This is a genomic window from Pseudomonas sp. GV047, from assembly GCF_003058245.1.
Classification (GTDB): domain Bacteria; phylum Pseudomonadota; class Gammaproteobacteria; order Pseudomonadales; family Pseudomonadaceae; genus Aquipseudomonas; species Aquipseudomonas marginalis.
This window is the reverse complement of record NZ_QCWA01000002.1, coordinates 336,138-391,122: the sequence shown is the minus strand read 5'-3', so window position 1 is coordinate 391,122 and position 54,985 is coordinate 336,138. Positions and strand designations below refer to the sequence as shown.

Below are 54,985 nucleotides of genomic sequence, written 5' to 3'. Positions count from 1 at the left end.
GAAAAAGAAGTAGGCTTTCAGGTCGACCGAGTTGGATAGCTATCTGACAGGCGCCAGATTCAGCCCTGGCTGAACTGCGAGGCCAATTCGCGCAGCAGCACCTCGGCATCCAGCACCTTGGCCACGACTTCATCCGCTTTGTCACGGCTCAAGCCCAAACGCTCAAGCAGTTCGTCCGGGATGGTCTCGTCCGGCCCGGACCCAATCCCCCGGCTGCGCAGCAGGCGCACGGCCAGGCACACCAGGTTCGGGTATTCGGCGTATTGCCCATCGTAGGTCGGGTCGTGCTGGAAACGCAGGGCAGTGGACAGCTCGTCCGGCATGTCCCAGTAGCGCATCAGCCAGGCGCCGATCTGCTCGCGGCTGATGCCCAGCAAGTGTTGCTCCACATAGCTGTGGCACAGGTGCGGGTTGACCTCCAGGTGGCGGCAGATCAGCGAGAAGTGCGGCGGGAACACATGGGCCAGCAACAGGTAGCCGAAGTTGTGCAGCAGGCCGGCGAGGTAGGTCAGGCCGGCTTCCGGGCGCTGGGCGCGGGGCATGGCGCGGGTCAGGCCTTCGATCACGGCGGCGGTGTAGATGGACTGGTGCCAGTACGGTGTGGCCTGGTGCGGGTGGTCCTTGGGCAGGCTCAAGGTCTTGCCCAGGGCCAGGCCCAAGGCGAGGTTGATCACCAGGTCAAAACCCAGCACGCGCACGATGGCGTCTTCCACCGAGCGGATCTTGCCCGGCGATGCGTAGTACGGCGATGCGGCCCAGCTCACCACCTGGGCGGCCAGGGCCGGGTCGGTTTCGACCACGCCGGTGATGTCGTCGATGGTGGCATTGGGGTCGACGCGCAGCTTGATGATCTTCTGGGCGGTGTCGGCCAGCGGTGGAATCTCGATGGTCGCTTCCAGGCGTTGCTGGATGCGGCGGGCGGTAAACGCCTGCATCGCCTGGGTGATTTCCTCACGGTCATCATTGGGGCGGTCGAGGTTCGGGCGGATGTTGCTCAGCGGTTCACCGAACTGGGCGGCGCTGGCCTTGGTGAGCATGGTCTTGAACGCATCGCTGGCGATTTCCAGCAGCAGCCCGGCTTCACCTGAATGCACCAGCAGGCTCGGTTCGTCGAGCAGGCTGCCTTCGTACAGGCACGGTGAACTGGTGAGTGCCGGCAGGCCCGGCAGCAGGCTCAGGTCGTGCTTGCCCAGCATGCGCGCGACGCGCTCCGGCGACACGGCCGTAAGGCGGCGACCCGTGAGTTCGGTGAGGCGGTTGAGGTCCAGCAGCTGGTTCTGCGGGAACAGCACCATCAGGGCGCCCACCGCGTCTTCCAGCAAGACGGCCTGGACTTTTTGCGCAGGATTCAGGCCCGGATGTTCGGTGACTTCCGTGTAGCTGATGGCGAGTTTTGCGAGCAAAGCCCGAATGACCGGCGGGGCGGTCAATGGGGCTGTGGCGTGGGCAACTTCTGACATGGCCTGATCCAATTTCTTACAGTCACCGAAGTATAACCAGCTTGATACACCTGTAGGTCGGATAAGTGAGGCAGGCGTCACACTTGGCCGTATTGCTGCCCATGGCGCAGCCAGCGATCCAGCAGCGGGCTGACGTGATCCGGCCAGCGCTCCAGCAATGCCTGCGCTGCGTCGCGCACGGCGGGCAGCAGGTCGGCGTCGCGCATCAGGTCGGCGACCTTGAACTGCAGCAGGCCGGTCTGGCGGGTGCCGAGCATTTCGCCGGGGCCGCGCAGTTCAAGGTCTTTTTCGGCGATGACAAAACCGTCGTTGGTCTCGCGCATGATGCCCAGGCGTTGGCGGCCGATCTGCGACAACGGCGGGTGGTAGAGCAGCACGCAGTGGCTGGCGGCACTGCCTCGGCCAACACGGCCGCGCAATTGGTGCAATTGCGCCAGGCCCAGGCGCTCGGGGTTTTCGATGATCATCAGGCTGGCGTTGGGCACGTCCACGCCCACTTCAATCACGGTGGTAGCGACCAGCAGCTGCAGGTTACCGGCCTTGAATTCAGCCATCACCGCGGCCTTTTCGACGGGCTTCATGCGCCCATGGATCAGCCCGACCTTGAGTTCCCCCAGGGCGCTGGTGAGGTCTTCATAGGTGGTCTCGGCGGCCTGGCAGGTCAGCTCCTCGGACTCTTCGATCAGTGTGCACACCCAGTACGCCTGGCGGCCTTCGGCGCAGGCGCCGCGCACACGCTCGATCACTTCGACGCGCCGGGTGTCGGTGACCAGCACGGTGTTGACCGGTGTGCGGCCGGGGGGCAGTTCGTCGAGGATCGAAGTGTCGAGGTCGGCGTAGGCGCTCATGGCCAGGGTGCGCGGGATCGGGGTGGCGGTCATGATCAACTGGTGCGGGTTCATGCGCCCGCCCACGCCTTTCTGGCGCAGGGCCAGGCGCTGTTGCACGCCGAAGCGGTGCTGTTCGTCGATAATCACCAGAGCCAGGTTCTTGAACTGCACTTCGTCCTGGAACAGCGCATGGGTGCCCACCACCATCGGTGCACCGGCGGCGATCTGTTCCAGCGCGGCCGCGCGCGTCTTGCCCTTGAGCTTGCCGGCCAGCCACGCGACTTCCAGGCCCAGGGGCTCGAGCCAGCGCTTGAACGTGATGAAGTGCTGCTCGGCGAGGATCTCGGTGGGCGCCATCAGCGCCACCTGGTAACCGGCTTCCAGGGCTTGCAGGGCGGCGAGGGCGGCGACCACGGTCTTGCCCGCGCCCACGTCGCCCTGGATCAGGCGCAGCATCGGCTCGTGCTGGCTGAGGTCGTAGGCGATTTCATTGCCCACGCGCTGCTGGGCACCGGTCGGCGCAAAGCCGAGGTTGGCCAGGTATTGCGCAGGCAGGCGCGTGGCCTTGGGCATGGCCGGCGCACGCAGGGAGCGCATGCTTTCGCGCAGGCGTTGCTGGGACAGTTGGTGAGTCAGCAGCTCCTCGAAGGCCAGGCGGTGCTGGGCCCAGTGATGACCCAGGGCCAGTTCGTCGACATCGGCGTCCGCAGGGGGGTGATGCAGGTAGCGGATCGCATCGGCCAGTGGCGCCAGTTGGTAGTCGCGGGCCAGTTCCAGGGGCAGCCAGTCGGGCAGGCTCTGCGGGCCAAGCATGCCCAGGGTCTGCATGCACAATTGGCGCAGGCGCTGTTGGGTCAGGCCTTCGGTGAGCGGGTAGATCGGCGTGAGGGTGGTGTCCACCGGCGGCGGTTCGTCACCGGTAATGGCACGGTATTCCGGGTGGTAGATCTCCAGGCCCGAGGCGCCGGGGCGCGCTTCGCCGTAGCAGCGCACGCGGGTGCCGCGCTTGAGGCCTTCCTTCTGTGCGTTACTGAAATGGTAGAAACGCAGGCTCAGGCCGCCGGTGCCATCCTGCAGGCGCACCACCAGACTGCGGCGCTTGCCCATCACCACATCGGCGCCGCTGACGGTGCCTTCGACCACGGCATCCTGCCCGGGACGCAGTTGGCCGATGGGCACCACGCGAGTGCGGTCCTGATAGCGCAGGGGCAGGTGGAACAGCACGTCCTGGAGGTTTTCCAGGCCGACCTTGGCCAGCTTCTCGGCCATGGCCTCGCCGACACCCTTGAGTGCCGTCACCGACACCTGCGACAGCTCAGTCATACGTTTACTTAGCTCGCAGCAGGCGGCTTGGCCACCGAACACAGGCGGATCGAGTCGGCGAGGATCTCAATGGCTTTGGGCCGTGGGAAGCTGGCGCGCCAGGCAATCGCCACGGTACGGAACGGCACCGGCGGCGTCAGTGGACGCACTTCGATCACGCCGGGGGCGTAGTGATGGCTGTCCACTGCCGACAGCGGCAGGATCGAGATACCCAGGCCGGAAGCGACCATATGCCGGATGGTTTCCAGGGAGCTGGATTCCACGGTGGTGTGCTTGGCGCCGTCGTTGCCTTTGGTCAGGGTCGGGCAGGCTTCCAGCACCTGGTCGCGGAAGCAGTGGCCTTCGCCGAGCAACAGCAGGCTCTTGTCGTTGAGCAGGCCGGCGTCGATGGTGTCTTTTTGCGTCCACGGATGGGAGGCGGGCATCAGCACGTAGAACGGCTCGTCGTAGAGCGGCAGGGTCAACACATCCGCTTCGTTGAACGGCAGGGCGATGATGATCGCGTCCAGCTCGCCGTTGCGCAGTTTGTCGCGCAGCACGTGGGTGAAGTTTTCTTCGATATACAGCGGCATCTGCGGCGCGACGCGGTGCAGTTGCGGGATCAGGTGCGGGAACAGGTACGGGCCGACGGTATAGATGGCGCCGACTTTCAGCGGTGCAGTCAGCTGGTTCTTACCGGCCTGGGCCAGTTCACGAATGCTTTGCGCCTGTTCCAGCACCTTCTGGGCCTGGGCAACGATGCCTTCGCCCACTGGGGTGAGGCGCACGGCGCTTTTGCTGCGCTCGAAAATCAGCACACCGAGTTCGTCTTCAAGCTTTTTCACGCCCACCGACAGCGTCGGCTGGCTGACGTGGCAGCGTTCGGCCGCGTGGCCAAAGTGCTGCTCTTGGGCGAGGGTAACGATGTAGCGTAATTCTGTAAGAGTCATAGCGGGCGTCCATGAGGTTGCGGGCCAAGCATACCGGCTGCAATCGATAGACGCACGTTATCAGAACTTTGCTGGGGATTGAGCGGGGAATGCGCGGGATTTTGCTGAGAGTGGCGAGGGGTGTCCCTCGCCACCATCATTTTCAGCGACGACGTTTTTCGATGTTGTACACGAACGGTGCAACGATCTCGATGCTGCCGCCCTTGAGCATGTCGGCCGGCGGCTTGGGCAGCGGCTGGGCACGACGGATCATGTCCAGGGTGGCGCGGTCCAGGTCGGCGTTGCCGGAACGCCCCACCAACTCGTAGGACAGCACGTTACCGTCGCCATCCACCACGAACTTCAGGCGGTTCAGGCCTTCCTTGCCACGGGCCTGGGCACCTGGCGGGTACTTCTTGTACTTCTGCAAGTGTGCCAGCAGGGTGCCTTCCCAGGACGCTTTGGCGGCGATCTGTTGCGGCGACGGGCCAGGTACGGGCTGGGCCGATTTTTCAGCCGGTGCCTTGGTGGGCGGAGCGTCGCTCGGCGGGTCCTCGGAGGGTTTCTCCTTGGGCGGCTCGATCTTTTTCTCCACCGGCTTGGGCGGCTGCGGTTTAGGCTTGGGCTTGACCGGCTTGGGCACCTGGATCGTTGGCTTGGGCGCCTCGGCCAGTTTCGGCAGGGGCAGCTCTTCCACCGGTGCAGGCGGTTGCGGCGGCGTTACCACTTTCGGCGGCGCCGGCGGCGGCGGTGCAGGCATCGGGGCCAGGTCGATGACCATGGCCGCTGGCGGCAACTGCACCGTGCGCGGCGCTGACCAGTGGAGCGCGATGGCAATCGCGACGGCATGCACGCCCAGCACGACGGCGAGGCTGGTGCCATAACGCGTCAGTTTGTGGCGCGTCGTGATCATTTCTTGGCTGCCGTCTCAAGTCCGACCAGGCCTACCTTGAGGTAGCCGGCTGCCCGCAGGGCATCCATCACGCTCATCAGGTCGCCGTAGTCCACGCCTTTGTCGGCCTGGAAGAAGATCGTCGTGTCCTTCTTGCCTTGGGTCTTGGCATCGAGCACCGGCCCCAGGGTTTCGGCCTTGACTTCTTCTTCGCCCAGGAACAGGCGTTGGTCCGCCTTGACGCTGAGGAAGATCGGTTTCTCCGGCCGCGGCGCAGGCTTGGCGCTGGAGGCGGGCAGGTCAACCTTGATGTCCACGGTGGCCAATGGAGCGGCCACCATGAAGATGATCAGCAGCACGAGCATCACGTCGATAAACGGCGTGACGTTGATTTCGTGGTTCTCGACGAGTTCGTCGTCGCCTTGATTCAAATGCAGGCCCATGGCCGATTACCCCACTTTCACCATGTGCGGTTGCGAGCTGCGCTCGGTAGGCAGGTGATCGAGGTCGCGGCTGACCAGCAGCAGGACTTCTGCCGACGCATCCGATACCTGGGCCTTGTAGCCGGCAATCGAACGGGCGAAGACGTTGTAGATCACTACCGCAGGAATCGCGGCGACCAGGCCCAGGGCGGTTGCCAGCAGGGCTTCGGCGATGCCGGGGGCGACGACGGCGAGGTTGGTGGTCTGGGTTTTGGCGATGCCGATGAAGCTGTTCATGATGCCCCAGACGGTACCGAACAGGCCGACGAACGGCGCGGTGGAGCCGATGGTCGCCAGCACGCCGGTGCCGCTGCTCATGTTACGGCCGCAGGCTGCAACCAGGCGTTCCAGGCGGAACGCCACGCGCTCCTTGATGCCTTCTTTTTCACGGGTGTTGGCCGACAGGCGCATTTCTTCCAGTGCGTCGTGCACCAGGGTGTTTGCCAGGGTGCCTTTCTTGGTCGCGCTTTCGCTGGCTTCCTTGAGGGTGGTGGCTTTCTTCAGGTGGACGATTTCAGCGCGCAGACGGCGCTTGGCACCCAGCAGCTCGAAGCCTTTGGCGATCCAGATGGTCCAGGTAATGATCGACGCGATGGCCAGGCCGATCATCACGGCTTTCACCACCACGTCAGCATTCTGGTACATACCCCATGGCGACAGGTCGTGGGCCATGCCCAGGGTGTTGTCTTCTTCCAGCACGACACCGGTTTCGTCGGCGGCGGCTGGGGATGCAGCCTGGGCCGGGTCGGTGGCCGCGGGGGCAGCAGCGGGTGCGGTTGGAGCCGCAGCATTGTGCTCGGCGGCGGCCGGGGTAGCCGGGGCGGTGGCATCAGCGAATGCGGCGGTCGGCGCCAGCAGTACGCTGAACAGCATCGCAGCAATCGCACGCCAGGCGCGGGATGGGCTGTGAAGCGTGGTTGGCGAAGCGGGGGTTGTATTACGTGTCATGCTGGCCGGACCTGAGAGAAGAAAATGAGTGATCGTCCTTCCAGACCCAAAAGGGGTCGAGGACAAATGGGCGGTTATTATTGCAAGTAATTCTTGTTAACAGAAGTAATACAGTAACTTTATTTGCCCTTTTTCTGGCCGCCGGTCTGCTGCGAGGGCTAATCTAGACCTTTAAGAACGGAGTTTTATGATGTCTGTGCCTTCTGTTGTGATTGCCGGATGTGGCGATGTGGGTAGTCGGCTGGCTAGCCAATTGCTGGCCTCGGAATGGGAGGTTCATGGCCTGCGGCGCGATATTTCGCGCCTGCCCGAGGGGGTGATCGGCATTGCCGGCGACCTGTTCAACAAGGATTGCCCTGACACCTGGCCGATCGGCGGGGTGGATTACCTGGTGTACTGCGCCGCCGCCACCGACCACGATGAGGCCGGTTATCGCGCCGCTTACGTGCAAGGTCTGCAGCACGTGCTGGAGTGGCTGAAGGATTATGGCCAGGAGCCCAAGCATCTGCTGTTTGTATCCAGCAGCAGCGTATACGGGCAGCAGAATGGCGAGTGGGTCGACGAAACCTCCGAAACCCAGGCCAAGGGTTATTCCGGGCAAGTCATGCTGGAGGCCGAGCAGGTGGCACTTAACAGTGGCATTCCTGCGAGCGTCGTGCGGTTGACCGGCATTTACGGTCCTGGTCGCGAATGGCTGCTGACCCAGGTGCGCCAGGGGTACCGTGTAGCGCTTGATCCACCTTTATATGGCAACCGTATACACGCCGATGATGCGGCGGGCTTGCTGGCATTTTTGCTCCGCCACGTGGAGCAGGGCGGTTCGCTGGATAAGGTCTATATCGGCGTCGATGACGCACCGGCGCCCTTGGCCGAGGTGGTGGCCTGGCTGCGTGACTACCTGGGCGTCACTGAGTGGTCCGAGGACGCGAGTGTGCGGCGTGCGGGCAGCAAGCAATGCAGCAATGCCCGGATAAAGGCGCTGGGGTGGACGCCCACGTATGCGAGCTACCGCGAAGGGTACGCAGCCATTCTTAAAGGCTGAAATGCGGTTAAAAATGTGGGTGATGACTGCTATTGCTTTTCAAGCAGCCATTGACGCGGCCCGGGAGTGAACTGGGGCACTTCGTCCGCCTGTGCGGTGTTGATCGCCTGGAAGATCTCCAGCTGCTTGCCTTTGCGCATGAAGATCCACGGGTTGCCCACGCCGTTGAGCTGCAGCCACATGCTGTCGTAGCCGCCGCTCATGGAGGCACAGTCACCGGCCAGGCACAGAGAGTACCGATCAACATTGGGCAGACCGGCGACCTTGCCGTCAGGCTGGAACTGGACAGTGGCACCGTTGCCGAAGCCGTCGGTGATCTTCCAGTCGCCGCCCATATAGGCTGCGTACAGGGCACGTTCGAAGTTGGCACCCAGCGGCGCGCCTTCCGGTGCAGGTTCCTTGGCGCGGGCGAAGAGCTGCTCGGGCTCGTTATCGTTGGCCACTTGCAGCAGTTGCCTGCCTTTGCGCTTGAGTTCAGTGGCGGAGCTGCCGTAGAAGTCGACGCTCCAGGCACCGGACTGTTCGCCGAGCAACTTGCCTTCGGCGACTTCAAAACCGTTGTAGTAACGTGCCTGCGAAGCCTTGGGGTTGACCTCCCACTCGAGGTTCGGGCCATAGCTTTGCAGCGCTTCACGCAAAGGGCCGCCCTTGGCTGCCGCATCGATGGCGACCTGGTTGATCCAGGTGCCGCTCACATCCTGGTTGGCAGGGTTGCTGGCGCAGCCGCCGAGCAACAGGGCGAGCAACGAAGAGGCTACAAGCGCTTTGCGCATCATGAAATCCTTTTAAAACGAAGTCGGCGCAGCCTGTGGAGGCTGCGCCGGGTGTTTTACTCGATGACCAGAATTGCGTCCATCTCAACCTGCGCGCCCTTTGGCAGGGCGGCCACACCAATGGCGGCACGGGCTGGGTAAGGTTGTTCGAAGTACTTGCCCATGATCTCGTTGACCTTGGCGAAGTGGCTCAGGTCGGTGAGGAAGATGTTCAGCTTGACGATGTCCTTGAACGAGCCGCCGGCAGCTTCGGCCACGGACTTGAGGTTTTCGAAGACCTGTACGGTCTGGGCTTCGAAGCCTTCCACCAGTTCCATGGTCTTTGGGTCCAGCGGAATCTGGCCGGACATGTAGACGGTGTTGCCCGCCTTGATGGCCTGGGAGTAAGTACCGATGGCGGCTGGGGCCTTGTCGCTGGTGATAACGGTCTTGGTCATGAATGACTCCTTGTAATGGATGGGCTACGCACGCATGCGGGTGATGCGGATCACACCGGTCAAGGCGCGCAGTTTCTTGATCACGCGGGCCAGATGCACGCGGTCATGCACGCTGACCACCAGCTGGACCACGCTGATGCGACCATCGCGCTCGTCCATGCTGATTTTCTCGATATTGCCGTCGGCCGCGTTGACGCTGCTGGCCAGCAGGGCGATCAGGCCGCGCTGGTGTTCCAGCTCCACGCGCAGTTCGACGTTGAATTCGCCGGTGACATCCTTGGCCCACGAGAGTTGGATGCATTTTTCCGGGTTGTGGCGGATCTCGGTGATGTTGCGGCAGTTGTCGAGGTGAACGACCATGCCCTTGCCGGCCGACAGGTGGCCGACAATCGGGTCGCCAGGGATCGGCGTGCAGCATTTGGCATAGCTGAGCACCAGGCCCTCGGTGCCGCGAATCGCCAGCGGGCCTTCCGGGCTTGGCAGTTGTTCGCCTTCACCCAGCAGGCGGCGGGCGACCACGTAGGCCATGCGGTTGCCCAGGCCGATATCTTCCAGCAGGTCCTCGATGGTTTCCTGGCGATACTCGTGGAGCATCGCTTGCACGCGCTCCTGGGCAATCTTGTCCAAGGCGCTGTCGAAACCGTTGAGCACTTTGTTCAGCAGGCGCTCGCCCAGGCTGATGGACTCGGAGCGGCGCTGCAGTTTCAGTGCGTGGCGGATGTGTGTGCGCGCCTTGCCGGTAACCACGAAGTTCAGCCACGCCGGGTTCGGGCGCGCGCCCGGTGCGCTGACGATCTCCACAGTGGAGCCGCTTTGCAGCGGTTCCGACAGCGGGGCCAGGCGCCGGTTGATCCGGCAGGCAATGCAGCTGTTGCCGACGTCGGTGTGTACCGCGTAGGCAAAGTCGACCGCAGTGGAGCCTTTGGGCAGCTCCATGATCCGGCCTTTGGGCGTGAACACGTAGACCTCGTCCGGGAACAGGTCGATCTTCACGCTTTCGATGAATTCCAGGGAGTTGCCGGCACGTTGCTGCATTTCCAGCACGCCCTTGACCCATTGGCGGGCGCGGGCATGGGTGCCTTTGGGCTGCTCGTCGCCGCTGGATTTGTACAGCCAATGGGCGGCGATGCCGTTGTTGGCCATCTCTTCCATTTCCCGGGTGCGGATCTGGATCTCGATCGGCACCCCGTGCATACCGAACAGCGTGGTATGCAGCGATTGATAGCCGTTGGCCTTGGGAATGGCGATGTAGTCCTTGAAGCGCCCCGGCAGGGGTTTGTACAAATTATGTACCGCACCGAGGACGCGATAGCAGGTATCGACCTTGTCCACGATGATGCGGAACGCGTACACGTCCATGATCTCGTTGAAGGCCCGGCGCTTGCCGCGCATCTTCTTGTAGATGCCGTAGATATGCTTCTGCCGGCCGCTGACCTCGCCCTCGATCTCGTCGATCGCCAGGCAATGGCTCAGGGATTCTTCGATCTTGTTGACGATTTCCTTGCGGTTGCCCCGGGCGCGCTTGACGGCCTGGTAGATGCGCGCCGAACGCATCGGGTGCATGGCCTTGAAGCCGAGGTCTTCGAACTCGATACGAATGGCGTGCATGCCCAGCCGGTTGGCGATGGGCGCGTAGATTTCCAGGGTTTCCTTGGCGATGCGCCGGCGTTTTTCGCCGGACAGCACTTCCAGCGTGCGCATGTTGTGCAGCCGGTCGGCCAGCTTGACCAGGATCACCCGGATGTCCCGGGCCATGGCCATGGCCATTTTCTGGAAGTTTTCCGCCTGGGCTTCGGCCTTGGTCTCGAAGTTCATCTGGGTCAGTTTGCTGACCCCGTCGACCAGTTCGGCCACGGTTTCGCCAAATTGCGCACTGAGCGCTTCCTTGGCAATGCCGGTGTCTTCGATCACGTCATGCAGCATCGCGGCCATCAGGCTCTGATGGTCCATGTGCATGTCGGCCAGGATATTTGCCACCGCAAGGGGATGGGTGACATACGCCTCACCGCTTCGGCGGCGTTGGCCGTCGTGGGCTTGTTCGGCGTAGAAATACGCTCGGCGGACCAGGTTGACCTGGTCGGGGCCGAGGTAGGCCGATAAGCGATCGGCGAGGGCGTCTATGCTCGGCAAAGTGTGAACTCCTGCCGAAGGCTGTGACCCCGCGCCGTGCTACGTCGACCAGGCATAGGCTTAGACGGCCTCGTTGGACTCGTCCTCGAACGCTGCAAACAGCGGTTCGTCTTCAACGATTTCAGCGTTGGCGATGAACTCGTAGCTCATCAGGCCTTCAGCGATTTCACGCAGGGCTACAACGGTAGGCTTGTCGTTTTCCCACTGGACCAGAGGCTCTTTGCCGCCAGTGGCCAGTTGACGGGCACGCTTGGTAGAGAGCATGACCAGCTCAAAGCGGTTATCCACGTGTTCTAGGCAGTCTTCAACGGTTACGCGGGCCATGGTATTCCTCGGAGCGAATGCAAGATGCGCGCTGCCCGGTTGGGCGAGCGGACTGAGCAGTTTAAAAAATCACCAGCGTTTAGGGAAGCGCTGATTTTTCGCAGACCCTCGCAAAACCGCTGCAAGCGCCAATGTAAAGCCCTTGCAGCGGTTTTGGGAAGGGCCAATCAGCCGAGCAGTTCGGCGAGTAATTTGCCGAAACGCTGCTGTTGACGCTTTTGCTGGAGCTGATTGGCGCGGAAAATCGCCTTCAGGTCATCCAGCGCGTGGGAAAAATCGTCGTTAATGATCAGGTAGTCGTAGTCGACATAGTGGCTCATTTCGCTGACAGCTTCCCGCATGCGGCCTTCGATGATCTCGTCGCTGTCCTGGCCACGGTTGGTCAGGCGCTGGTGCAAGGCTTCGAGCGACGGCGGCAGGATAAAGATCGAGCGTGCCTTGGGCATCAGCTGGCGCACTTGCTCGGCACCCTGCCAGTCGATTTCCAGGATCAGGTCGTGGCCTTCGTCCAGGGTCTGCTGCAGGTGGCTCTGCGAGGTGCCGTAGAGGTTGCCGAACACCTCGGCGCGCTCGAGGAAGTCGCCATGCTCGATCATCTTGACGAACTCGGTGCGCTCGACGAAGTGATAGTGCACGCCGTTCACCTCGCCCGGACGCATGGCGCGGGTGGTGTGGGAGATCGAGATGCGAATCTGCTCGTCAGCGTCGGTCAGGGCCTTGACCAGGCTGCTCTTGCCCGCGCCCGAAGGGGCGGAAATGATGTACAGGGTGCCGGTGCTATGGGTCATGGAGGTTGCCTTACTCAATATTCTGTACTTGTTCGCGCATCTGCTCGATCAACACCTTGAGGTTGACCGCCGCCGTGGTGCTGCGCGGATCGAAAGCCTTGGAGCCCAGTGTATTGGCTTCGCGGTTGAGTTCCTGCATCAGGAAGTCCAGGCGCCGACCAGCGGCGCCGCCGGACTTGAGCACCCGGCGCACTTCGAGGATGTGGGTGCTCAGGCGATCCAGTTCTTCGGCGACATCGCTCTTCTGCGCGAGCAGCACCATTTCCTGCTCCAGGCGCACGGGGTCGAGGTCGGCCTTCATGTCGGTGAAGCGGTCGAGGACCTTCTGGCGTTGGGTGGCGAGCATCTGCGGTACCAGCTCGCGCAAGGTGACCACGTCTGCTTCGATCGACGTCAGGCGCTCGTTGATCAGTCGGGCCAGTTCGGCGCCTTCGCGCTCGCGGCCAGCCTTGAGTTCCTTCAATCCCTGAGTGAACAGGGCGAGGGCTTCGGCATTGAGGGCTTGCGGATCGGAGGCGTCGGCCACCAGCACGCCGGGCCAGGCCAACACTTCCAGAGGGTTCAGTGCGGCGGGCTGCTTGATCAGGCCGGCGACGGTTTCGGCCGCGGCGACCAGTTGCGCAGCGCGCTCGCGGTCTACCTGCAGCGGCTTGCCGGTGGTTTCTTCGGTAAAACGCAGGGTGCATTCCAGCTTGCCGCGGGAGATGCCCTGGCGCAGTGCCTCACGCACGGCGCCTTCGAGGTCGCGGAAGGATTCCGGCAGGCGCAGGTGCGGCTCCAGGTAGCGGCTGTTGACCGAGCGCAGTTCCCAGCTCAGGGTGCCTTGGGCGCCGGCTTTTTCGACGCGGGCAAAGGCGGTCATGCTGTGCACCATGGAGGTACCTCGCGATGCAGTCCCGCGAAAGCGGGCTGATGGGTAAATTGAAGCCGACAGGCTGCGAAGGCGCGGGATTGTAGCGCAGTGGGGCGGGCGCGCCCAAACCCTGGGCATTCGTAAGCAGATTTTTAGCAGTGCCCCGAATCGGCTCGCGGCTCTATAATGCTCGGCAGTTTTTCGTCCTCAGTACAGGTACCCCCTATGAAACGTCCAAGTGGTCGCGTTGCCGATCAGCTCCGCTCGATCCGCATCACCCGCAACTACACCAAACACGCCGAGGGATCCGTACTGGTCGAGTTTGGCGATACCAAGGTTATCTGCACCGTCAGCGTTGAAAATGGCGTGCCGCGCTTCCTCAAGGGCCAGGGCCAGGGTTGGCTGACCGCCGAATATGGCATGCTGCCACGCGCCACCGGCGAGCGTAACCAGCGTGAAGCCAGCCGTGGCAAGCAAGGCGGCCGTACCCTGGAAATCCAGCGCCTGATCGGGCGCTCCCTGCGCGCGGCCCTGGATATGACCAAGCTGGGCGACGTGACCCTCTACGTCGACTGCGACGTGATCCAGGCCGATGGCGGTACGCGCACCGCGTCCATCACCGGCGCCATGGTGGCGCTGGTCGATGCGCTTAAAGTCATCAAGAAGCGCGGCGGCCTGAAAGGCGGCGACCCACTGAAGCAGATGATCGCCGCCGTATCGGTGGGCATGTACCAGGGCGAGCCGGTGCTGGACCTGGATTACCTGGAAGACTCGGCTGCCGAGACCGATCTGAACGTAGTGATGACCAGCACCGGTGGTTTCATCGAAGTGCAGGGCACCGCCGAAGGTGCGCCATTCCAGCCGGCCGAGCTGAACGCCATGCTGGCCCTGGCCCAGAAAGGCATGACTGAGATCTTCGAACTGCAGAACGCCGCACTGGCTGACTGAGTACGCCTCAAGGAGAAGCGCCATGAATGACAGCCAAATGCCGGTGCCTACGCCTTCCTACGAGGTGCGTCAGGGGGCAATGTTGTGCCATCTTGCTGCGTTCCTGGGGTTTGTATTCCCCTTCGGCAGCGTCGTGGGGCCGCTGATCCTGTGGCAGATGAAAAAAGAAGTGGATCCGTTCATTGACGACCAGGGCAAGGAGGCACTGAATTTCCAGATCACCGTAGCCATCGCCTGGATCATTTGCATCGTGCTGGCCTTCGCGGTCATTGGGTTTTTCCTGATGACGGCCCTGGTCATCGCAAGCGTGGTGCTGACGATCATCGGCGCAATCAAAGCCAACAAAGGGATCGCCTATCGCTATCCCTTGACCTGGCGCCTGGTCAAATAATCAACACCCACAAAAAAACCGACAGCGATGTCGGTTTTTTTGTGCCTGGATAAAGACCCTAGATGGTCAGTGTCCAGTCGTAGTCCACGATCAGCGGCGCGTGCTGCGAGAAGCGCGGCTGGCGCGGCAGGCGTGCACTGCGCACGAACCGGCGCAGACCCGGGGTCAGCAACTGGTAGTCGAAGCGCCAGCCCAGGTTGAGCATCTCAGCCTGTTCATTGTCTGGCCACCAGCTGTACTGGTCGCCTTCGCGGCTGACTTCGCGCAGCGCATCCACATAGCCCATGTTGCCGACAATCTCGTCCATCCAGGCCCGTTCCGGCGCCAGGAAGCCCGGGGATTGCTGGCTGTCACGCCAGTTCTTGATATCCAGCTTCTGTTGCGCCACGTACAGCGAGCCACAGTAAATGTACTCGCGACGTTTGCGTCGCTGTTTATCCAGGTAACGGGCGAAATCGTCCATTAGCTTGAACTTCTGGTTCAAGTCTTCATCGCCGTTCTGCCCCGAAGGAAGCAGCAAGGTCGCGATGCTGACCTTGTCGAAATCGGCTTGCAGGTAGCGCCCGTAGCGGTCGGCTGTCTCGAAGCCGAGGCCGCTGATGACCGCCTTGGGTTGCAACCGCGAGTACAAAGCCACGCCACCTTGGGTGGGCACTTCGGCATCGCAGGCATAAAGGAAGTAGCCATCCAGTTGGAAGGCTGGGTCGTCCAGTTCAAAGGCGGAGGCGCGGGTGTCCTGCAGGCAGATGACGTCGGCATTCTGAGCTTGCAGCCAACTGAGCAAACCACGCTCGACTGCAGCCTGAATACCATTAACGTTCACACTGATGATCCGCATAAATGGCCCCAAAAATCGCGTGCGTGTATGATACACGCCGTCTACCTAATTAGCTAAATCCGTGGTATCTGAGGCTTTTTTCATGCAGGCGTATCAACGCGATTTCATTCGTTTTGCCATCGATCGCGGGGTTTTGCGCTTCGGTGAGTTCACCCTCAAGTCCGGGCGCACCAGCCCGTATTTCTTCAATGCCGGCTTGTTCAACTCGGGTTCGGCCCTGGCTCAGCTGGGGCGTTTCTACGCGGCAGCCATCGTTGAAAGCGGTATTTCCTTCGACGTGCTGTTTGGCCCGGCCTACAAGGGCATCCCCCTGGCGGCTGCAACGGCCGTGGCCCTGGCGGAACATCATGGGCGCGATCTGCCATGGTGCTTCAACCGCAAGGAAGCCAAGGCCCATGGCGAAGGCGGCAGCCTGGTGGGCGCGCCGCTTACCGGCGATGTATTGATCATCGATGACGTGATCACGGCCGGTACGGCTATCCGTGAGGTGATGCAGATCATCGCGTCCCAGGACGGCGCCAAGGCCGCCGGTGTGCTGATCGCGCTGAACCGCCAGGAGCGTGGCAACGGTGAGTTGTCGGCGATCCAGGAAGTGGAGCGTGATTTCGGTATTCCAGTGGTCAGCATCGTGTCGCTGAACCAGGTGTTGCAGTTCCTGGAAGACGATCCGCAGCTCAAGCAGCACTTGCCGGCAGTTAAGGCGTATCGCGAGCAGTTCGGCGTTCAGTAATCGCCGAACCATAAAAAAGCCCCGCTCAACCAGGTTGAGCGGGGCTTTTTGTTTTCAGCGTTTTAAGGGCGCTTGCGATTACTGATCAGCGTGCCCACACCCGTATCGGTGAAGATTTCCAGCAGGATTGCATTCGGCACCCGGCCATCCAGGATCAGCGAGCTGCCGACGCCGCCTTGCACCGCTTCCAGCGCGCAACGGATCTTCGGCAGCATGCCGCCGTAGATGGTGCCGTCGGCGATCAGTTCGTCCACTTGTTGAGTGGTCAAACCGGTCAGCACCTTGCCTTCCTTGTCCATCAGGCCGGCAATGTTGGTCAGCAGCATCAGCTTTTCAGCCTTCAATGCTTCGGCCACCTTACCCGCCACCAGGTCGGCGTTGATGTTGTAGGACTCACCGTTGGCACCCACGCCGATCGGCGCGATCACCGGGATGAAGTCGCCCTTGACCAGCAGGTTCAGCAGGTCGGTGTTGATGCCGATCACTTCGCCTACCTGGCCGATATCGATGATTTCCGGCTGGGTCATTTCCGGCGTCTGACGGGTAACGGTCAGTTTTTTCGCGCGGATCAGCTCGGCGTCCTTGCCGGTCAGGCCAATGGCGCTGCCGCCGTGGCGGTTGATCAGGTTGACGATGTCTTTGTTCACCTGGCCGCCGAGGACCATCTCCACCACGTCCATGGTCTGCGCGTCAGTGACGCGCATGCCATCGATGAAGTGACTCTCGATCGACAAGCGCTTGAGCAGGTCGCCGATCTGCGGGCCGCCGCCGTGGACCACCACGGGGTTGATCCCCACGGCTTTCATCAACACGATGTCGCGGGCAAAGCCGGTTTTCAGCTCGTCGCTTTCCATGGCATTGCCGCCGTACTTGATCACCAGCGTCTTGCCGACGTAGCGTCGAATGTAAGGCAACGCTTCGGACAGGACCTTGGCGGTGTTGGCAGCGGCTTCGCGTTCGAGGGTCATTCAGGGCTCCGGTAAAAATCAGAACGGTAATTGGAGATCAGGGGCAACACGTTTCAACTGGGCGTGGAACACGTCCTTGATGCGCTGCAACTCAGCCTCGGTATCCGCCTCGAAACGCAGCACCAGCACCGGTGTGGTGTTGGATGCGCGAACCAGGCCCCAGCCCTTGGCGTAATCGACTCGCACACCATCAATGGTGGTCAGGTGGGCGCCTTCGCCCCATTGCGCATCGTGCAGTGCGTCAATGATGCTGAATTTGCTCTCCTCGGTCACATGGATATTGATCTCTGGCGTAGAAATATCATTCGGGAAGGTCTGAAACAGCTCTTCGGCGGTGGATTTTTCCTTGCTGAGGATCTCCAGCAGACGGGCGGCGCTGTAAATGCCGTCGTCAAACCCGAACCAGCGCTCCTTGAAGAACACGTGGCCGCTCATTTCGCCGGCTAACAGTGCGCCGGTTTCCTTCATTTTCTTTTTGATCAACGAGTGACCGGTCTTCCACATTAGCGGACGGCCGCCATATTCCTTGATCAACGGGGTGAGGCGGCGGGTGCACTTCACGTCGAAAATGATCTCGGCACCCGGGTTGCGCGCCACCACATCGCGGGCGAACAGCATCAGCAGGCGGTCCGGGAATACGATCTCGCCGGTTTCGGTCACCACGCCTACGCGGTCGCCGTCGCCGTCAAAGGCCAGCCCGACGTCAGCACCGGTTTCCTTGACCTTGGCGATCAGGTCCACCAGGTTTTCCGGTTTGCCTGGGTCCGGGTGGTGGTTGGGGAAGTTGCCATCGACCTCGCAGAACAGCGGGATCACTTCGCAGTTCAGGGCTTCGAGCAGCTGCGGGGCGATTACGCCGGCCGCGCCGTTGCCGCAGTCCACCACCACTTTGAGGCGGCGTGCGAGTTTGACGTCGCCGGTGATTTCATCAGAGTAGCGCTGCAGGATGTCAACTTTGGTGATGCTGCCTTTGCCGCTGGTCAGGTCGTTGGTCTTCAGGCGGGTGTGCAGGGCCTGGATCTGTTCGTTGGCTAGGGTGTCGCCGGCGATGACGATCTTGAAGCCGTTGTAGTCCGACGGGTTATGGCTGCCGGTCAGCATTACCCCGGATTTGCCGGCCAGTACATTGGCGGCGTAGTACAGCGCGGGAGTGGGCACCAGGCCCACATCGCTGACATGGCAGCCGCTGTCGGCCAGGCCCTGGATCAGTTGTTCCACCAGTTCCGGACCGGACAGGCGACCGTCACGACCGACCGAGACGTTCGGCTCGTCCTGGGCCAGGCTCTGGGAACCAATGGCGCGGCCAATCCAGTAGGCGGTTTCGGCGGTCAGGGTCTTGGGGACTACGCCACGAATGTCATAGGCGCGAAAGATGCTGTCGGGGAATGTCGGGGCTACTCGGGCTGCGGTACTCATCGCGGGGGGAAACTCCATCTCAAGGGGGCAAGGCTGGCCTTAATGTGGCTGACCGGCAGGCTCAAACTGAAGGGTATGACGGTGTTTTCGGCAGAGAGTTCGTGGTGCAAAAGTGCCATCGGAGCTTGGCCCCTGTCTTTATTTCTGCGTAATGCATTGATTTCAAATGGGAAATCTCGCTGATAAAGTCCGCGCATTCTTCATCCTGAAAAGCCTTGCGGGGGCATCGAGCCGGGCAAAGGTGCCCGGCCAGGTTCAGCGTAGTCAGTGACTGCCGGAATGCCCAAAGCCACCTGCGCCGCGTTGGGTTTCGTCAAAATCCTGCACCAGTTCGAAGTGCGCCTGCACCACCGGCACCAGTACAAGCTGGGCAATGCGCTCGCCGACAGCGATGTTGAACGCCGTCTGGCCACGATTCCAGCACGACACCATCAACTCGCCTTGGTAGTCCGAGTCGATCAGGCCTACCAGGTTACCCAGCACGATACCGTGTTTGTGGCCCAGGCCGGAGCGCGGCAGGATCAGCGCAGCCAGGCCCGGGTCGCCGACGTAGATCGACAGGCCGGTGGGAATCAGGACGGTCTGGCCCGGCTCAAGGACGGTGTCTTGCTTGAGCATGGCGCGCAGGTCCAGGCCGGCGGAACCTGGGGTGGCGTAGGCCGGCAGCGGGAATTCGGTGCCGATGCGGGGGTCGAGGATCTTGGCTTGCAAAGCGTGCATGGAAATTAAACCTGGTTCAGCCGTTGGGCGATAAAAGAGATCAGTTGGCGGGCAATCTTGCCTTTGCTGGTCTGGGCGAAAAGAGTGGCGTGCAGCTCGCGGTCGATCACGCTGCAGGCGTTTTCCTCGCTGTTGAAGCCGATGCTCGGGTTGGCGACATCATTGGCAACGATCAGGTCGAGGTTTTTGTCTTTCAGTTTGCGTGCGGCGTAGTCGAGCAGGTGCTCGGTCTCGGCGGCAAAGCCGACACTGAACGGGCGGTCCGGACGCGTGGCAATGGTGGCCAGGATGTCCGGGTTGCGCACCATTTGCAGGAGCAGGCCGTCGCCGCTCGTAGGGTCTTTCTTGAGCTTTTGCGGGGCGACGACTTCCGGGCGGTAGTCTGCAACCGCTGCCGAAGCGATAAACAGGTCACAGGGAATGGCGGCCTCACAGGCGGCCAGCATGTCCCGGGCGCTGACTACGTCGATTCGCGTGACGCGATCGGGAGTCGGCAAGTGCACCGGACCGGTGATCAGGGTAACGCGTGCGCCTGCCTCGACCGCGGCTTCCGCCAAGGCAAAGCCCATTTTTCCTGAGCTATGGTTGGTGATGTAGCGTACCGGGTCGATGTTTTCCTGGGTCGGGCCTGCCGTAATCAGCACGTGCCGGCCCGTCAGGGCCAGGTGCTGGAAGCATTCGGCGGCGCACAATGCCAGGTCGGTGGCCTCGAGCATGCGGCCCATGCCGACATCGCCGCAGGCCTGGCTGCCGGAGGCCGGGCCGAACACCTTGAGGCCACGGCTTTGCAGGAGCTGGGTGTTGGCCTGGGTCGCCGGGTCGCGCCACATGGCCTGGTTCATGGCCGGGGCGATGGCGACGGTGGCGTCGGTGGCCAGTACCAGGGTGGTCAGCAGGTCATCGGCGATGCCTTGCGCCAGGCGCGCGATCAGGTCGGCGGTGGCAGGGGCGATCAGTACCAGGTCGGCCCATTTGGCCAGTTCGATATGACCCATGGCGGCTTCGGCTGCCGGGTCCAGCAGGTCCAGGTGAACCGGGTGTCCGGACAGGGCCTGCATGGTCAGCGGAGTAATGAACTCACTGCCGCCGCGGGTCATGACCACGCGCACTTCGGCGCCCTGGTCGAGAAGCCTGCGGACCAGCTCTGCGCTCTTGTAGGCGGCAATGCCGCCGCCGACGCCGAGAACGATGCGTTTCCGATACAGACGCTGCATTGGTTTGCCTTTCCAGTTCAGTGAAGCCAGTTCAGTGACGCCTGCGATGCCCCCTCCCCAGGTGAAATCGCACGCAAAAAAGAGGGCCTACGATAACACAGCGCCCGCCCCGCAACAGCGGCGCACATGCACAGGGAGGTGGAATGAGTATTCGTGATTGGCCGGCGGCAGAGCGGCCGCGAGAGAAGCTTTTGGAGTGGGGTGCTGCGAGTCTGTCCGATGCTGAATTGCTGGCGATCTTCCTGCGCACCGGCGTAACCGGCAGGAGCGCGGTGGACCTGGCGCGCCATCTGCTGGCGCAATTTGGCGGTTTGCGCCCGCTGCTGGAAGCCAGCCAGGCGGTGTTCAGCCAGCAGTTGGGCTTGGGGCCGGCGAAGTTTGCGCAGTTGCAGGCGGTACTGGAAATGTCCCGGCGCCATATGGCCGAGCGCCTGCGCAGCGATTCGGTGCTGGAAAGCCCGGTGGCCGTGCGCAATTACCTCAAGTCGCTGTTGCGCCATGAGCCCCATGAAGTTTTCGGCTGTCTGTTTCTCGATTCAAAGCATCGGGTGCTGGGGTTCGAAGTGTTGTCCGAGGGGACCATCGACGCTGCCGTGGTCTACCCGCGGCAAGTGGTCAAGCGCGCCCTGGCCTATAACGCAGCGGCGTTGATTCTGTGTCACAACCATCCTTCCGGGAGCGTGGAGCCCAGCGCGGCTGATCGAAAATTGACCAAGCTGCTGCAAAAGGCCTTGGAAGTGGTGGATGTGCGGGTACTCGATCACGTCATCGTGGGGGACGGTGATCCGTTGTCGATGGCGGAATATGGGTGGATGTAAGCCCGCCCCCTGGGGGCGGGCCTGGTTCTCAGGGCTTGACGCTGACCCTCGAGAAATCCTGGCGCCCGAAGGGGCTCACCTGGTAGCCCTCGACGTTCTTGCGCGCCAGGGCGAACGCCGTCGGGTGCGCCAGCGGCAACCACAGCGCCTGTTGCTGGATCTGCGCCTGGGCCTGCTGGTACAGCTTGCTGCGTACACCTTGTTCGCTGGTGGTCTTGCCGGCGCTGATCAGCTTGTCCAGCGCCGGATCACAGTAGCGGGCGAAGTTGGTGCCGGATTTAACCGCCGCGCAGGAAAACTGTGGGGTCAGGAAGTTATCCGGGTCGCCGTTGTCACCGGCCCAGCCCATGAACAGCAGGTCGTGTTCACCCGCTTTGGCGCGGCGAATCAGCTCGCCCCATTCGATCACGCGGATCTCGGCCTGGATGCCCACCTTGGCCAGGTCCGCCTGCAGCAGTTGCGCGCCGAGGTTCGGGTTAGGGTTCAGCAGGCTGCCGGTGGGGCGCGTCCAGAGGGTGGTCTTGAAGCCGTCCTTGAGGCCGGCACGGTCCAGCAAGGCCTTGGCCTTGGCGAGGTCCTGTGGATAACCCGGCAAGTCTTTGGCGTAGCTCCAGGTATTGGGCGGGTACGGGCCGTTGGCGGCTTCGGCGGTGCCTTCAAACACCGCCTTGAGGTAGCTGCCCTTGTCGAAGGCCAGGTTGATGGCCTGGCGCACCTCGGGCTTGTCCAGGGGCGGGTGCTGGCTGTTGATGGCCACGAACGCGGTCATGAACGCTGCGGTTTTTTCTACCTTGAGTGCGGGGTCCTTTTCGGCCTCGCCCACATCCAGGGGCTTGGGCGACAGGGCGATCTGGCATTCGTTGCGGTGCAGTTTCTGCAGGCGTACGTTGGCGTCCGGAGTAATTGCGAAGATCAAGTTATCCACAGCCGGTTTGCCGGCGAAATAGTCTGGGTTGGCCTTGTAGCGCACCACGGCATCTTTCTGGAAACGGCTGAAGATGAACGGCCCGGTGCCGATCGGCTGGCTGTTGAGCTTCTCCGGCGTGCCGGCCTTGAGCAGTTTGTCGGCGTATTCCGCCGGATAGATCGAGGCAAAGCCCATGCTCAGGGCCGCGAGGAAGGTGGAGTCGGCGTGATCGAGGGTAAAGCGCACGGTCAGCGGGTCGAGGGCATCGATCTTCTTGACCAGCGTTGGCAATTGCAGGGACTGGGCGTGGGGGAAGCCGCTCTGGGCGATCTTGTGCCACGGATTGGCCGGGTCGAGCATGCGTTCGAAGCTGAAGCGCACGTCTTCGGCGGTCAGGGTGCGGCTTGGGGTGAAATACTCGGTGCGATGGAATTTCACGTCCGGGTGCAGCTTGAAGGTATAGGTCAGGCCATCCGGCGAGACGTCCCAGCTGTCCGCCAGGCTGGGTACCAGTTTGCCGCTGGCTGCGTCGTAGTCCACCAGGCGATTCATCAGCACATCGGCTGAGGCGTTGGTGGTGGTCAGCGAGTTGTATTGCACCACATCGAACCCTTCGGGGCTGGCCTCGGTGCAGACGCTCAAGGTGCTGGCGGCAGAGGCCAGCGGCGCGATAAATAGAGGGGCTAGCAATAGCGGTAGGGCAGCGAGGCGCATGTTCGGTTTCCTTTGCAGATCGAAGGCCCATCTGCGAGTGCAGTCTGGAAAAGCCCTACCGTAGTGGTCTGGTTGATAAATGACTAGCCCATTTTTGCCTGTGCTTTTGCTTCAAATACTGTTTTGATGGCACCCCAGCGCGTTTCGCTGTGCGCCTTACTGCGCGCGCGAGCGCTGTAAATCATTCTGTGCGACGAGCGGTCGGCTGTTACAGCGGCCCCTCCTGGCAACGGTTCGGGCGTCTGTCGCCGAGATTTACGCCGGTAAAAATACACGGGCTGTTGTTGCACATGGGTCTTTCTGGTATAAAGCAGCGCTCTTTTCTAGGGGCCCGGTTCCTTCGCTTGTAGGTGTAGCCGGTAAGACCCTAAAGAAACGTGGCGCCTGGCGCCAAATGACTGAGAGATTAAGCGGCCAACCCATGCCGGGTTGGGCATGTGGTTTTAGAGGGCTGAGGCATGTCGAGAGTCTGTCAAGTTACCGGTAAGGGTCCGGTGACTGGGAATAACATTTCCCACGCAAATAACAAAACCCGTCGTCGTTTCCTGCCGAACCTGCAGCATCACCGCTTCTGGGTTGAAGAAGAGAAACGTTTTGTTCGCCTGCGTGTATCTGCCAAAGGCATGCGTATTATCGACAAGCGTGGCATCACTGTCGTGCTGGCCGAAATCCGCGCCGCTGGCAAGATCTAAGGAGCTCTATCATGCGTGAATTGATTCGAATGATCTCTAGCGCCGGTACTGGTCACTTCTACACTACCGACAAGAACAAGCGTACTACCCCGGACAAGCTCGAAAAGAAAATGTTCGACCCGCGCGTTCGCAAGCACGTGATCTACAAAGAAGGCAAAATCAAGTAATTGATTTTCCTCCTTGTGAAAAAGCCCGTATCTCACGATACGGGCTTTTTTTTGCCTGGCGTTTGTTGATCAGGCCTTCTGCTCGAACACCACATAGATCTTGCGGCACGGCTCCAGCACTTCCCAGGTGCCGCTGAAGCCGGCGGGGATCACGAAGCGGTCGCCGGCACGCAAGGTCTTCGCATTGCCCTCGGCGTCGCGCAATACAGAGACGCCCTGCACGATCTCGCAATACTCATGCTCGCTGTAGTTGACCTGCCACTGCCCGACCTCTCCTTCCCAGACCCCGGCGTTCATCTGGCCGCACGGGCTGTTGTAATGGTTGTACACCGTTTGTTCGGGATCGCCCTTGAGGATTTTTTCCGCGGCAGGGCGGTAGCGGTCTGGGGCGGTGTTGGCCTGGCTGAAATCGACGATGTCCTGGATGCTCATGTGCGTGTCCCGTCTGGCCTGCGGTTGGAGAGCCCAAAGTCTATGTTTATTAAAATGAACATCGCAAGGGCGTTTACCGCGGTTATGTCAAATATATTGAAACATCCCTGGCCGCTGGTTTAGGGTGGCAGCTGCCTTTGAGCCGAACAGCTGGCTGGCGGGCAAGCATTCTTTGAGGCTGCCGGGGGACATCGCCTGGCCCTTGTATTCAATAAGAGGAGGACACTCGCATGACCACCCTGACCCGTGCCGACTGGGAACAACGCGCCAAGGATCTGAAGATCGAAGGCCGCGCCTACATCAATGGCGAATACACCGCCGCTGTTTCCGGTGACACCTTCGAATGCATCAGCCCGGTCGATGGTCGCCTGCTGACCAGTGTTGCCAGTTGTGACGCCGCCGACGCCCAGCGCGCCGTAGAAAACGCCCGCGCCACCTTCAATTCCGGTGTCTGGTCGCGCCTGGCGCCGGCCAAACGCAAAGCCACCATGATCCGTTTCGCCGCGCTGCTCAAGGCCAATGCCGAAGAACTGGCGCTGCTCGAAACCCTGGACATGGGCAAACCGATCAGTGACTCCCTGAACATTGACGTACCCGGCGCGGCAAATGCCCTGAGCTGGAGCGGCGAGGCAATCGACAAGATCTACGACGAAGTCGCAGCCACCCCGCACGATCAGTTGGGTCTGGTGACCCGCGAGCCGGTCGGCGTGGTGGGTGCCATCGTGCCGTGGAACTTCCCGCTGATGATGGCCTGCTGGAAACTCGGCCCGGCGCTGTCCACCGGTAACTCGGTGATCCTCAAACCGTCCGAAAAATCCCCGCTCACCGCCATCCGCATCGCGGCCCTGGCCGTTGAAGCCGGTATTCCGAAAGGCGTGTTCAACGTGCTGCCGGGCTACGGCCACACCGTCGGCAATGCGCTGGCGCTGCACATGGACGTCGACACACTGGTGTTCACCGGTTCGACCAAGATCGCCAAGCAACTGTTGATTCGCTCCGGTGAGTCGAACATGAAGCGCGTCTGGCTGGAGGCCGGCGGCAAGAGCCCGAACATCGTTTTTGCCGATGCTCCGAACCTGCAAGCCGCCGCCGAATCCGCTGCCAGCGCCATCGCCTTCAACCAGGGTGAAGTCTGCACTGCCGGTTCGCGCCTGCTGGTGGAACGTTCGATCAAGGACACCTTCCTGCCGCTGGTGATCGAGGCCCTCAAGGGCTGGAAGCCCGGCAACCCGCTGGACCCGGCGACCAACGTCGGTGCCCTGGTGGACACCCAGCAGATGAACACCGTGCTGTCGTACATCGAAGCCGGCCACACTGACGGCGCCAAGTTGGTGGCGGGTGGCAAGCGCATCCTGGAAGAGACGGGCGGCACCTACGTCGAACCGACGATTTTCGACGGTGTAACCAACGCCATGAGAATCGCCCAGGAAGAGATCTTCGGCCCAGTGCTGTCAGTGATCACCTTTGACGGCGCCGAAGAAGCGATCAAGATCGCCAACGACACCCAATATGGCCTCGCTGCTGCGGTGTGGACATCGGATATTTCCAAGGCGCACCTCACCGCCAAGGCCCTGCGTGCCGGTAGCGTGTGGGTCAACCAATACGATGGCGGCGACATGACCGCACCGTTTGGCGGCTTCAAGCAGTCGGGTAATGGTCGCGACAAGTCGCTGCATGCGTTCGACAAGTACACCGAGCTGAAGGCGACCTGGATCAAGCTCTAAGCAACACCGCAGGCAAATGTGGGAGGGGGCTTGCCCCGATAGCAGTGTGTCAGGCACTAACAGTGCTCAATGATCCACCGCAATCGGGAGCAAGCCCCCTCCCACACTGTTTTGTGTGAACCCATGATTATCCACAGGAGCGTGGCAATGCGTTGGGCGACCTATTTCGCCGTCCTGGCCTCGGTGCTCAGTGTCGGCCTGGCCCTGGGCGTCAGCATGCCGCTGGTCTCCCTGCGCCTGGAGGGCTGGGGCTACGGCAGTTTCGCGATTGGCGTAATGGCCGCCATGCCGGCCTTCGGCGTATTGCTCGGTGCCAAGGTCTCCAGCCGCCTGGCCGCCTGGCTCGGCACCGCGAATCTCATGCGTCTGTGCCTGTGGGCGGGTGCGGTATCCATCGGTTTGCTGGCCATTCTGCCCAGCTACCCGATATGGCTGGTGTTGCGCCTGATGATCGGGGTGATCCTGACCATCGTGTTTATCCTCGGTGAAAGCTGGATCAACCAGTTGGTGGTGGAGCAGTGGCGTGGCCGGCTGGTGGCGCTGTATGGCTGCAGTTATGCCTTGAGCCAGCTCTCGGGCCCGTTGCTGCTGGGCCTGATCGGTACCGACCATGACTATGGTTTCTGGGTCGGCGTTGGCCTGCTGGTGGTGGCTCCGTTGGCATTGCTGGGTCGCTCTGGTGCGCCCAGTGCCGAATCGTTCAGCGTGACCTTCGCGGACCTGTGGCGCTTCTGCCTGAGCCTGCCGGCGATTGCCTGGGCGGTGGCGCTGTTCGCCGCGTTTGAGGCGATGATCCTGACGCTGCTGCCGGTGTATTGCCTGCAACAGGGCTTCACTGCCGAAATTGCCCTGGCGATGGTCAGCACGGTGGTGGTCGGTGACGCGCTGCTGCAACTGCCCATCGGTGCGCTGGCGGATTACCTGCCACGACGCACGCTGTTTTTGAGTTGCGCACTGCTGTTGCTGGCATCGAGCCTGGCGGTTCCGTTGCTGATGCACACGCTGCTGATCTGGCCAATATGGGTGCTGTTCGGCGCCAGTGCCGGCGGGTTGTTCACGTTGTCGCTGATTCTGATCGGCGAGCGTTATCGTGACGATGCGCTGGTGCGTGCCAATGCCCACATCGCGCAGTTGTGGGGCATCGGTTGCCTGATCGGCCCGCTGGTGGCCGGCGCCGGCAGCCAATGGATCAGCGGGCACGCGCTGCCGTGGCTGATGGCGGCCGGGGCCTTGGGTTTGGTGGTGCTGTTGCTGCGCCAAGGCGCGTTTGGTGCTGCTCAGCCCGCTTGATCCTCGCTGTTCCTAGAGCATGCGCTCCAGGCCGACCGAGGTGGCGAACCAGGCATTGAACCGTCGCCACCAACTGCCCGGCTCACGGGTCAGGGTGTGCAGTTGGCCGTTGTCCTCGGTCACCCATACCACGTTGCCGTCCTGCAGTTTCGCCTCGTAGCTCAGGGCCGGCGCCATGCCTTGCAGGGCGAGATTGCGCACGTGTTCCGCCAGCTCGGGGCTGTCCACCAGCACGCCGACCTCGGTGTTCCACAGCACGGAGCGCGGGTCGAAATTGAAAGAGCCGACAAACGATTTTTGCCGATCAAAGATCATCGCCTTGCTGTGCAGGCTCGAGTCCGAGCCGCGGAACGTGCCTCGACGAAACAGGTGCGGGCCGCTGCCGCCGTCACCCGGTTGGCGGCGCAGCTCGTAGAGTTTTACCCCATGCTCCAGCAGCGCCTTGCGGTACGGTGCGTAGCCGCCATGTACGGCAGGCACGTCGGTGGCTTCAAGGGAGTTGGTCAACAAGCTCACCGATACGCCCGCGTCGGCGCGCCCCGTCAGGTACACCAGGCCGGGCTGTCCCGGCACGAAGTACGCCGAGATCATCATCAGTTCATGGTTGACGCCTTCCAGTTCCGGGGCCAGTTGTGTGGTCAGCAGCAGGTGCGGGTCCGGGTCGGCCTTGGACAGCACCTTGCTGGGTGCGTCCCACAACGCCTGGTTCCAGGCCCAGATCAGTTCGCGGCGCCAGATGTCCATGCGCGGCTGGGTCTGGTAGGTGCGCAGGCGCGCGTACAGCGCGTGCTTCTGCTGGCGCGATTCGGCCAGCGACGCCTCCAGGCCCAGGCGCGCGGCGGCCAGGTCACCTTTGGAAGGCGTATTGGAGACAAAATCATCAATGGGTTTGCTCAGGGCGCTGTTCCAGTACTGATCGAAACTGTGCCCGAGTTGCTCGGCCACCGGCCCGACGCTGAGCATGTCGATGTCGGTGAAGTTCAGGTTGGGCTCGGCGTCGAAATACTCATCCCCCAGGTTGCGCCCACCGACGATGGCCACGCTGTTGTCCGCCAGCCACAGCTTGTTGTGCATGCGCCGGTGTTGCAGCGACAGGTTGAACAGGCGGCCCATGGCGCGCGTCACACCGGTGCTGCGCCCCAGGTGCAGGGGGTTGAACAGGCGAATCTCGATCTTGGGGTGGGCGGCGAGGGTGGCGATGATCTGGTCGAGGCCGTCGCTGGTGGTGTCATCCAGCAGGATGCGCACGCGCACGCCACGGTCGGCGGCCTTGAGCAGTTCATCCACCAGCATGCGCGTGCTGATGCCGTCGTGGACGATGTAGTACTGCAGGTCAAGGCTGGTCTGGGCATTGCGGATCAGCTCGGCGCGGGCCATGAAGGCTTCGCTGCTGTTGGGCAGCAGGCGAAAACCTGAACGGCCCTGGTAAGGCGCGGCCTGGGCCTGGATCGAGCGGCCGAACGACGAGTGGGCGGCCGGCAGGGCGTCGCTGGGTATGCGCGGGGTACTCACCGTGGCGCAGCCGCTCAGGGCCAGGGCTCCCAGCAGGAAAAACGGTAAAAGCCGTCGAATCATCAAGGGAGTCGTGTCCAGGTCAGGGCGGTTGTCGACATATGACGGCGATTTCTCGCGAAAGGTCAGTCCACCGTTTCGGCCAGCATCTTCATCGCGGCAGCGCCGACTTTGCGCACGGCCTCTTCAATCTGGGCGGTGGGCTTGGCAGCGTAGTTCATGCGCAGGCAGTTACGGTACTTGCCCGACGCGGAAAAGATGCTTCCCACAGCCACCTGTACGCCTTGTTCCACCAGCGCGCGGTTGAGCTTGAGGGTGTCGAAACCTTCCGGCAGCTCTACCCACAGCATGAAACTGCCTTGGGGGCGGCTGGCGCGGGTGCCGGCCGGGAAGTAGCGGCTGACCCAGTCGAGCATCAGGTCGCGATTACGCTGGTATTGCGTGCGCATTCGTCGCAAATGCGGTTCGAAATGCCCCCCTTTGAGAAACTCGGCAATTGCGATCTGCGGCTGCGTGGCGGTGGAGCCGGTGCTGATGTACTTCATGTGCAGTACCCGCTCCAGGTACCGGCCCGGAGCCACCCAGCCAATGCGCAGGCCTGGCGCCAGGGTCTTGGAGAACGAACTGCACAGCAGCACACGACCGTCTTCGTCGAAGGATTTGATGGTACGCGGGCGTGGGTAGCTGTAGGCCAGTTCGCCATACACATCGTCTTCGATGATCGCGACGTCAAAGCGCTGGGCCAGGGTCAGCAATGCGCGTTTGCGTGCCTCCGGCATGATATAGCCCAGGGGGTTATTGCAGTTGGGGGTCAGCTGGATGACCTTGATCGGCCACTGTTCCAGCGCCAGTTCCAGGGCTTCGAGGCTGATGCCGGTGATCGGGTCGGTGGGGATTTCCAGGGCTTTCATGCCCAAACCCTTGAGGGTCTGCATGGCCCCGTGGAAACTGGGCGAGTCCACCGCGACGATATCGCCCGGTTCGCAGATGGCGTGGATGCTGGCGGACAGCGCCTCATGGCAGCCGGTGGTAATCACGATGTCCTCGGCCGTCAGTTGGCAGCCGGAATCCAATGACAGCCGGGCGATTTGCTCGCGCAGTTCCATACAGCCGAGGATATTGTCGTAATACAGCCCCGGCAGATCCTGGCGCCGGCTGACACGCGCCAGGCTGCGCAGCAGGGGCTTGAGGGTGGGCGACAATACATCCGGCATGCCGCGACCCATCTGTATGACGTCTTTGCGCGGGACTGCGCGAATCAATTCCAGTACCTGGTCCCACTGCGATATTTCCACCGGGCGCTGAGCCGGGCGGCCGACCTCCGGCAGTGCCGGCAACTCCCGACCTACCGGTACAAAGTAGCCGGACTTGGGCTTGGGCATCGCCAGGCCATTGTCTTCCAGCAGTCGATACGCCTGCTGCACGGTGCTCAGGCTGACCCCGTGCTCCACGCTCAAGGCGCGTACGGACGGCAGTCGATCGCCAGGGCGATAGAACCCCTGTTCGATACGCGTGCCCAGCAATTCGGCGAGGTTGACGTAAAGCGTCATGGCGGTCGCTCCAGGTGACCAGTACAGATAGAGGGAAAATACAGGATTCAGCCGCACACGGGCAGTATCTGTATGGATTTAATAAAGGTGAGTTGAATCTGTAATGGTTTTGCCTGCTCGCTCATTCTAGCCACTCATGGCAACAGGCAAATGAGGGGCAGCAAAATGAACGGCATGAGTGATGTGCGGCTGACGTTACACAGTCAGGAATTGCAGGCTGGACAAGAGCGGGCGATATCGCCGCGCGAGATCAGCCGCTGGAGCCTGTTCTGGCACCGCCGCCATACGCGCAAGGCCTTGCTGCACTTGACTCGCGAGCAATTGCGCGATGTTGGATTGACCTCGGAGCAAGCCCGCCAGGAAGGCCTGAAACCCTTCTGGCGCGATTGATCAGACCAGCTCTTTGAGGCGGTGCCAGAGCATTCCCAAGGCCAGCAGCGGCGAGCGCAGGTGCTTGCCGCCGGGGAAGGTGATATGCGGCACCTGGGCGAACAGGTCGAAACGTCCCTGCTGCTGGCCACTGATGGCTTCGGCCAGCAGCTTGCCCGCCAGGTGCGTGGCGTTGAGGCCGTGGCCTGCGTAGGCCTGGGCGTAATACACGTTGGGCTGGTCCGCCAGGCGGCCGATCTGCGGCAGGCGGTTGGCGCCGATGCCGATCATGCCGCCCCATTGGTAATCGATCTTCACGTCGGCCAGCTGTGGGAACACCTGCAGCATCTTTGGCCGCATGTAGGCGCCGATGTCCTTGGGGTCGCGTCCGGAGTAGTGGCAGGCGCCGCCGAATAACAGGCGACGGTCGGCGGACAGCCGGAAGTAATCCACCGTCACGCGCTGGTCACACACGGCCATGTTCTGCGGTAGCAGGTTGGCGGCTTGGGCCTGGCTCAACGGTTCGGTGGCGATGATGTAGCTGCCGGCGGGCAGCACCTTGCCGCTCAACTGCGGATTCAGTCCATTGAGGTAGGCATTGCAAGCCAGGACCAGGGTCTTGGCGCGCACAGTGCCGTGGGCGGTGTGCACCTTGACCTCGGGGCCGTAGTCGATGCGCGTAACTTGCGACTGTTCGAACAACTGCACACCCCATTGCTGCGCGGCGGCGGCTTCGCCGAGAGCCAGGTTCAATGGATGCAGGTGGCCGGACCCCATGTCGATCATGCCGCCCACATAGCGGTCGGAGCCGATGACGCTGCCCATGTCGCTCGCCTGCAGCAGGCGCACTTCGTGGCGATAGCCCAGGCTGCGCAGTTCTTCGGCGTCTTCGGCAAGGCCTTGCAGGTCGCGAGGCTTGTTGGCCAGGTCGCAGTAGCCCCAGGTCAGGTCGCAGGGGATCTGGTAGCGTTCGACACGTTCACGCACGATCTCCACGGCTTCCAGGCCCATCCGCTTCATCTGGCGCACGCCATCGGTGCCGATCACGTTGGTGAACTGCTCCAGGCCATGACCGACGCCGCGAATCAACTGGCCGCCATTGCGCCCGCTGGCACCCCAGGCGATCTTGCGCGCCTCCAGCAGCACCACGCTGAAGCCGCGCTCAGCCAGCTCCAGGGCCGTGTTGAGCCCGGAGAAGCCGCCGCCGATCACGCACACATCGGTGCTCACTTCGCCCGTCAGCGCCGGGTAATCGGGTTGCGGTACGCTGCTGGCGGCGTAGTAGGAAGCGGTGTGCCGGGCGCTGGCAGTCATGGGGAGCATCCCTGTTTGGAAAATTTGACGCAGGATACAGCGGTCGGACGAAGCTGTCTGCGCAGGGCGTTTTGCTTCAGAATCCACCTCTATTCGCCGTTCGGTACCTGTTTCGATGAGTTGCAACAGTCAGAAAATCAGCGCGCTGCGCCGTCAGATTCCTTCGTTCGAGTGCGTCCCCGGCTGCCACGACTGCTGTGGGCCGGTCACCACTTCGCCCGAGGAAATGTCGCGCCTGCCACGCAAGACCGCTGCCGAGCAGGACGCCGCGATGGACGAGCTGAACTGTGTGCACCTGGGCCCCAACGGCTGCACCGTGTATGACGAGCGGCCGCTGATCTGTCGGCTGTTCGGCACCACGAAGACCTTGCCATGCCCCAATGGGCGGGGGCCCGCAGAGCTGATTCACCCACGGGTGGAAAAGCAGATCCATGAATACATGGCGAGCACCCGGCAGGTGCTGGTTTAATCGGGAATAGGCAGGTTGAGGCTCTCCTTGACCTCTTCCATCACGATATAGCTCTTCGATTCCCGCACATGGGGCAACTTGAGCAGGATGTCGCCGAGCAATTTGCGGTACGAGGCCATCTCGGAAATCCGCGCTTTCACCAGATAGTCGAAGTCCCCCGAGACCAGGTGGCATTCCAGCACATGGGGCAGTTTCAGCACGGCGCGGCGGAACTCCTCAAAGGTGTCGCCGGATTTGTAATCGAGACTGATCTCGACAAATACCAGCAAACTTCCCTTCAAATGCTGGGGATTGAGCCGCGCGTTGTAACCCATGATGATCCCCTCGCGCTCCAGCCGCCGCACCCGCTCGGTACACGGCGTGGTGGAGAGCCCGACCTTTTCCCCCAGCTCGGTGAACGAAATTCGCCCATCGGTTTGCAGGATGCGCAGGATGTTGCGGTCGATCTTGTCCAGCTCCCGCTTGGTCTGGGTGTTGGTACGCATAGGGGATACGCCTCTGTGAAAAGGGTTTTTGCCGAGAATTGTCGCCAAATATAGGCATTTATATAGTGAAATGCACTGGCGATTGCTTTTTATACTGCGCCCATCATTACTCGAATAACACACGTCAGCGGCCAAGCCCGCGATGAGGGTATAAAAATGCGCGTTCTGGTCTTGGGTAGCGGCGTCATTGGGGTGACCAGTGCCTACTATTTGGCGCGGGCCGGCTTTGAAGTGGTTGTGGTCGACCGTCAGCCGGCTGCTGCCATGGAAACCAGTTTCGCCAACGCCGGCCAGGTGTCCCCAGGCTACGCTTCGCCATGGGCCGCGCCGGGCGTGCCGCTCAAGGCCATCAAGTGGTTGTTGCAACGCCACGCGCCGTTGGCGATCAAGGCCACGGCGGATATTGACCAATACCTGTGGATGGCGCAGATGCTGCGCAACTGCACCGCCAGCCGTTATGCGGTGAACAAGGAGCGCATGGTGCGCCTGTCCGAGTACAGCCGTGACTGCCTTGATGAGCTGCGTGCTGAAACCGGCATCGCCTACGAAGGCCGCAGCCTCGGGACTACCCAGTTGTTCCGTACCCAGGCCCAGTTGGATGGCGCCGCCAAGGACATCGCCGTGTTGAAAGAGTCCGGCGTGCCGTTCGAACTGCTCGACCGCGCCGGTATCGCCCGTGTTGAGCCGGCCCTGGCCAGCGTCACCGATATCCTCGCCGGTGCCCTGCGCCTGCCCAACGACCAGACCGGCGACTGCCAGATGTTCACTACCCGCCTGGCCGACATGTGCAAGCAGTTGGGTGTGGATTTTCGCTTCGAACAGGACATCCAGCGCCTCGACTACGCCGGCGACCGCATCAACGGCGTATGGATCGACGGCAAGCTGGAGACCGCCGACCGCTACGTGCTGGCCCTCGGCAGCTACTCGCCGAAGCTGCTCAAGCCGCTGGGGATCAAGGCGCCGGTGTACCCGCTCAAGGGCTACTCGCTGACGGTGCCGATTACCAACTCGGCGATGGCGCCGACGTCGACCATTCTCGACGAGACCTACAAGGTCGCCATCACCCGTTTCGACAACCGCATCCGCGTCGGCGGCATGGCTGAAATAGCCGGTTTTGACCTGTCGCTTAACCCGCGTCGGCGTGAAACCCTGGAGATGATCGTCAACGACCTTTATCCTCAAGGCGGCGATCTGGCCGAAGCCACGTTCTGGACCGGCCTGCGCCCGACCACACCCGACGGCACGCCGATTGTCGGTGCCACGCCGTTCAAGAACCTGTTCCTCAACACCGGCCATGGCACCCTCGGTTGGACCATGGCGTGCGGCTCCGGTCGCCTGTTGGCCGACCTGATGGCGAAGAAAACGCCGCAGATCAGCGCCGAAGGTCTCGATATTTCCCGTTATGGCAACCACCAGGAGTCCGCAAAACATGTCAATCCAGCGCCAGCTCACCAATGAGCGCATGAGCCAGATCGTCGTTCACAGCGGTACCGTGTATCTGGCCGGGCAAGTCGGTGACGACATGAACGCCGGGATCGAACAGCAGACCCGTGAAACCCTGGCCAATATCGAGCGTTTGCTGGACTTGGCCGGCACCGACAAAACCAAGCTGTTGTCGGTGACGATCTACCTGAAAGACATCGACGCCGATTTCGCCGGCATGAACGCGGTGTGGGACAAGTGGCTGCCCAAAGGCGTCGCCCCGGCCCGCGCCACGGTTGAGGCCAAGCTGTGCGAACCGGAAATCCTGGTAGAGCTGTCCGTCGTGGCCGCGCTGCCTTAAACAACGATCCCTCTCCCGGTGCTGACGCTGTTGGTCGGCGCCGGTTTTTTCTCCACTTTGCCGCCTAGAAGCCTGCCGCCATGCGTCCTGCCCGTGCCCTGATCGACCTCCAAGCCCTGCGCCACAACTACCAATTGGCCCGTGAAGTCACGGGGGCCAAGGCCCTCGCCGTAGTCAAGGCCGACGCGTACGGCCATGGTGCCGTACGCGTTGCCCAGGCGCTGGAAGCCGAGGCCGACGGGTTTGCCGTGGCGTGCATCGAGGAGGCGCTGGAGCTGCGCGCCGCGGGTATTCGCGCACCGGTGCTGCTGCTCGAAGGTTTTTTCGAAGCCGACGAGTTGCCGCTGATCGTCGAGCATGATTTCTGGTGCGTGGTGCATTCGCTGTGGCAACTGGAGGCCATCGAACAGGCCCGGTTGAGCGCGCCGCTGACCATCTGGCTCAAGCTCGATTCGGGGATGCACCGCGTTGGCCTGCACCCCAAGGATTACCACGAGGCTTACCAGCGCCTGCTGGCCAGCGGCAAAGTCGCAAAGATTGTGTTGATGAGCCATTTTGCCCGCGCCGATGAACTCGATTGCGTCAGCAGCAACGAGCAAGTGGCGGTATTCGATGCGGCGCGCCAGGGCCTGGTGGCTGAGGTCAGCCTGCGCAACTCGCCGTCGGTGCTGGGTTGGCCGAGCGTATCCAGCGACTGGGTACGCCCGGGCATCATGCTGTATGGCGCCACACCGTTTGGTGAGGACCAGGCCTTGGCCGCGCGTTTGCAGCCGGTGATGACCCTGGAATCGAAAGTGATCTGTGTGCGTGAACTGCCAGCCGGCGAGCCGGTGGGCTACGGCGCCCGGTTCATCACGCCCAAACCGATGCGTATCGGCGTGGTTGCCATGGGCTATGCCGACGGCTACCCGCGCCATGCGCCCACCGGCACGCCGGTGCTGGTGGCGGGGCAGCGCAGCCAATTGCTGGGTCGCGTGTCCATGGACATGCTGTGCATCGACCTGACAGACGTCCCGGATGCGGGTCTTGGTTCTACGGTGGAGTTGTGGGGCAAAAATATCCTCGCCAGTGACGTCGCCGCCGCCGCCGAGACCATCCCGTACCAGATATTCTGCAACCTGCGTCGTGTGCCAAGGCTCTATTCCGGCGCTTGACCGTCAGGGACGAACACAGCGCCCTGGGATTTAGGCCCAAGTGTTGTAAATACTGAACGCTGTCGCCATGATAACGCTCAATTACAACAACGCCTGAATCCTAGGAGGCTCCCGCATTGGACGTCGGCGAACGACTGCAATCCATCCGTAAGCTGAAGGGTCTTTCCCAGCGTGAGCTCGCCAAGCGCGCGGGTGTCACCAACAGCACCATTTCGATGATCGAAAAAAACAGCGTCAGCCCCTCGATCAGTTCCTTGCGCAAGGTGCTGGGCGGCATCCCCATGTCCATGGTCGAGTTCTTTTCCGAGGAGATCCTCCAGGAAATACCGACGCAGATCGTCTATAAAGCCAATGAGCTGATCGACATCTCTGACGGCGCCGTCACCATGAAGCTGGTGGGCCGTGCGCACCCGAGCCGGGCAATTGCATTTCTCAATGAAATCTACCCGCCTGGCGCCGATACAGGCGAAGAAATGCTCACCCATGAGGGCGAGGAAACCGGGATTCTGGTGGAGGGCCGTTTGGAGTTGGTGGTCGGTCTTGAAACTTTTGTGCTCGAAGCCGGCGATAGCTACTACTTTGAAAGCACCAAGCCCCATCGTTTCCGTAATCCGTTCGATGTGCCGGCGCGACTAATCAGCGCAGCCACACCCGCGAACTTCTAACAAAAGAGGCGTCCTGCCAGCGTTGCAGAGGCTCCCGAGCAGCATTCCGCGAGACTGAATCTCCCTTTATTTAATAGGGTTGTTTCGGCCGGACGGGCTAACCGTTATACTTTCGCCGCCTGCGAAACCGTGGCCGCAGGCGTGAATAGCCACCATTGAGGGTGAACGCGTGAATCTAATTATGAAAATGCTGGCTGCACCAGCAACCGTACTGGCCCTATGGGCTGTCAGCGCTCAAGCTGCGACCAACGATGACATTGCCAAGCGCCTGGAGCCGGTTGGCCAGGTGTGCGTCCAGGGCCAGGAGTGCAAGGGCATGGAAGTGGCGGTAGCTGCGGGCGGGGGCGCTGCGAAGACGCCCGACGACATCATCGCCAAGCACTGCAACGCATGCCACGGTACCGGGCTGCTGGGCGCGCCGAAAATCGGCGACACCGCCGCCTGGAAAGAACGCGCCGACCACCAGGGCGGCCTTGATGGCATCCTGGCCAAGGCCATCACCGGTATCAACGCCATGCCGCCAAAAGGCACCTGTGCGGATTGCTCGGATGATGACCTGAAGGGCGCGATCAAGAAGATGTCCGGCTTGTAACCGCCGATCTTCGTCAAAAATGCCGCTTACGAGCGGCTTTTTTGTGGGTGTGATGTGTGTTTCGAGGCTGTTCTTTGCAGCAAAGACCCGCCATTCTCTGTCCAACCCCTAATCATGGAATGTTCAGGAGGGTCGGATGGTGCAGTTGTGTTCAATCGAGCAAGCAGTTGACGATGTACTCGCGCGGCTACCGGCGCATATCCACATGGGCATGCCCCTGGGGCTGGGCAAGCCCAACCTGTTTGCCAATGCACTGTACCGGCGTATCGCCAAGCTGCCGGAGCGGGCGCTGACGATCTACACCGCGCTGAGCCTGGGCCGCCCCACCTTGGGCGATGGGTTGCAGAAGCGTTTCCTCGAACCCTTTATCGAGCGGGTGTTTGGTGATTACCCAGAGTTGGAGTTTCTCGCCGCGCTGCACTCAGACAGCCTGCCGAAGAATATCCATGTGCAGCAGTTCTTCATGCAGCCCGGCAGTCTGCTCCACAGCACGTCGGCCCAGCAGGACTACGTCAGCAGCAACTACAGCCACGCCGCCCGCGACATCAACGCCGCCGGCCTGAACCTGGTGGCGCAGTTGGTCGCGAGCAGCGCCGAACACCCGGATCGCCTGAGCCTGAGCTGCAACCCCGACATCACCCTCGACCTGCTGCCCATGATCGCCAAGCGCCGTGAAGCGGGCGAAACCGTCTTGATTGTTGGCCAGGTTCACACCGAGTTGCCCTACATGCCGGGCGACTCGGAGTTGGGCATGGACGCGTTCGACTACCTGATCGATGCAAAGGACAGCACCACCCTGTTCTCCACACCGAACATGCCGGTGGGGTTCCAGGACCATTTCATCGGCTTGCATGCCAGCACCCTGGTGCGCGACGGGGGCACCTTGCAGATCGGCATCGGCTCCATGGGGGATGCGCTGACCGCCGCGTTGCTGGCGCGCCAGGCGGACAACGAAGCCTATCGACTGCTGCTGACGGACATCGATGTATACCAGTGGGCCCCGCTGATCAGCCGGGAAGGCGGTGTCGATCCTTTCGCCCGTGGCCTTTACGGTTGCAGCGAAATGTTCGTCAACGGCCTGCTGGTGCTGGCGGATGCGGGGATTATCCGGCGCAAGGTCTACCCGGATGTGGCCACCCAGGAACAAGCCAACGCTGGTTTGCTGGACGACGCGGCACAACCCGATGGCGTTTCGATCCACGGCGGGTTCTTCCTCGGGCCGTGCAGTTTTTACCAGCGTTTGCAGGAGATGACCCACGCCAAGCGCCTGGAATTCAACATGACCCGCATCAGCTACATCAACGAGCTGTACGGCCAGGAAGAACTCAAGCGCCTGCAACGCCAGCATGCGCGGTTTATCAACAGCGCGATCACGGTAACGTTGCTGGGCGCAGGCGTGGCCGACCAGTTGGAGGACGGTCGCGTGCTCAGCGGCGTGGGCGGGCAATACAACTTTGTGGCTCAGGGGCATGCGCTGGAGGGCGCGCGCTCGATCCTGATCCTGCGCAGCTGGCGTGAGTCGGCGGGGGAGGTCAGTTCCAATATCGTCTGGGAGTATGGGCATTGCACCATTCCCCGCCACCTGAGGGACATCGTCATCACGGAGTACGGTATTGCCGACCTGCGTGGGCAGACGGATGCCAAGGTGATCGAGGCGTTGCTCAACATCACCGACTCACGCTTCCAGGCCGACTTGATCGAACAGGCGCAAAAGGCCGGCAAGTTGCCCAAGGATTTCCAGCTGGATCCGCGCTTTGGCGACAACACGCCGGAGCGGCTCCAGGGTATCCAGGCGCGGCATCGGCGTTTGTTCCCGGAATATCCGCTGGGCAGCGACTTCACTGACGAAGAGCGGGACCTGTTGCGCGCCTTGAACTGGCTCAAGAGCAAATTCAAGCTGACGGAGATTCTGGAGCTGGGCAAGGCAGCGCTGGATGCACCGGAGCCCCAGGCGTTTCCCGAGCATCTGAAGCGGATGGGGTTGGATTCGCCGGAGGGGTTGAAGGAGGATCTCTATCAGCGCCTATTGCTCGCTGGCTTACAAGCAACCGCACACTAAAATCAACACAGGTCAACATGTGGGAGGGGGCAAGCCCCCTCCCACATGTTTAACCGCGTGCAGGCAACGATTACTCGATGAAGGTGACGACGCCACCTTCAAGCGACTTCACCCGCGCCAGCGACTCGACCCGATAGCCCTGCGCATCCAACTCCGCACGGCCACCCTGGAACGACTTCTCGATCACAATCCCCAAGCCGGCAACGGTCGCACCGGCCTGCTTGATGATCGAAATCAGCGCCTGGGATGCCTTGCCGTTGGCCAGGAAGTCATCGATCACCAGTACGCGGTCGCTGCTGGTCAGGTGGCGCGGCGAGATCGCCACGGTGCTTTCGACTTTCTTGGTGAAGGAATACACCGTCGCCGACAGCAGGTTTTCGGTCAGGGTCAGGGACTGCTGCTTGCGGGCGAAAATTACCGGCACGCCCAGGTTCAGGCCCGTCATGATCGCCGGTGCGATGCCCGACGCTTCAATGGTGACGATCTTGGTGATGCCCGAATCCTTGAACAGCGCGGCGAATTCGTCGCCGATCAGTTTCATCAGGGCCGGGTCGATCTGGTGATTCAGAAAGGCGTCGACCTTGAGTACCTGATCGGAAAGCACGATGCCTTCTTCGCGAATTTTCTTGTGCAGTGCTTCCACGGAAAGCTTCCTCTAATGGCGGGTTGTGCGCCGAAAGTAGATTAAAAAGTAGTCGATTCTAGCGCTTTAACATCGCGCGTATATCCGCCAGGGCGGTGTTGCCGCGAACGGCCTTCACCTCGGTCGGGGTGTCGTCATTGCCTTCCCAGGCCAGGTCATCCGGCGGCAGCTCGTCCAGGAAACGGCTGGGGGCACAATCGATGATTTCGCCGTATTGCTTGCGCTTGGCGGCAAAGGTGAAGGCCAGTGTCTGACGTGCGCGGGTAATGCCCACGTAGGCCAGGCGCCGTTCTTCCTCAATGGTGTCGGCCTCGATGCTGGAGCGGTGCGGGAGGATTTCCTCTTCCATGCCCATGATGAACACGTAGGGAAATTCCAGGCCCTTGGACGCATGCAAGGTCATCATCTGTACACCTTCGGCGCCGTCTTCCTCTTCCTGCTGGCGCTCGAGCATGTCGCGCAGCACCAGCTTGCCGATGGCGTCTTCGACGGTCATTTCGCCGTCTTCGTCTTTTTCCAGGGTGTTCTTCAACGCTTCGATCAGGAACCAGACGTTACCCATGCGGTAATCCGCGGCCTTGTCGCTGGAACTGTTGGTGCGCAGCCAGTTTTCATAGTCGATGTCCATGACCATGCTGCGCAGGGCGCTGATCGGGTCTTCGCCGGCGCACTGTTCACGTACCTTGTCCATGAAGCGCTTGAAGCGTGACAGGCGATCGGTGAAACGCGTATCCAGGTGTTCGCCCAGGCCGATTTCGTCGGTGGCGGCGTACATCGAGATCTTGCGTTCGGTGGCGTAGTTGCCGAGCTTTTCCAGGGTGGTGGAACCAATCTCGCGGCGCGGCACGTTGATCACCCGCAGGAAGGCGTTGTCGTCGTCCGGGTTCACGATCAGGCGGAAGTAGGCCATCAGGTCCTTCACTTCCTGGCGTCCGAAAAAGCTGTTGCCACCTGACAGCCGATACGGGACCTGGTGGTGCTGCAATTTCAGCTCGATCAGCTTGGCCTGGTAGTTGCCGCGATACAGGATCGCGAAGTCGCTGTAGGGGCGGTCGGTGCGCAGGTGCAGACTGAGGATTTCCACCGCCACGCGCTCGGCTTCGGCGTCTTCGTTGCGGCAGCGGATCACGCGGATCTCATCGCCGTGGCCCATCTCACTCCACAGTTGTTTTTCAAACTCGTGGGGGTTGTTTGAGATCAGCACGTTGGCGCAACGCAGGATGCGGCTGGTGGAGCGGTAGTTCTGCTCCAGCATCACCACTTTCAGGGACGGGTAGTCGTCCTTGAGCAGCATCAGGTTTTCCGGGCGGGCGCCGCGCCAGGCGTAGATCGACTGGTCGTCGTCGCCCACCACGGTGAACTGGTTGCGCGTACCGATCAGCAACTTCACCAGCAGGTATTGGCTGGCGTTGGTGTCCTGGTATTCGTCCACCAGCAGGTAACGCACCTTGTTCTGCCACTTTTCGAGGATGTCGGCGTGTTCCTGGAACAGCTTTACCGGCAGCAGGATCAGGTCGTCGAAGTCCACCGCGTTGAACGCCTTGAGCGTGCGCTGGTAGTGGGTGTAGACAATGGCAGCGGTCTGTTCCTTGGGGTTGCGCGCGTTTTCCAGGGCTTCTGGCGGCAGGATCAGGTCGTTTTTCCAGGCGCCGATCATGTTCTTGATCTCGTCGACGCCGTCGTCGCCCGCGTATTCCTTCTGCATGATGTCGGTCATCAGGGCCTTGACGTCGGTCTCGTCGAAGATCGAGAAGCCCGGCTTGTAGCCCAGCCGCACATGCTCCTTGCGGATGATGTTCAGGCCCAGGTTGTGGAAGGTACATACCGTGAGGCCACGGCCTTCGCCACCCTTGAGCAGGGTGCCGACACGCTCCTTCATTTCCCGCGCGGCCTTGTTGGTAAAAGTCATGGCGACGATGTACTGGGCGCGGATGCCACAGTTCTGGATCAGGTGCGCGATCTTGCGGGTGATCACGCTGGTCTTGCCGGAACCTGCACCGGCGAGCACCAATAGAGGGCCGCCGACGTAGTTCACGGCTTCTTGCTGCCGGGGATTGAGTCGGGACATACGGAATTCAGGGAGTCGTTGTTCAAAAGGGCGGGCATTTTAACAGGCTGGCAAGATTCTGCTGCCCTGGATCGACGGTGTGACGTACCACTCGATCTAAATTTGCCGGTTTTGCTACTTTGCCGCAGGATGTCGGGGTTTTTAGACAATTGCTTACAGCCTGCGTATTTGATAACCCCTATCATTGGTGATTATCAGGCCGCACGTCATAATGCCCGCCGCCAACGAATTTTTGCAGAGTCTAGGGAGCTAGCTTGTCTACGCCTGTCGAACCCTTGCGTTTGCTGCTGCTGGCCGATACGCCTGAGTGGGCAGCGTTGTTGCGCGAGTGCCTGGCGCCGATGGGCGATGGGGCTGTGCTGATCAGCGCGCCAAACTGGGACTCGGTGAGTCGTCTGTTCGATGACGACGACAGCGCAGTGCTGTTGACCATGCCCAGCCTGCAACCCGGCCCTGGCCGTTGCAGCTTGCCGTGCGTGTTGTTGTTGGAACAGGAGCCGCTGGTTTCGCCACTGGGCGTCAGTGACTGGCTGATCCGCAATGCGCTGGACGCCGACACGTTGCGTCGTTGCCTGCGCCATGTGCGGGAGCGGGGGGTGCTGGAAAACACCCTGCAACGCCTGGCCGAGCAGGACCCGCTCACCGGCATCGCCAACCGCCAGGGCTTCCAGACCCTGCTGGCCGCACGGTTGGCCGAGAACGAAGGTCGCGGCCTGGCCCTCGGTCACCTGGACCTCGATAATTTCCGCCATGCCAACGATGCCCTCGGCCACCAGGCCGGCGACCGCCTGATCCTGCAAGTGGTCTCGCGGCTCAAGAGCCAGCTGGAAGCCGGCGATCAACTGGCGCGCCTGGGCAGCGACGAATTCGCCCTGCTGATCGATACGCGCCGCGCGCCCCAGCGTGCGGAGTGGATGGCCGAGCGCATCACCGAAGCCATGGCCGAGCCGTATTGGGTGGATGGCGAAAGCCTGCTGATCGGCTGCAGCCTGGGCGTGGCCCATGCCCGCGCCCGTGCCGGCGCCGACCCGCTGATGTGGCATGCCCATATCGCCATGCAGCAAGCCAAGAGCACCCAGGGCTGTACCTTTCATATCTTTAACGAACGTATCAACCGCAACGCGCGCAGCCTGGCCGACCTGGAAAGCGAGCTGCGCCGTGCCTTGCGCCGTGATGAGCTGGAGCTGCACTACCAGCCGCGCCTCGACCTCGACGACGGGCATATCGTCGGCCTGGAAGCCCTGGTGCGCTGGCGCCACGGCGAGCGCGGCCTGTTGCCGCCGAGTGAATTCGTGCCCCTGGCCGAACAGAGCGGCCTGATTGTACCGTTGGGTTACTGGGTGATTTCCCGAGCCCTGCGTGACATGCAAGACCTGCGTGAACGCGGCCTGCCGCCGCTGCACATGGCGGTCAACCTGTCGTTTCGCCAGTTCCAGGACAGCCAGTTGCTTTCTACACTGAGCCGGCTGATCAGCGAGCGCGGCGTGGAAGCGCAATGGTTGGAGTTCGAACTGACCGAAACCGCGGTGATGCGCCGCAGTGACCTGGTCAAGCAGACCATGGACGCCCTTGGTCGCCTGGGTGTGCGGTTTTCCCTGGATGACTTCGGCACCGGTTTTTCTTCGTTCGTGCACCTCAACAGCCTGCCGATTGCGTTGTTGAAAATCGATAAGAGCTTTGTCGGCGGCATGGAAGAGCGTGAGGAAAACCGCAAGCTGGTGCACGCCATGATCAATCTGGCGCACAACCTCAATCTGGAAGTGGTGGCCGAAGGTGTGGAAACCCCCGAGCAACTGGCGCTGTTGCGGCTGTTCGGCTGCGACCAGGCCCAGGGTTACCTGATCAGCAAGCCGCTGCCGTTGCCGGAGCTGGTGGAATACCTGACCTTCGGCGACGGCAAGCACACCCGAGTGAGCGAGGGGCTCTAGTCGGCCTGTACCGCCTGAAAGCCGATGTCGGCTTCGGGCGCCGGGCCTTCCCGGCGAATCATCCGCTTCATCTTCGCTTCAAACGCCCAGGTCAGGCTTATCGCGGCGCAGGCCAGTCCCAGTGCCAGGCCCCACCACACGCCGGTTGGCCCCCAGCTCAACGTGAAGGCCATCAGCCAGGCCGAGGGTGCGCCAATCAACCAGTAGCAGCCCGCACCGATCAGGAACGTGGTCTTGGCGTCCTTGAGCCCGCGAATGCAACCCATGGCGATGGTCTGCACGCCGTCGAACAGCTCGAACCACGCGGCGACGGCCAGCAGGCTCACGGCCAGGACGATCACGTCGTGGAACGCCGGGTTGTCGTGGTCGATCAGCAGTCCTATGAGCGGCTCGGAAAACAGCCACAGCACCGCCGCGAATCCCAGCATTATCGCCGCGCCAAAGCCTATGCCGACACGCCCGGCCATGCGTGCCTGCAGCAACTGCCCGGCGCCATAATGCTGGCCGATGCGCATGGTCACCGCGTAGGACATCCCCGCCGGCACCATAAAGGCCACCGATACGATTTGCAGGGCGATCTGGTGCGCTGCCAACTGCGTGCTGCCCATGGTGCCCATGCACAGGGCTGCAAAGGCAAACAGCCCGACCTCCACCGCATAGGTGCCGCCGATCGGCAGGCCCAGGCGCCACAACTCGCGCAGATATTGGGTGTTGAGGCGCAGCAGCCCGGTACTCAGCGGGTAGGCGGCGTAGGCCCGGTTGCTGCGGATGTACCACATCAACGCCAGCGCCATGCTGTTGGCGACAATCGCCGTGACCAGGCCGATGCCCATCAAGCCGAGCTTGGGCAAGCCGAACATGCCTTCGATCAGCGCGTGGTTGAGCAGGTAGTTGACCACCGTGCCACCGACGCTGATCACCATCACCGGAGTGGCTTTGCCGATGGCGCTGGTAAAACCGCGCAGGGCCATGAAGCTCAGGTAGCCGGGCAGGGCAAACGGCAGCATGGTCAGAAATTGCCCGGCCGAGTGCACGTTGGTTTCGGTCTGGCCGAACATCAGCAGCACCGGCTTGAGGTTCCACAGCAGCAGGGCCGCCGCCAGGGCCATCAGCCAGGCCAGCCACAGCCCGGCCTGGGTCAGGCGGGTGGCGCCTTCGATATCGCCCGCGCCGTGGCGGATCGCAACCAAGGTGCCCACGGCGGCAATCACGCCGATGCAGAAAATCGCGACGAACGAATAGCTTGCGGCACCCAGGCCGCCACCGGCCAGGGCTTCGGGGCTCAGGCGCGCCATCATCAGGGTGTCGGTCAACACCATCAGCATGTGCGCCAACTGTGAGGCAATCAACGGCCCTGACAGCCGCAGAATGGCCCAGAGTTCGGTACGTGCCGGATGCTGCATGATCATCACGCTCAAAAAGTCAGAGGGTTGGGGAAGGGTTGATTCTCGGCGCTCTCAGCCCATTGCACAAAGGGATAAATGCGATCGTTTGCATGATTAAAACTCATGCTTGATTGATTCTGGTAGGGTTTCAGTATTGCGCTGTCGGAGCTTTCCTCATGTCTCGTCGTCTTCCTCCTCTTTATGCCTTGCGCGCGTTTGAAGCGGCCTCCCGACACAGTTCTTTCACCCGCGCGGCCGAGGAGTTGTCGATCACCCAAAGTGCGGTGAGCCGACATATCCGCACGCTTGAAGAGCATTTCGCCTGCCGGCTGTTCCAGCGCAATGGCCGCACCTTGCAGCTCACTGAAGCGGCGCGTCTATTGTTGCCCGGTGTGCGCGAAGGGTTCGCGGCGCTGGAGCGCGCCTGCCATACCTTGAATGCCGAAGATGACATCCTGCGCATGAAGGCCCCCTCCACATTGACCATGCGCTGGCTGCTGGCGCGACTCAGCCGCTTCCGGGCGCTGCAGCCGGGCAATGAGGTGCAACTGACCAGCGCCTGGATGAGCGTGGACGAGGTGGACTTCAATCAGGAGCCTTTCGACTGTGCGGTGCTGCTGAGCGATGGGCGTTTTCCAGTGGATTGGGAGGCCAGTTACCTGTTTCCGGAGCTGTTGATTCCTGTCGGTGCGCCGAACCTGCTGGAGGATGGGCCTTGGGACGCCGCGCGCCTGGCCACCGCCGAATTGCTGCACCCCACGCCCGACCGGCGCGACTGGCGCAATTGGCTGGCGCGCATGCAGCTGTCGTCCCAGGTGTCGCTCAAGGGCGGGCAGGTGTTCGACACCCTGGAGCTGGGCATGATCGCCGCTGCGCGGGGCTATGGCGTGTCCATGGGCGATTTGCTGATGGTGGCCGAGGACGTCGCCCAAGGACGATTGAGCCTGCCGTGGCCGACGGCGGTGGCCAGTGGGGAAAATTACTACCTAGTCTGGCCAAAAACCCGCCCTGGCGGCGAGCGCTTGCGACGGCTGGCGGAATTTCTGCAAGGCGAGGTGCAGGCGATGGTGTTGCCTGTGGTCGAACGCCTCGACTGAATGCTTGGCGGCGTTGGTTCGCAACCGTTTGCGTGATACCCCTGTGAAGCGCTCAAGTATTGCTGCGGCCAGCCGAAGTAGGTGTGTTGGAACTATCGTGCACCAACGTTTCCCATCAGATAATTTGCCGAGCAGTGCTATGAGATCAGGATGATCCTGGCCTCGGCCAGGAGCTGTCATGTCTCAACCTCGCGCCCGGATTGCCTCCCAATTAGGCCTCGCGTTAGCCGTGATTCTGGCTGTCGTTATCAGCGGCAGTACGGTGTTTGCCTTGCGTTCCCTTGACTCCGCCAACCTCGACACCCGCGAGGAGCACCTGGCCAGCGAGGCGCGCCTGCTCGCCGACCAACTCAATACCTTCCACGGCACCTTGCGCGAGAGCACCCAGCGTTTGAGCGGGCTGTTTGAAAAACGTTTCGGTGCCGGGTTGAGCGTGCATGTGGACCAACCCGTGAGCGTGGCCGGTGTTCAGACGCCCAGCCTGTACCTGGGCAACGAGGTGTTGAACAACAACTTTGATGAGGTGGACGAGTTCAAGCAAATGTCTGGCGGCGTGGCCACCGTATTTGTGCGCAGTGGCGACGACTTCATCCGTATCAGCACGTCCCTGACCAAGCAGGATGGCAACCGCGCCATCGGCACCGTCCTCGACCGTCAGGGCCCGGCCTACCAGCGCGTTGTGGGTGGGCAGACCTACATCGGCAGGGCGGTGTTGTTCGATCGTTCCTACATGACCCAGTACAGCCCGGTGCGTGACAGCGGCGGTAAGGTTATCGCCGTGCTGTTCATCGGTTTTGACTACACCGATGCGCAGAATGCCCAATTCGAAAACCTCAAGCGCTTCCGAATTGGCCAGACCGGCTCCCTTGCACTGCTGGATGAGCAAAAGCACTGGCTGGTGGCACCCGCCGGCGTGCAGGCGTTGGATCAATCGGTGCCGGTGATGCTGGACCTGGCCAAGACCCCCGGCAAAGGCCGCTTCTGGAGCGACAAGAACGAAGACTTCTATAGCGTTTCGGTACCGTTCGAAGGCGGCCCGTGGGCCGTGGTCGCGAGCATGCCGAAAGCTGAAATCCGCGCGGTAACCTGGGCCGTGGGGATCCGCCTGGTGATCGGCAGTGTGTTGGCGATGTTGCTGGCAGTAGGCGCCACGGTCTGGCTGCTGCGCAGCAAGTTGCAGCCCCTGAGTGACCTGGTGAGTCAAGCCGAGGCCCTGGGTGCGGGCGATCTGAGCGCACGCTTGAGCGTGTCCAGCCATGATGAAATCGGCCAACTGGCACGCAGCTTTAACCAGATGGGCGAAGCGCTGTCGACCATGGTCTCCCATATCCGTAACGCAGCCGAAGAGGTCAACAGCCGCGCCCAGGCCTTGTCCGGTTTGTCCGGCGGTGCCTATGAGGGCATGGAGCAGCAGTCCGGCGAGATCACCAGCATGGCCGGCGCGGTAGAGGAGTTCAGCGCGACGTCGTTGAATATCGCCGACAACATGGGCAATACCGAACGCCTGGCCCAGGAAAACGCCCAGCAGACCCGCATTGGCCGCACCTCGATGCAGGAAGCGTCGTCGTCCCTGGAACACATTGCCACCGCCCTGAACAGCACGGCCACGGTGATCAACACCCTCGGCCAGCGCTCCCAGGAAATCGGCGGGATCGTCGGCGTGATCACCTCGATTGCCGAACAGACCAACTTGCTGGCGCTCAACGCCGCCATTGAAGCCGCCCGTGCAGGGGAGCAGGGCCGTGGGTTTGCCGTGGTGGCCGACGAAGTACGTAACCTGGCGTCGCGTACCCGTGAGGCCACCGATGAAATTTCCGGCATGATCCAGAGCATCCAGAAGGAAACCGGCAACGCCATCAGCACCATGGAGCAAGGCAACGCGCTGATGCAGGAAGGCCTGTCGCGCAACGCCGACGTGGCCTCGGCCCTGGCGCGTATCGACGAGCAAAGCCGCTCGGCCGGTCAGCAGTTCGCGGCCATCACCACGGCCACCCAGGAGCAGAGCAGCACCGCGACCCTGCTCAGCAGCAACCTGCAGAGCATCGCGCTGGCCAACAGTGAGCAACGCGAAGTGGTGTCCAACCTGGCGATTACCGCCAAGGAACTGGAGACGTTGGCGGCGAGCCTGCGCCATGAGGTGGATCGCTTTCGCTGAGCCACTGCTGTACACAATGTGGGAGGCCTGTCGCTCCCACATTTGGCTTTGCGCCAAGCTTAAGTGATCGCCGCCGGGCGGTATTGCAGGGCCTCTTTCAGGTGGTCGCGGGTGATGGTCTCTACCTGGTCCAGATCCGCCAGCGTGCGTGCCACCTTGAGCAGTCGATGGGCCGCGCGCAGCGATAGGGTCAGTCGTTCACAGGCCGTTTCCAGCCAGCTTTCATCCACCTTCGCGAGCTTGCAGTGCTCGCGCAGCCCCGGCAGATCAAGAAAGGCATTCGCACAGCCCTGGCGCTTTTGCTGATGCTCGCGAGCCTGGGCGACCCGCGCTGAGGCGTGGGCGGTATCCTCGCCCGCCTGTTGGATCGGGTTCAGTGCCGTCGTTTCCCTCGCCACGGTCAGGTGCAAGTCAATCCGGTCCAGCAGCGGCCCCGAGAGCTTGTTGCGATACCGCTGAATCTGTTCCGGCGTACAACGACAGCGCCCGCTGGGTTCGCCCATATAACCGCAAGGGCAGGGGTTCATCGCCGCGACCAGTTGGAAGCGCGCCGGGAAACTCACTCGGTCGCGAGCGCGGGAAATCACGATATGCCCCGACTCCAGCGGTTCACGCAGCACTTCCAACACCTTGCGATCAAATTCCGGCAGCTCATCCAGGAACAGCACCCCATGATGAGCCAGGGTGATTTCTCCCGGCTGTGGTTTCGAGCCGCCGCCCACCAGTGCCGGGCCGGATGCCGAGTGATGCGGTTGGCGAAACGGTCGATGGGGCCAATGGCTCAGCGGCGCCAGACTTACAACCGATTGAATCGCGGCAACCTCCAGCGCCTCCTGTTCGCTCAACGGCGGCAATAAACCTGGCAGGCGGCTGGCGAGCAGGGTCTTGCCGGTGCCGGGCGGCCCACTGAACAAAAGGTTATGCGCCCCCGCTGCCGCGATCAGCAACGCTCGCTTGGCCGCGAGCTGGCCCTGGACTTCACTCAGGTCCGGATAGGGCTTGTTCAAGTACAGCAGGCCATCGGACGTGTAAGGCTCGATCGGCACATGTCCATTCAGGTGCGCCACCACTTGCAGCAGGTGGTCCACCGCAATCACCTTCAACCCCGACGCCAGGCACGCCTCTTCGGCATTCGCTCGCGGCACTATCACGGTGCGCCCGGCCTTGCGCGCCGCCAGCGCGGCCGGCAACACGCCTTTTACCGCCCGCACCTCGCCGGACAGCGCCAACTCCCCCAGGCATTCCACGTCATCGAGCGTCAACGCCGGCACCTGCACACTGGCCGCCAGGATCCCCAGGGCAATCGCCAGGTCAAAACGCCCGCCGTCCTTGGGCAGGTCGGCGGGCGCGAGATTGAGGGTGATCCGGCGAGCGGGGTATTGCAGCGCAGAGTTGAGAATGGCACTGCGCACCCGGTCCTTGCTTTCCTTGACCGCGGTTTCGGGCAGGCCCACCAGCGTCAGGGACGGCAGACCATTGGCCATATGCACTTCAACGGTGACGGCAGGGGCTTCGACGCCGATCTGGGCGCGGCTGTGGACGATGGCGAGGGACATGCTCGTTCCTTGAAAGGGGAGGCCGCTTCCTGCGGTTTTTCAAGGGTAGACGAGGTAGGGAAGAGCGAGGCGGGGAGGTTTTACAGAACGTATCCAGAGCAAAAGGTAGAGCGAATGTGGGAGGGGCTTGCTCCCGATAGCGGGGGGGCAGTCAGCATTGATACCGGCTGATACACCGCCATCGGGAGCAAGCCCCCTCCCACACTGAGCGCATTTATTCGGCAGGAGGGGTCAACCGCGCTTCCAGCTCTGCCACTTTCGCTTCCAGGCTCTCCAGCCGCGCACGGGTGCGGGCGAGAACTACCATCTGGCTATCAAACTCTTCCCGGCTCACCAGGTCGAGCTTGCTGAAACCGCTTTGCAGCAAGGCCTTGAACTGGCTTTCGATTTCATTGCGGGGCAGCGGGGTGTCGCCGCTGAACAGGCGAGAGGCGTGGCCGCTCAGGGCGTCGAGGAGGTCTTTGGGCGCGAGCATGGGAAATATTCCGGAAAACTGTTGGCGGGCAGTGTATCACGCAGCGTCTATAGTCTTTTTCACGGCCTGGGTCGCACGCTTTTCGCGCATCAGGCCGGGCGGTGATGCACCGTTTTCGTGCGCATTGCAGGCGCCGGATGGCCCCGTTGGTGGGCCTAGGTGAGCAAAGGACTGATTTCAGTGATTTTTACGGAGCTGGCAAGGTTTCTGCTTAGACGATCATGACCCATGCACTGATGCAGTCGCTGTGACGAATGCAGTGCGCCGACGGATCAGGGGTACAGGTTTCGTCACCAGTGGTTCGCTGGCGTCGCAATGGCAACTGCCCTTGCGACGATGCGTTACAAAGCCAGGCACTGCGCTTAGACTTGAGACGGGTTTGTTTTCCTGGGGCAAGTCCACCAATTCGGGAGAGAGTTTTCATGAAGCTAGTCACTGCCATCATCAAGCCGTTCAAGTTGGACGATGTACGCGAGTCGTTGTCCGAGATCGGCGTGCAGGGCATTACCGTTACTGAGGTCAAGGGCTTCGGTCGGCAGAAGGGTCACACCGAGCTGTATCGCGGCGCGGAATATGTAGTCGATTTCCTGCCGAAGGTGAAGATTGATGTCGCCATTGACGACAAGGATCTTGACCGGGTTATCGAGGCGATAACCAAGGCCGCCAACACCGGCAAGATCGGTGATGGCAAGATCTTCGTGGTCAATCTGGAACAGGCTATTCGCATCCGTACCGGCGAAACCGATACCGACGCAATCTAAGCCGCCAAACCCCCAACGCCCCAGGAGAAAACAATATGACTCTGCGTAAATTCGCAGGGCTCGGAGCCCTGTTGTCCATCGTAATGCCAAGCCTGGCCATGGCGGCAGACGAAGTGGCTGCTCCAGTCCTCAACTCCGGTGACACCGCCTGGATGCTCACATCCACCGCGCTGGTGCTGTTCATGACCATTCCAGGCCTGGCGCTGTTCTACGGCGGCATGGTGCGCTCCAAAAATATTCTGTCGGTGATGATGCAGTGCTTCGCCATCACCGGCCTGATCAGCATCTTGTGGGTTGTCTACGGCTATAGCATCGCGTTCGATACCACCGGTATGGAACAGGGTGTGGTCAACTTCAACTCCTTCTTCGGCGGCATGGGCAAGGCGTTCCTGGCGGGTGTGACCCCGGCCAGCATCACCGGGCCGGCTGCGCTGTTCCCGGAAGCCGTGTTCATCACCTTCCAGATGACCTTCGCCATCATCACCCCGGCGCTGATCGTCGGTGCGTTCGCCGAACGCATGAAGTTCTCCGCCATGCTGATCTTCATGGCTATCTGGTTCACTCTGGTCTATGCGCCAATCGCCCACATGGTGTGGAGCGGCAACGGTGGCCTGCTGTGGGACTGGGGCGTGCTGGACTTCGCCGGCGGCACCGTGGTGCACATCAATGCCGGTGTCGCTGGCCTGGTGGCGTGCATCGTGCTCGGCAAGCGTAAAGGCTTCCCGACCACTCCAATGGCGCCTCACAACCTGGGTTACACCCTGGTGGGTGCGGCCATGCTGTGGGTCGGCTGGTTCGGCTTCAACGCCGGCTCTGCGGCTGCGGCCAACGGCACCGCCGGCATGGCGATGCTGGTGACTCAGATTGCTACCGCTGCTGCAGCCCTGGGCTGGATGTTCGCCGAGTGGATCACTCACGGTAAGCCAAGCGCACTGGGCATCGCCTCGGGTGTAGTGGCTGGCCTGGTCGCCGTTACACCGGCCGCCGGCACTGTTGGTCCGATGGGCGCCCTGGTGATCGGCCTGGTGGCCGGTGTGATCTGCTTCTTCTGCGCCACCAGCCTCAAGCGCAAGCTGGGCTACGACGACTCCCTGGACGCATTCGGCGTGCACGGTATCGGCGGTATCGTCGGTGCGATCCTCACCGGTGTGTTTGCAGCCCCTGCATTGGGCGGCTTCGGCACCGTGACTGACATCGCAGCTCAAGTCTGGATCCAGTGCAAAGGTGTCGGCTTCACCGTGATCTATACCGCCATCGTCACCTTCATCATCCTCAAGGTGCTGGACGCGGTCATGGGCCTGCGGGTTACCGAAGAGGAAGAGGCTGTCGGCCTCGACCTGGCGCAACACAACGAACGCGGCTACAACCTGTAAGTACGCGAAAAAAAGATGCCCGGCTTGCCGGGCATTTTTTTGCCTGGCGTTTGTCAGTCATAACAAGCTGTGCCGGTTTTTGCGCAGAGTTTGTCATGCACTTTCCAGCGTGCGAATGTCTTACAGGCACGTAGGCGTATTCGGCACTTTGTTTTTTCCCAGAGCGCGCTAGAATGCGCGCCGATGGGCGGAGAACTGTATGTGGCAACAGACCCTGATTACCCTGCGGGCCAAGCCCCGGGGCTTTCACCTGGTGACTGACGAGTTGCTTGCCGGCTTGCCTGAGCTGAAGGCCTGCCGCGTGGGCCTGTTGCACCTGTGGCTGCAGCACACCTCGGCCTCGTTGACGGTCAACGAGAATGCCGATCCGGCGGTTCGTCGTGACTTCGAGCGTTTCTTCAACTCGCTGGTGCCGCAAGGCTGCGCCGGGTTCGAACACAACGACGAAGGTCCGGATGATCTGCCGGCGCACTTCAAGGCCAGTCTCCTGGGCTGCCAGCTGAGTTTGCCGGTCAAGGCCGGCCGCTTGGCGATGGGGACCTGGCAAGGTGTTTATCTGGGCGAGCACCGTGATCATGGCGGTGCTCGTAAAGTCCTCGCCACCCTGCACGGTGATGGGGCATAAGCCACTGGTTATCCGGTGGATGTTGATTTTTTTCCGGCAACCTCGACAGAGGGCGAAGCTGGGCTATAACTAATCTGCTTTTCGCAAGTCATGAGGTAGAACATGAGCGACGATGATCTGGAAAACGACGAACTCGAAGTAGGTGACGAAGACGACACCGAAGAAGGTCTTGAAGCGGCGGCGGAAGACGTTGCTGAGGACGACGGTGGTGATGACGCTCCTGTTCCAGCGGCCAAGGGCAAAGCCAAGGCTGCTGTTTCGGTAGACGAATTGCCGAGCGTTGAGGCCAAGAACAAAGAGCGCGATGCCCTGGCCCGTGCGATGGAAGAGTTTCTTGCCAAAGGCGGCAAAGTGGTCGAAGTCGAGCCCAATGTGGTTGCAGACCCGCCCAAGAAGCCGGATAACAAGTACGGCAGCCGACCTATCTAAGGTCAGCCACCTGCTTGTAAGAAAAAGCCCGCCGTCGCTGCGGGTTTTTTCATGCCTGTAATAACCGGCTACAAGTGACCCCCAATCAAGTGTGGGAGGGGGCTTGCTCCCGATTACAGTAGGTCAGTCAATATATCTGGAGACTGATACACCGCTATCGGGAGCAAGCCCCCTCCCACATTTTTCTCACCCGTGTTACTGCCAGCTGCGAAGTAACGCCGGCAACTCCGTCAGGCTGCGAATCTGTGCATCCGGGAGTTTATCCCCTTCCCACACCTTGCCCGACGGGTTGAACCACACCGCCCGCAGCCCCGCCTGCTGCGCCCCGGCAATGTCGTCCCCGGGGTGGTCGCCAACATGCACTGCCGCACTGGCATCTACTCCGCCGCGCTGCAGCGCTTCGTGGAACAGCCGGGCATCCGGCTTGGCGATGCCAATGTCTTCAGCGCGTAGCGCAAAGTGAAAGTAGTCCGCCAGGCCAACACGCTGCACATCGGCATTGCCATTGGTGATCACACCCAGCAGAAAGTGCTGGCGCAGCGCTTGCAGCATCGGCTCGGCCTCAGGGAAAGGCGTGAGCTGATGGCGGGCGTGAATGAACGCTTCGAAACACACATCGGCCATTTCCGTGGCCTCGGGCTGTGGATAACCGGCCTCTTCAAACGCATGTATCAACACCCGATGGCGCAGGATACTGATGCGGTGTTTTAGTTCGGGATGCCGTTGCAGCACTTGTTGGCGCAGGCTGGCGAAATGCTCCAGGGGCAGGTCGCCCACCTTGGCGGCATGGGTGGCCAGCCATTCGCGCATCGACGCTTCGGCGCTGATGATGACGGGTACGTTGTCCCAGAGCGTGTCGTCCAGGTCGAAGGTGATCAGCTTGATGTTCATGAGTCGCCGTCCTTGATGCGTTTGGCCCGTGGATGGGCGCTGTCGTAGACCGTTGCCAGGTGCTGGAAGTCCAGATGGGTATAGATCTGCGTGGTCTTGATGTCGGAATGGCCAAGCAGTTCCTGCACGGCGCGCAGGTCCTGGGACGATTCCAGCATATGGCTGGCAAATGAGTGCCGCAGCATATGTGGATGCAGGTTCTGCCCGAGCTCGCGCTCGCCGGCAGCCTTGACCCGTATCTGGATGGCGCGTGGCCCCAGGCGCCGCCCTTGCTGGCTGATAAACACTGCGTCGTCCACCGGGTTGGCCAGGGCGCGCAGCGGCAGCCAGAGTTGCAGGGCTTCGCGGGCTTTCCTGCCCACCGGCAGCACCCGAGTCTTGCTGCCTTTGCCGAGCACTTGCACCAGGCCGTCGGCCAGGTCCAGTTGATCGAGGTTCAGGCCTGTCAGCTCCGATAGGCGCAGGCCTGAAGAGTAGAACAGTTCGAG

The 54,985-nt window shown here is 61.8% G+C and carries 54 protein-coding genes and 2 pseudogenes (2 of these 56 only partly in view); 26 read left to right on the top strand and 30 right to left on the bottom strand.

Annotation, left to right across the window (positions count from 1 at the left end; genetic code table 11):
• A protein-coding gene (locus C8K58_RS07090) for a hypothetical protein (RefSeq protein ID WP_003195530.1) crosses the window boundary here: on the top strand, positions 1 to 13 show its 3' end. It extends 362 nt beyond the left edge of the window; only the last 13 of its 375 coding nucleotides appear in the window; the start codon falls outside the window, past its left edge; it ends in the stop codon at positions 11 to 13.
• Positions 14 to 59: 46 nt separating this feature from the next.
• On the opposite strand, the gene C8K58_RS07085 is transcribed toward C8K58_RS07090, so the two are convergent.
• The 6 genes from C8K58_RS07085 to exbB form a co-directional block, all read right to left on the bottom strand.
• The gene (locus tag C8K58_RS07085) at positions 60 to 1,460 is read right to left on the bottom strand and encodes an aminoacyl-tRNA deacylase and HDOD domain-containing protein (protein WP_092355875.1); all 1,401 of its coding nucleotides are present in this window, start codon (positions 1,458 to 1,460) and stop codon (positions 60 to 62) included.
• A gap of 77 nt (positions 1,461 to 1,537) precedes the next feature.
• Positions 1,538 to 3,613 (bottom strand): ATP-dependent DNA helicase RecG, encoded by a 2,076-nt coding sequence (recG, locus tag C8K58_RS07080; protein WP_092355872.1) that lies wholly within the window; start codon positions 3,611 to 3,613, stop codon positions 1,538 to 1,540.
• 8 nt (positions 3,614 to 3,621) lie between these two features.
• On the bottom strand, positions 3,622 to 4,542 hold the full coding sequence (locus C8K58_RS07075) for a hydrogen peroxide-inducible genes activator (RefSeq protein WP_015886540.1): 921 nt from the start codon (positions 4,540 to 4,542) through the stop codon (positions 3,622 to 3,624).
• A gap of 142 nt (positions 4,543 to 4,684) precedes the next feature.
• The gene (locus C8K58_RS07070; protein ID WP_027608280.1) at positions 4,685 to 5,434 is read right to left on the bottom strand and encodes an energy transducer TonB; all 750 of its coding nucleotides are present in this window, start codon (positions 5,432 to 5,434) and stop codon (positions 4,685 to 4,687) included.
• Positions 5,431 to 5,856: a TonB system transport protein ExbD gene (gene exbD, locus C8K58_RS07065; RefSeq protein ID WP_003195519.1), complete on the bottom strand. Its 426-nt coding sequence runs from the start codon at positions 5,854 to 5,856 to the stop codon at positions 5,431 to 5,433. The genes C8K58_RS07070 and exbD overlap by 4 nt, the downstream gene beginning before the upstream one ends.
• 6 nt (positions 5,857 to 5,862) lie before the next feature.
• Positions 5,863 to 6,843 carry a tonB-system energizer ExbB gene (gene exbB / locus C8K58_RS07060; protein WP_027608281.1) on the bottom strand — a complete coding sequence of 327 codons (981 nt, stop codon included), beginning with the start codon at positions 6,841 to 6,843 and terminating at the stop codon, positions 5,863 to 5,865.
• 190 nt (positions 6,844 to 7,033) lie between these two features.
• Between exbB and C8K58_RS07055 the strand changes: the two genes are divergently transcribed.
• Positions 7,034 to 7,885: an SDR family oxidoreductase gene (locus C8K58_RS07055; protein ID WP_098480716.1), complete on the top strand. Its 852-nt coding sequence runs from the start codon at positions 7,034 to 7,036 to the stop codon at positions 7,883 to 7,885.
• A gap of 29 nt (positions 7,886 to 7,914) precedes the next feature.
• On the opposite strand, the gene C8K58_RS07050 is transcribed toward C8K58_RS07055, so the two are convergent.
• From C8K58_RS07050 to C8K58_RS07025, 6 genes are all read right to left on the bottom strand, one after another.
• A complete protein-coding gene (locus C8K58_RS07050; protein ID WP_027608283.1) occupies positions 7,915 to 8,658 on the bottom strand; it encodes a hypothetical protein in 744 nt (247 codons plus the stop codon).
• Between the two features lie 56 nt (positions 8,659 to 8,714).
• Complete coding sequence (locus C8K58_RS07045) at positions 8,715 to 9,095, bottom strand: RidA family protein (protein WP_003176922.1); 381 nt, start codon at positions 9,093 to 9,095, stop codon at positions 8,715 to 8,717.
• A gap of 24 nt (positions 9,096 to 9,119) precedes the next feature.
• The gene (spoT, locus tag C8K58_RS07040; RefSeq protein WP_005792489.1) at positions 9,120 to 11,225 is read right to left on the bottom strand and encodes a bifunctional GTP diphosphokinase/guanosine-3',5'-bis pyrophosphate 3'-pyrophosphohydrolase; all 2,106 of its coding nucleotides are present in this window, start codon (positions 11,223 to 11,225) and stop codon (positions 9,120 to 9,122) included.
• Positions 11,226 to 11,285: 60 nt separating this feature from the next.
• Complete coding sequence (gene rpoZ / locus C8K58_RS07035; RefSeq protein ID WP_003176920.1) at positions 11,286 to 11,549, bottom strand: DNA-directed RNA polymerase subunit omega; 264 nt, start codon at positions 11,547 to 11,549, stop codon at positions 11,286 to 11,288.
• 167 nt (positions 11,550 to 11,716) lie between these two features.
• On the bottom strand, positions 11,717 to 12,337 hold the full coding sequence (gene gmk, locus C8K58_RS07030; RefSeq protein ID WP_027608284.1) for a guanylate kinase: 621 nt from the start codon (positions 12,335 to 12,337) through the stop codon (positions 11,717 to 11,719).
• Between the two features lie 10 nt (positions 12,338 to 12,347).
• A complete protein-coding gene (locus C8K58_RS07025) occupies positions 12,348 to 13,211 on the bottom strand; it encodes a YicC/YloC family endoribonuclease (RefSeq protein ID WP_065926714.1) in 864 nt (287 codons plus the stop codon).
• Positions 13,212 to 13,415: 204 nt separating this feature from the next.
• Between C8K58_RS07025 and rph the strand changes: the two genes are divergently transcribed.
• Together rph and C8K58_RS07015 are read left to right on the top strand one after the other, a co-directional pair.
• Positions 13,416 to 14,138 carry a ribonuclease PH gene (rph, locus tag C8K58_RS07020; RefSeq protein ID WP_027608286.1) on the top strand — a complete coding sequence of 241 codons (723 nt, stop codon included), beginning with the start codon at positions 13,416 to 13,418 and terminating at the stop codon, positions 14,136 to 14,138.
• Between the two features lie 22 nt (positions 14,139 to 14,160).
• Complete coding sequence (locus C8K58_RS07015) at positions 14,161 to 14,529, top strand: DUF4870 domain-containing protein (RefSeq protein WP_027608287.1); 369 nt, start codon at positions 14,161 to 14,163, stop codon at positions 14,527 to 14,529.
• Between the two features lie 58 nt (positions 14,530 to 14,587).
• On the opposite strand, the gene C8K58_RS07010 is transcribed toward C8K58_RS07015, so the two are convergent.
• Positions 14,588 to 15,367, bottom strand: coding sequence for an exodeoxyribonuclease III (locus C8K58_RS07010; protein WP_003195493.1), 780 nt, complete (start codon positions 15,365 to 15,367; stop codon positions 14,588 to 14,590).
• Positions 15,368 to 15,449: 82 nt separating this feature from the next.
• Between C8K58_RS07010 and pyrE the strand changes: the two genes are divergently transcribed.
• Positions 15,450 to 16,097 (top strand): orotate phosphoribosyltransferase, encoded by a 648-nt coding sequence (gene pyrE, locus C8K58_RS07005; protein WP_027608288.1) that lies wholly within the window; start codon positions 15,450 to 15,452, stop codon positions 16,095 to 16,097.
• A gap of 62 nt (positions 16,098 to 16,159) precedes the next feature.
• Here the strand turns inward: pyrE and argB are convergent, their stop codons facing one another.
• The 4 genes and pseudogenes from argB to coaBC form a co-directional block, all read right to left on the bottom strand.
• On the bottom strand, positions 16,160 to 17,065 hold the full coding sequence (gene argB / locus C8K58_RS07000; RefSeq protein ID WP_015886532.1) for an acetylglutamate kinase: 906 nt from the start codon (positions 17,063 to 17,065) through the stop codon (positions 16,160 to 16,162).
• A gap of 18 nt (positions 17,066 to 17,083) precedes the next feature.
• A pseudogene (locus C8K58_RS06995) lies at positions 17,084 to 18,505 on the bottom strand (phosphomannomutase/phosphoglucomutase); the annotation flags it as partial.
• A 240-nt stretch (positions 18,506 to 18,745) separates the two neighbouring features.
• Complete coding sequence (gene dut / locus C8K58_RS06985; protein ID WP_027608290.1) at positions 18,746 to 19,201, bottom strand: dUTP diphosphatase; 456 nt, start codon at positions 19,199 to 19,201, stop codon at positions 18,746 to 18,748.
• Positions 19,202 to 19,206: 5 nt separating this feature from the next.
• Positions 19,207 to 20,415 (bottom strand): bifunctional phosphopantothenoylcysteine decarboxylase/phosphopantothenate--cysteine ligase CoaBC, encoded by a 1,209-nt coding sequence (gene coaBC, locus C8K58_RS06980; protein WP_027608291.1) that lies wholly within the window; start codon positions 20,413 to 20,415, stop codon positions 19,207 to 19,209.
• A 143-nt stretch (positions 20,416 to 20,558) separates the two neighbouring features.
• On the opposite strand from coaBC, the gene radC reads away from it, so the two are divergent.
• Positions 20,559 to 21,233 (top strand): DNA repair protein RadC, encoded by a 675-nt coding sequence (gene radC, locus C8K58_RS06975; RefSeq protein ID WP_027608292.1) that lies wholly within the window; start codon positions 20,559 to 20,561, stop codon positions 21,231 to 21,233.
• 28 nt (positions 21,234 to 21,261) lie between these two features.
• On the opposite strand, the gene C8K58_RS06970 is transcribed toward radC, so the two are convergent.
• Positions 21,262 to 22,854: an ABC transporter substrate-binding protein gene (locus tag C8K58_RS06970; protein ID WP_027608293.1), complete on the bottom strand. Its 1,593-nt coding sequence runs from the start codon at positions 22,852 to 22,854 to the stop codon at positions 21,262 to 21,264.
• 458 nt (positions 22,855 to 23,312) lie between these two features.
• Here C8K58_RS06970 and rpmB point away from each other — a divergent pair, with 458 nt between their 5' ends.
• Together rpmB and rpmG are read left to right on the top strand one after the other, a co-directional pair.
• The gene (gene rpmB, locus C8K58_RS06965; protein WP_003176907.1) at positions 23,313 to 23,546 is read left to right on the top strand and encodes a 50S ribosomal protein L28; all 234 of its coding nucleotides are present in this window, start codon (positions 23,313 to 23,315) and stop codon (positions 23,544 to 23,546) included.
• An 11-nt stretch (positions 23,547 to 23,557) separates the two neighbouring features.
• Complete coding sequence (rpmG, locus tag C8K58_RS06960) at positions 23,558 to 23,713, top strand: 50S ribosomal protein L33 (RefSeq protein WP_003176906.1); 156 nt, start codon at positions 23,558 to 23,560, stop codon at positions 23,711 to 23,713.
• A gap of 69 nt (positions 23,714 to 23,782) precedes the next feature.
• Here rpmG and C8K58_RS06955 read toward each other — a convergent pair whose 3' ends face one another.
• Positions 23,783 to 24,145 (bottom strand): cupin domain-containing protein, encoded by a 363-nt coding sequence (locus C8K58_RS06955; protein ID WP_027608294.1) that lies wholly within the window; start codon positions 24,143 to 24,145, stop codon positions 23,783 to 23,785.
• Positions 24,146 to 24,375: 230 nt separating this feature from the next.
• Between C8K58_RS06955 and C8K58_RS06950 the strand changes: the two genes are divergently transcribed.
• Positions 24,376 to 25,869 carry an aldehyde dehydrogenase gene (locus C8K58_RS06950; RefSeq protein ID WP_027608295.1) on the top strand — a complete coding sequence of 498 codons (1,494 nt, stop codon included), beginning with the start codon at positions 24,376 to 24,378 and terminating at the stop codon, positions 25,867 to 25,869.
• Between the two features lie 147 nt (positions 25,870 to 26,016).
• Complete coding sequence (locus C8K58_RS06945; protein WP_027608296.1) at positions 26,017 to 27,159, top strand: MFS transporter; 1,143 nt, start codon at positions 26,017 to 26,019, stop codon at positions 27,157 to 27,159.
• Between the two features lie 12 nt (positions 27,160 to 27,171).
• On the opposite strand, the gene C8K58_RS06940 is transcribed toward C8K58_RS06945, so the two are convergent.
• Positions 27,172 to 28,734: a phospholipase D family protein gene (locus C8K58_RS06940; protein WP_108573453.1), complete on the bottom strand. Its 1,563-nt coding sequence runs from the start codon at positions 28,732 to 28,734 to the stop codon at positions 27,172 to 27,174.
• 62 nt (positions 28,735 to 28,796) lie between these two features.
• Positions 28,797 to 30,221: a PLP-dependent aminotransferase family protein gene (locus C8K58_RS06935; protein ID WP_092355848.1), complete on the bottom strand. Its 1,425-nt coding sequence runs from the start codon at positions 30,219 to 30,221 to the stop codon at positions 28,797 to 28,799.
• Between the two features lie 165 nt (positions 30,222 to 30,386).
• Between C8K58_RS06935 and C8K58_RS06930 the strand changes: the two genes are divergently transcribed.
• A complete protein-coding gene (locus C8K58_RS06930; RefSeq protein ID WP_027608299.1) occupies positions 30,387 to 30,611 on the top strand; it encodes a DUF1127 domain-containing protein in 225 nt (74 codons plus the stop codon).
• Here the strand turns inward: C8K58_RS06930 and C8K58_RS06925 are convergent, their stop codons facing one another.
• Positions 30,612 to 31,904, bottom strand: coding sequence for an FAD-binding oxidoreductase (locus C8K58_RS06925; RefSeq protein ID WP_027608300.1), 1,293 nt, complete (start codon positions 31,902 to 31,904; stop codon positions 30,612 to 30,614). It abuts the gene before it with no gap.
• A gap of 115 nt (positions 31,905 to 32,019) precedes the next feature.
• Between C8K58_RS06925 and C8K58_RS06920 the strand changes: the two genes are divergently transcribed.
• Positions 32,020 to 32,373 (top strand): YkgJ family cysteine cluster protein, encoded by a 354-nt coding sequence (locus tag C8K58_RS06920; RefSeq protein ID WP_092488216.1) that lies wholly within the window; start codon positions 32,020 to 32,022, stop codon positions 32,371 to 32,373.
• Here the strand turns inward: C8K58_RS06920 and C8K58_RS06915 are convergent.
• The gene (locus C8K58_RS06915; protein ID WP_003176896.1) at positions 32,370 to 32,858 is read right to left on the bottom strand and encodes an Lrp/AsnC ligand binding domain-containing protein; all 489 of its coding nucleotides are present in this window, start codon (positions 32,856 to 32,858) and stop codon (positions 32,370 to 32,372) included. The two genes, C8K58_RS06920 and C8K58_RS06915, sit on opposite strands and share 4 nt — an antisense overlap.
• A 156-nt stretch (positions 32,859 to 33,014) precedes the next feature.
• Here C8K58_RS06915 and dadA point away from each other — a divergent pair, with 156 nt between their 5' ends.
• The 6 genes from dadA to C8K58_RS06885 all read left to right on the top strand — a co-directional run bounded on the left by dadA (position 33,015) and on the right by C8K58_RS06885 (position 39,111).
• The gene (dadA, locus tag C8K58_RS06910; protein WP_027608301.1) at positions 33,015 to 34,316 is read left to right on the top strand and encodes a D-amino acid dehydrogenase; all 1,302 of its coding nucleotides are present in this window, start codon (positions 33,015 to 33,017) and stop codon (positions 34,314 to 34,316) included.
• Complete coding sequence (locus C8K58_RS06905) at positions 34,288 to 34,641, top strand: RidA family protein (protein ID WP_017135862.1); 354 nt, start codon at positions 34,288 to 34,290, stop codon at positions 34,639 to 34,641. Before dadA ends, C8K58_RS06905 begins: the two co-directional genes overlap by 29 nt.
• 80 nt (positions 34,642 to 34,721) lie before the next feature.
• On the top strand, positions 34,722 to 35,795 hold the full coding sequence (gene alr, locus C8K58_RS06900) for an alanine racemase (protein WP_027608303.1): 1,074 nt from the start codon (positions 34,722 to 34,724) through the stop codon (positions 35,793 to 35,795).
• Between the two features lie 116 nt (positions 35,796 to 35,911).
• A complete protein-coding gene (locus C8K58_RS06895; RefSeq protein ID WP_003176893.1) occupies positions 35,912 to 36,460 on the top strand; it encodes a cupin domain-containing protein in 549 nt (182 codons plus the stop codon).
• Positions 36,461 to 36,641: 181 nt separating this feature from the next.
• Positions 36,642 to 37,052 (top strand): cytochrome c5 family protein, encoded by a 411-nt coding sequence (locus C8K58_RS06890; protein ID WP_043293857.1) that lies wholly within the window; start codon positions 36,642 to 36,644, stop codon positions 37,050 to 37,052.
• A gap of 136 nt (positions 37,053 to 37,188) precedes the next feature.
• Positions 37,189 to 39,111 carry an acetyl-CoA hydrolase/transferase C-terminal domain-containing protein gene (locus C8K58_RS06885; RefSeq protein ID WP_108573451.1) on the top strand — a complete coding sequence of 641 codons (1,923 nt, stop codon included), beginning with the start codon at positions 37,189 to 37,191 and terminating at the stop codon, positions 39,109 to 39,111.
• Positions 39,112 to 39,181: 70 nt separating this feature from the next.
• On the opposite strand, the gene C8K58_RS06880 is transcribed toward C8K58_RS06885, so the two are convergent.
• Together C8K58_RS06880 and rep are read right to left on the bottom strand one after the other, a co-directional pair.
• Complete coding sequence (locus C8K58_RS06880) at positions 39,182 to 39,754, bottom strand: xanthine phosphoribosyltransferase (RefSeq protein WP_025856334.1); 573 nt, start codon at positions 39,752 to 39,754, stop codon at positions 39,182 to 39,184.
• 58 nt (positions 39,755 to 39,812) lie between these two features.
• Complete coding sequence (gene rep, locus C8K58_RS06875) at positions 39,813 to 41,822, bottom strand: DNA helicase Rep (protein ID WP_027608306.1); 2,010 nt, start codon at positions 41,820 to 41,822, stop codon at positions 39,813 to 39,815.
• Positions 41,823 to 42,076: 254 nt separating this feature from the next.
• On the opposite strand from rep, the gene C8K58_RS06870 reads away from it, so the two are divergent.
• On the top strand, positions 42,077 to 43,750 hold the full coding sequence (locus tag C8K58_RS06870; protein WP_027608307.1) for a bifunctional diguanylate cyclase/phosphodiesterase: 1,674 nt from the start codon (positions 42,077 to 42,079) through the stop codon (positions 43,748 to 43,750).
• Here the strand turns inward: C8K58_RS06870 and C8K58_RS06865 are convergent.
• Complete coding sequence (locus tag C8K58_RS06865) at positions 43,747 to 45,159, bottom strand: NorM family multidrug efflux MATE transporter (RefSeq protein WP_108573449.1); 1,413 nt, start codon at positions 45,157 to 45,159, stop codon at positions 43,747 to 43,749. The genes C8K58_RS06870 and C8K58_RS06865 overlap by 4 nt on opposite strands.
• Before the next feature lie 152 nt (positions 45,160 to 45,311).
• Here C8K58_RS06865 and C8K58_RS06860 point away from each other — a divergent pair, with 152 nt between their 5' ends.
• The 3 genes and pseudogenes from C8K58_RS06860 (at position 45,312) to C8K58_RS33040 (ending at position 48,387) form a co-directional block, all read left to right on the top strand.
• Positions 45,312 to 46,232 (top strand): LysR substrate-binding domain-containing protein, encoded by a 921-nt coding sequence (locus C8K58_RS06860; RefSeq protein WP_108573447.1) that lies wholly within the window; start codon positions 45,312 to 45,314, stop codon positions 46,230 to 46,232.
• Positions 46,233 to 46,410: 178 nt separating this feature from the next.
• Positions 46,411 to 47,484, top strand: a pseudogene (locus C8K58_RS33045) (Cache 3/Cache 2 fusion domain-containing protein); the annotation flags it as partial.
• A gap of 42 nt (positions 47,485 to 47,526) precedes the next feature.
• The gene (locus tag C8K58_RS33040) at positions 47,527 to 48,387 is read left to right on the top strand and encodes a methyl-accepting chemotaxis protein (protein WP_371914493.1); all 861 of its coding nucleotides are present in this window, start codon (positions 47,527 to 47,529) and stop codon (positions 48,385 to 48,387) included.
• Between the two features lie 59 nt (positions 48,388 to 48,446).
• On the opposite strand, the gene C8K58_RS06850 is transcribed toward C8K58_RS33040, so the two are convergent.
• The gene (locus C8K58_RS06850) at positions 48,447 to 49,943 is read right to left on the bottom strand and encodes a YifB family Mg chelatase-like AAA ATPase (protein WP_027608311.1); all 1,497 of its coding nucleotides are present in this window, start codon (positions 49,941 to 49,943) and stop codon (positions 48,447 to 48,449) included.
• 214 nt (positions 49,944 to 50,157) lie between these two features.
• On the bottom strand, positions 50,158 to 50,418 hold the full coding sequence (locus tag C8K58_RS06845) for an accessory factor UbiK family protein (protein ID WP_027608312.1): 261 nt from the start codon (positions 50,416 to 50,418) through the stop codon (positions 50,158 to 50,160).
• Between the two features lie 422 nt (positions 50,419 to 50,840).
• Between C8K58_RS06845 and glnK the strand changes: the two genes are divergently transcribed.
• The 4 genes from glnK (at position 50,841) to sutA (ending at position 53,606) form a co-directional block, all read left to right on the top strand.
• Positions 50,841 to 51,179 (top strand): P-II family nitrogen regulator, encoded by a 339-nt coding sequence (gene glnK, locus C8K58_RS06840; RefSeq protein ID WP_002555808.1) that lies wholly within the window; start codon positions 50,841 to 50,843, stop codon positions 51,177 to 51,179.
• Positions 51,180 to 51,214: 35 nt separating this feature from the next.
• Positions 51,215 to 52,552, top strand: a complete 1,338-nt coding sequence (locus C8K58_RS06835) for an ammonium transporter (protein WP_027608313.1) — start codon at positions 51,215 to 51,217, stop codon at positions 52,550 to 52,552.
• A 199-nt stretch (positions 52,553 to 52,751) separates the two neighbouring features.
• Positions 52,752 to 53,177, top strand: coding sequence for a secondary thiamine-phosphate synthase enzyme YjbQ (locus C8K58_RS06830; protein ID WP_027608314.1), 426 nt, complete (start codon positions 52,752 to 52,754; stop codon positions 53,175 to 53,177).
• A 102-nt stretch (positions 53,178 to 53,279) separates the two neighbouring features.
• Positions 53,280 to 53,606 (top strand): transcriptional regulator SutA, encoded by a 327-nt coding sequence (gene sutA, locus C8K58_RS06825; protein ID WP_027608315.1) that lies wholly within the window; start codon positions 53,280 to 53,282, stop codon positions 53,604 to 53,606.
• 195 nt (positions 53,607 to 53,801) lie between these two features.
• Here the strand turns inward: sutA and C8K58_RS06820 are convergent, their stop codons facing one another.
• Positions 53,802 to 54,497, bottom strand: coding sequence for an HAD family hydrolase (locus C8K58_RS06820; RefSeq protein ID WP_027608316.1), 696 nt, complete (start codon positions 54,495 to 54,497; stop codon positions 53,802 to 53,804).
• Positions 54,494 to 54,985, bottom strand: the 3' portion of a protein-coding gene (gene xerC / locus C8K58_RS06815) for a tyrosine recombinase XerC (RefSeq protein WP_027608317.1). It continues 408 nt past the right edge of the window; the window shows 492 of its 900 coding nt (coding positions 409-900); its start codon lies off the right edge, out of view; the stop codon is at positions 54,494 to 54,496. Before xerC ends, C8K58_RS06820 begins: the two co-directional genes overlap by 4 nt.

Bases quoted from the DNA above. Each gene is read 5' to 3' on its own strand.
- C8K58_RS07085 (WP_092355875.1), bottom strand. From the start codon at position 1,460: ATGTCAGAAGTTGCCCACGCCACAGCCCCATTGACCGCCCCGCCGGTC.
- recG (WP_092355872.1), bottom strand. From the start codon at position 3,613: ATGACTGAGCTGTCGCAGGTGTCGGTGACGGCACTCAAGGGTGTCGGC.
- C8K58_RS07075 (WP_015886540.1), bottom strand. From the start codon at position 4,542: ATGACTCTTACAGAATTACGCTACATCGTTACCCTCGCCCAAGAGCAG.
- C8K58_RS07070 (WP_027608280.1), bottom strand. From the start codon at position 5,434: ATGATCACGACGCGCCACAAACTGACGCGTTATGGCACCAGCCTCGCC.
- exbD (WP_003195519.1), bottom strand. From the start codon at position 5,856: ATGGGCCTGCATTTGAATCAAGGCGACGACGAACTCGTCGAGAACCAC.
- exbB (WP_027608281.1), bottom strand. From the start codon at position 6,843: ATGACACGTAATACAACCCCCGCTTCGCCAACCACGCTTCACAGCCCA.
- C8K58_RS07055 (WP_098480716.1), top strand. From the start codon at position 7,034: ATGTCTGTGCCTTCTGTTGTGATTGCCGGATGTGGCGATGTGGGTAGT.
- C8K58_RS07050 (WP_027608283.1), bottom strand. From the start codon at position 8,658: ATGCGCAAAGCGCTTGTAGCCTCTTCGTTGCTCGCCCTGTTGCTCGGC.
- C8K58_RS07045 (WP_003176922.1), bottom strand. From the start codon at position 9,095: ATGACCAAGACCGTTATCACCAGCGACAAGGCCCCAGCCGCCATCGGT.
- rpoZ (WP_003176920.1), bottom strand. From the start codon at position 11,549: ATGGCCCGCGTAACCGTTGAAGACTGCCTAGAACACGTGGATAACCGC.
- gmk (WP_027608284.1), bottom strand. From the start codon at position 12,337: ATGACCCATAGCACCGGCACCCTGTACATCATTTCCGCCCCTTCGGGC.
- C8K58_RS07025 (WP_065926714.1), bottom strand. From the start codon at position 13,211: ATGGTGCACAGCATGACCGCCTTTGCCCGCGTCGAAAAAGCCGGCGCC.
- rph (WP_027608286.1), top strand. From the start codon at position 13,416: ATGAAACGTCCAAGTGGTCGCGTTGCCGATCAGCTCCGCTCGATCCGC.
- C8K58_RS07015 (WP_027608287.1), top strand. From the start codon at position 14,161: ATGAATGACAGCCAAATGCCGGTGCCTACGCCTTCCTACGAGGTGCGT.
- C8K58_RS07010 (WP_003195493.1), bottom strand. From the start codon at position 15,367: ATGCGGATCATCAGTGTGAACGTTAATGGTATTCAGGCTGCAGTCGAG.
- pyrE (WP_027608288.1), top strand. From the start codon at position 15,450: ATGCAGGCGTATCAACGCGATTTCATTCGTTTTGCCATCGATCGCGGG.
- argB (WP_015886532.1), bottom strand. From the start codon at position 17,065: ATGACCCTCGAACGCGAAGCCGCTGCCAACACCGCCAAGGTCCTGTCC.
- dut (WP_027608290.1), bottom strand. From the start codon at position 19,201: ATGCACGCTTTGCAAGCCAAGATCCTCGACCCCCGCATCGGCACCGAA.
- coaBC (WP_027608291.1), bottom strand. From the start codon at position 20,415: ATGCAGCGTCTGTATCGGAAACGCATCGTTCTCGGCGTCGGCGGCGGC.
- radC (WP_027608292.1), top strand. From the start codon at position 20,559: ATGAGTATTCGTGATTGGCCGGCGGCAGAGCGGCCGCGAGAGAAGCTT.
- C8K58_RS06970 (WP_027608293.1), bottom strand. From the start codon at position 22,854: ATGCGCCTCGCTGCCCTACCGCTATTGCTAGCCCCTCTATTTATCGCG.
- rpmB (WP_003176907.1), top strand. From the start codon at position 23,313: ATGTCGAGAGTCTGTCAAGTTACCGGTAAGGGTCCGGTGACTGGGAAT.
- rpmG (WP_003176906.1), top strand. From the start codon at position 23,558: ATGCGTGAATTGATTCGAATGATCTCTAGCGCCGGTACTGGTCACTTC.
- C8K58_RS06955 (WP_027608294.1), bottom strand. From the start codon at position 24,145: ATGAGCATCCAGGACATCGTCGATTTCAGCCAGGCCAACACCGCCCCA.
- C8K58_RS06950 (WP_027608295.1), top strand. From the start codon at position 24,376: ATGACCACCCTGACCCGTGCCGACTGGGAACAACGCGCCAAGGATCTG.
- C8K58_RS06945 (WP_027608296.1), top strand. From the start codon at position 26,017: ATGCGTTGGGCGACCTATTTCGCCGTCCTGGCCTCGGTGCTCAGTGTC.
- C8K58_RS06940 (WP_108573453.1), bottom strand. From the start codon at position 28,734: ATGATTCGACGGCTTTTACCGTTTTTCCTGCTGGGAGCCCTGGCCCTG.
- C8K58_RS06935 (WP_092355848.1), bottom strand. From the start codon at position 30,221: ATGACGCTTTACGTCAACCTCGCCGAATTGCTGGGCACGCGTATCGAA.
- C8K58_RS06930 (WP_027608299.1), top strand. From the start codon at position 30,387: ATGAACGGCATGAGTGATGTGCGGCTGACGTTACACAGTCAGGAATTG.
- C8K58_RS06925 (WP_027608300.1), bottom strand. From the start codon at position 31,904: ATGACTGCCAGCGCCCGGCACACCGCTTCCTACTACGCCGCCAGCAGC.
- C8K58_RS06920 (WP_092488216.1), top strand. From the start codon at position 32,020: ATGAGTTGCAACAGTCAGAAAATCAGCGCGCTGCGCCGTCAGATTCCT.
- C8K58_RS06915 (WP_003176896.1), bottom strand. From the start codon at position 32,858: ATGCGTACCAACACCCAGACCAAGCGGGAGCTGGACAAGATCGACCGC.
- dadA (WP_027608301.1), top strand. From the start codon at position 33,015: ATGCGCGTTCTGGTCTTGGGTAGCGGCGTCATTGGGGTGACCAGTGCC.
- C8K58_RS06905 (WP_017135862.1), top strand. From the start codon at position 34,288: ATGTCAATCCAGCGCCAGCTCACCAATGAGCGCATGAGCCAGATCGTC.
- alr (WP_027608303.1), top strand. From the start codon at position 34,722: ATGCGTCCTGCCCGTGCCCTGATCGACCTCCAAGCCCTGCGCCACAAC.
- C8K58_RS06890 (WP_043293857.1), top strand. From the start codon at position 36,642: ATGAAAATGCTGGCTGCACCAGCAACCGTACTGGCCCTATGGGCTGTC.
- C8K58_RS06885 (WP_108573451.1), top strand. From the start codon at position 37,189: ATGGTGCAGTTGTGTTCAATCGAGCAAGCAGTTGACGATGTACTCGCG.
- rep (WP_027608306.1), bottom strand. From the start codon at position 41,822: ATGTCCCGACTCAATCCCCGGCAGCAAGAAGCCGTGAACTACGTCGGC.
- C8K58_RS06865 (WP_108573449.1), bottom strand. From the start codon at position 45,159: ATGATCATGCAGCATCCGGCACGTACCGAACTCTGGGCCATTCTGCGG.
- C8K58_RS06860 (WP_108573447.1), top strand. From the start codon at position 45,312: ATGTCTCGTCGTCTTCCTCCTCTTTATGCCTTGCGCGCGTTTGAAGCG.
- C8K58_RS33040 (WP_371914493.1), top strand. From the start codon at position 47,527: ATGGGCGAAGCGCTGTCGACCATGGTCTCCCATATCCGTAACGCAGCC.
- C8K58_RS06850 (WP_027608311.1), bottom strand. From the start codon at position 49,943: ATGTCCCTCGCCATCGTCCACAGCCGCGCCCAGATCGGCGTCGAAGCC.
- C8K58_RS06845 (WP_027608312.1), bottom strand. From the start codon at position 50,418: ATGCTCGCGCCCAAAGACCTCCTCGACGCCCTGAGCGGCCACGCCTCT.
- glnK (WP_002555808.1), top strand. From the start codon at position 50,841: ATGAAGCTAGTCACTGCCATCATCAAGCCGTTCAAGTTGGACGATGTA.
- C8K58_RS06835 (WP_027608313.1), top strand. From the start codon at position 51,215: ATGACTCTGCGTAAATTCGCAGGGCTCGGAGCCCTGTTGTCCATCGTA.
- C8K58_RS06830 (WP_027608314.1), top strand. From the start codon at position 52,752: ATGTGGCAACAGACCCTGATTACCCTGCGGGCCAAGCCCCGGGGCTTT.
- sutA (WP_027608315.1), top strand. From the start codon at position 53,280: ATGAGCGACGATGATCTGGAAAACGACGAACTCGAAGTAGGTGACGAA.
- C8K58_RS06820 (WP_027608316.1), bottom strand. From the start codon at position 54,497: ATGAACATCAAGCTGATCACCTTCGACCTGGACGACACGCTCTGGGAC.